General features: G+C 70.4%; 72 protein-coding genes and 1 pseudogene (1 of these 73 cut by a window edge). 7 read left to right on the top strand and 66 right to left on the bottom strand.

The features are described 5' to 3' along the window. The 8 genes from ACFYWM_RS35050 to ACFYWM_RS35015 all read right to left on the bottom strand — a co-directional run. Positions 1-127: the start of a hypothetical protein gene (locus ACFYWM_RS35050; protein ID WP_389922902.1), read on the bottom strand. Its footprint begins 539 nt before the window's first position; only the first 127 of its 666 coding nucleotides appear in the window; its start codon is at positions 125-127; the stop codon falls past the left edge of the window. Positions 128-189: 62 nt separating this feature from the next. Then, the gene (locus tag ACFYWM_RS35045) at positions 190-711 is read right to left on the bottom strand and encodes a hypothetical protein (protein WP_389922899.1); all 522 of its coding nucleotides are present in this window, start codon (positions 709-711) and stop codon (positions 190-192) included. Next, a complete protein-coding gene (locus ACFYWM_RS35040; RefSeq protein ID WP_389922896.1) occupies positions 708-1,103 on the bottom strand; it encodes a hypothetical protein in 396 nt (131 codons plus the stop codon). The genes ACFYWM_RS35045 and ACFYWM_RS35040 overlap by 4 nt, the downstream gene beginning before the upstream one ends. Beyond that, a complete protein-coding gene (locus tag ACFYWM_RS35035; protein WP_389922893.1) occupies positions 1,100-1,327 on the bottom strand; it encodes a hypothetical protein in 228 nt (75 codons plus the stop codon). The genes ACFYWM_RS35040 and ACFYWM_RS35035 overlap by 4 nt, the downstream gene beginning before the upstream one ends. Further along, complete coding sequence (locus ACFYWM_RS35030) at positions 1,324-1,857, bottom strand: HNH endonuclease (RefSeq protein WP_389922890.1); 534 nt, start codon at positions 1,855-1,857, stop codon at positions 1,324-1,326. The genes ACFYWM_RS35035 and ACFYWM_RS35030 overlap by 4 nt, the downstream gene beginning before the upstream one ends. After that, a complete protein-coding gene (locus tag ACFYWM_RS35025) occupies positions 1,854-2,426 on the bottom strand; it encodes a hypothetical protein (protein WP_389922888.1) in 573 nt (190 codons plus the stop codon). Before ACFYWM_RS35025 ends, ACFYWM_RS35030 begins: the two co-directional genes overlap by 4 nt. Further along, on the bottom strand, positions 2,423-2,686 hold the full coding sequence (locus tag ACFYWM_RS35020; protein WP_389922886.1) for a hypothetical protein: 264 nt from the start codon (positions 2,684-2,686) through the stop codon (positions 2,423-2,425). The genes ACFYWM_RS35025 and ACFYWM_RS35020 overlap by 4 nt, the downstream gene beginning before the upstream one ends. 315 nt (positions 2,687-3,001) lie before the next feature. Next, entirely contained in the window at positions 3,002-4,387 is a 1,386-nt protein-coding gene (locus tag ACFYWM_RS35015) for an AAA family ATPase (RefSeq protein WP_389922883.1), read from the bottom strand. A gap of 206 nt (positions 4,388-4,593) precedes the next feature. On the opposite strand from ACFYWM_RS35015, the gene ACFYWM_RS35010 reads away from it, so the two are divergent. After that, positions 4,594-5,070 carry a hypothetical protein gene (locus ACFYWM_RS35010; protein ID WP_389922880.1) on the top strand — a complete coding sequence of 159 codons (477 nt, stop codon included), beginning with the start codon at positions 4,594-4,596 and terminating at the stop codon, positions 5,068-5,070. A gap of 14 nt (positions 5,071-5,084) precedes the next feature. Here the strand turns inward: ACFYWM_RS35010 and ACFYWM_RS35005 are convergent, their stop codons facing one another. From ACFYWM_RS35005 to ACFYWM_RS34830, 36 genes and pseudogenes are all read right to left on the bottom strand, one after another. Then, positions 5,085-5,276: a hypothetical protein gene (locus tag ACFYWM_RS35005; RefSeq protein WP_389922878.1), complete on the bottom strand. Its 192-nt coding sequence runs from the start codon at positions 5,274-5,276 to the stop codon at positions 5,085-5,087. Positions 5,277-5,456: 180 nt separating this feature from the next. Further along, a complete protein-coding gene (locus tag ACFYWM_RS35000) occupies positions 5,457-6,149 on the bottom strand; it encodes an SLOG family protein (RefSeq protein ID WP_389923206.1) in 693 nt (230 codons plus the stop codon). Further along, positions 6,142-6,372 carry a hypothetical protein gene (locus tag ACFYWM_RS34995; RefSeq protein ID WP_389922875.1) on the bottom strand — a complete coding sequence of 77 codons (231 nt, stop codon included), beginning with the start codon at positions 6,370-6,372 and terminating at the stop codon, positions 6,142-6,144. Before ACFYWM_RS34995 ends, ACFYWM_RS35000 begins: the two co-directional genes overlap by 8 nt. Next, entirely contained in the window at positions 6,365-6,550 is a 186-nt protein-coding gene (locus tag ACFYWM_RS34990; RefSeq protein ID WP_389922871.1) for a hypothetical protein, read from the bottom strand. Before ACFYWM_RS34990 ends, ACFYWM_RS34995 begins: the two co-directional genes overlap by 8 nt. Then, positions 6,543-6,788 carry a DUF6354 family protein gene (locus ACFYWM_RS34985; protein ID WP_389922868.1) on the bottom strand — a complete coding sequence of 82 codons (246 nt, stop codon included), beginning with the start codon at positions 6,786-6,788 and terminating at the stop codon, positions 6,543-6,545. Before ACFYWM_RS34985 ends, ACFYWM_RS34990 begins: the two co-directional genes overlap by 8 nt. Beyond that, a complete protein-coding gene (locus ACFYWM_RS34980) occupies positions 6,781-7,002 on the bottom strand; it encodes a hypothetical protein (protein WP_389922865.1) in 222 nt (73 codons plus the stop codon). Before ACFYWM_RS34980 ends, ACFYWM_RS34985 begins: the two co-directional genes overlap by 8 nt. Continuing rightward, positions 6,995-7,285 (bottom strand): hypothetical protein, encoded by a 291-nt coding sequence (locus tag ACFYWM_RS34975; RefSeq protein WP_389922862.1) that lies wholly within the window; start codon positions 7,283-7,285, stop codon positions 6,995-6,997. The genes ACFYWM_RS34980 and ACFYWM_RS34975 overlap by 8 nt, the downstream gene beginning before the upstream one ends. Beyond that, positions 7,285-7,560, bottom strand: a pseudogene (locus ACFYWM_RS34970) (DNA translocase FtsK); the annotation flags it as partial. The pseudogene ACFYWM_RS34970 and the gene ACFYWM_RS34975, both read right to left, overlap by 1 nt. Positions 7,561-8,352: 792 nt before the next feature. Then, positions 8,353-9,447: a DNA polymerase III subunit beta gene (gene dnaN, locus ACFYWM_RS34965; RefSeq protein ID WP_389922859.1), complete on the bottom strand. Its 1,095-nt coding sequence runs from the start codon at positions 9,445-9,447 to the stop codon at positions 8,353-8,355. After that, entirely contained in the window at positions 9,444-9,821 is a 378-nt protein-coding gene (locus ACFYWM_RS34960; protein WP_389922856.1) for a hypothetical protein, read from the bottom strand. The genes dnaN and ACFYWM_RS34960 overlap by 4 nt, the downstream gene beginning before the upstream one ends. Further along, the gene (locus tag ACFYWM_RS34955) at positions 9,818-10,060 is read right to left on the bottom strand and encodes a WhiB family transcriptional regulator (protein WP_389922853.1); all 243 of its coding nucleotides are present in this window, start codon (positions 10,058-10,060) and stop codon (positions 9,818-9,820) included. The genes ACFYWM_RS34960 and ACFYWM_RS34955 overlap by 4 nt, the downstream gene beginning before the upstream one ends. Next, a complete protein-coding gene (locus ACFYWM_RS34950; RefSeq protein ID WP_389922851.1) occupies positions 10,057-10,896 on the bottom strand; it encodes a hypothetical protein in 840 nt (279 codons plus the stop codon). The genes ACFYWM_RS34955 and ACFYWM_RS34950 overlap by 4 nt, the downstream gene beginning before the upstream one ends. Beyond that, positions 10,896-11,720, bottom strand: a complete 825-nt coding sequence (locus ACFYWM_RS34945) for a hypothetical protein (RefSeq protein WP_389922849.1) — start codon at positions 11,718-11,720, stop codon at positions 10,896-10,898. The genes ACFYWM_RS34950 and ACFYWM_RS34945 overlap by 1 nt, the downstream gene beginning before the upstream one ends. Further along, positions 11,720-12,193, bottom strand: coding sequence for a hypothetical protein (locus ACFYWM_RS34940; protein WP_389922846.1), 474 nt, complete (start codon positions 12,191-12,193; stop codon positions 11,720-11,722). The genes ACFYWM_RS34945 and ACFYWM_RS34940 overlap by 1 nt, the downstream gene beginning before the upstream one ends. Beyond that, a complete protein-coding gene (locus tag ACFYWM_RS34935; protein ID WP_389922844.1) occupies positions 12,187-12,402 on the bottom strand; it encodes a hypothetical protein in 216 nt (71 codons plus the stop codon). The genes ACFYWM_RS34940 and ACFYWM_RS34935 overlap by 7 nt, the downstream gene beginning before the upstream one ends. Next, positions 12,399-12,617: a hypothetical protein gene (locus ACFYWM_RS34930; RefSeq protein ID WP_389922841.1), complete on the bottom strand. Its 219-nt coding sequence runs from the start codon at positions 12,615-12,617 to the stop codon at positions 12,399-12,401. Before ACFYWM_RS34930 ends, ACFYWM_RS34935 begins: the two co-directional genes overlap by 4 nt. Further along, complete coding sequence (locus ACFYWM_RS34925) at positions 12,614-12,793, bottom strand: hypothetical protein (RefSeq protein WP_389922838.1); 180 nt, start codon at positions 12,791-12,793, stop codon at positions 12,614-12,616. The genes ACFYWM_RS34930 and ACFYWM_RS34925 overlap by 4 nt, the downstream gene beginning before the upstream one ends. Beyond that, positions 12,786-12,941, bottom strand: a complete 156-nt coding sequence (locus ACFYWM_RS34920) for a hypothetical protein (protein WP_389922835.1) — start codon at positions 12,939-12,941, stop codon at positions 12,786-12,788. The genes ACFYWM_RS34925 and ACFYWM_RS34920 overlap by 8 nt, the downstream gene beginning before the upstream one ends. After that, positions 12,941-13,303 (bottom strand): hypothetical protein, encoded by a 363-nt coding sequence (locus tag ACFYWM_RS34915; RefSeq protein WP_389922832.1) that lies wholly within the window; start codon positions 13,301-13,303, stop codon positions 12,941-12,943. Before ACFYWM_RS34915 ends, ACFYWM_RS34920 begins: the two co-directional genes overlap by 1 nt. Next, positions 13,300-13,698: a hypothetical protein gene (locus ACFYWM_RS34910; RefSeq protein WP_389922829.1), complete on the bottom strand. Its 399-nt coding sequence runs from the start codon at positions 13,696-13,698 to the stop codon at positions 13,300-13,302. Before ACFYWM_RS34910 ends, ACFYWM_RS34915 begins: the two co-directional genes overlap by 4 nt. Then, a complete protein-coding gene (locus ACFYWM_RS34905; protein ID WP_389922827.1) occupies positions 13,695-13,850 on the bottom strand; it encodes a hypothetical protein in 156 nt (51 codons plus the stop codon). Before ACFYWM_RS34905 ends, ACFYWM_RS34910 begins: the two co-directional genes overlap by 4 nt. After that, positions 13,847-14,026: a hypothetical protein gene (locus tag ACFYWM_RS34900; RefSeq protein WP_389922824.1), complete on the bottom strand. Its 180-nt coding sequence runs from the start codon at positions 14,024-14,026 to the stop codon at positions 13,847-13,849. Before ACFYWM_RS34900 ends, ACFYWM_RS34905 begins: the two co-directional genes overlap by 4 nt. Continuing rightward, a complete protein-coding gene (locus ACFYWM_RS34895) occupies positions 14,023-14,451 on the bottom strand; it encodes a hypothetical protein (protein ID WP_389922822.1) in 429 nt (142 codons plus the stop codon). Before ACFYWM_RS34895 ends, ACFYWM_RS34900 begins: the two co-directional genes overlap by 4 nt. A 62-nt stretch (positions 14,452-14,513) precedes the next feature. Continuing rightward, positions 14,514-15,344, bottom strand: coding sequence for an exonuclease domain-containing protein (locus ACFYWM_RS34890; protein WP_389922819.1), 831 nt, complete (start codon positions 15,342-15,344; stop codon positions 14,514-14,516). Beyond that, positions 15,341-15,703, bottom strand: coding sequence for a hypothetical protein (locus ACFYWM_RS34885; protein WP_389922817.1), 363 nt, complete (start codon positions 15,701-15,703; stop codon positions 15,341-15,343). Before ACFYWM_RS34885 ends, ACFYWM_RS34890 begins: the two co-directional genes overlap by 4 nt. Then, on the bottom strand, positions 15,703-16,857 hold the full coding sequence (locus ACFYWM_RS34880) for a hypothetical protein (RefSeq protein WP_389922815.1): 1,155 nt from the start codon (positions 16,855-16,857) through the stop codon (positions 15,703-15,705). The genes ACFYWM_RS34885 and ACFYWM_RS34880 overlap by 1 nt, the downstream gene beginning before the upstream one ends. A 2-nt stretch (positions 16,858-16,859) precedes the next feature. Then, on the bottom strand, positions 16,860-17,852 hold the full coding sequence (locus ACFYWM_RS34875; protein WP_389922812.1) for a hypothetical protein: 993 nt from the start codon (positions 17,850-17,852) through the stop codon (positions 16,860-16,862). A 106-nt stretch (positions 17,853-17,958) separates the two neighbouring features. Beyond that, positions 17,959-18,117 carry a hypothetical protein gene (locus ACFYWM_RS34870; RefSeq protein ID WP_389922810.1) on the bottom strand — a complete coding sequence of 53 codons (159 nt, stop codon included), beginning with the start codon at positions 18,115-18,117 and terminating at the stop codon, positions 17,959-17,961. A gap of 29 nt (positions 18,118-18,146) precedes the next feature. Next, positions 18,147-18,470, bottom strand: a complete 324-nt coding sequence (locus ACFYWM_RS34865; RefSeq protein WP_389922807.1) for a hypothetical protein — start codon at positions 18,468-18,470, stop codon at positions 18,147-18,149. After that, on the bottom strand, positions 18,467-18,928 hold the full coding sequence (locus ACFYWM_RS34860) for a hypothetical protein (RefSeq protein WP_389922804.1): 462 nt from the start codon (positions 18,926-18,928) through the stop codon (positions 18,467-18,469). The genes ACFYWM_RS34865 and ACFYWM_RS34860 overlap by 4 nt, the downstream gene beginning before the upstream one ends. Beyond that, a complete protein-coding gene (locus tag ACFYWM_RS34855) occupies positions 18,921-19,331 on the bottom strand; it encodes a hypothetical protein (protein ID WP_389922802.1) in 411 nt (136 codons plus the stop codon). The genes ACFYWM_RS34860 and ACFYWM_RS34855 overlap by 8 nt, the downstream gene beginning before the upstream one ends. Continuing rightward, positions 19,328-19,939, bottom strand: a complete 612-nt coding sequence (locus ACFYWM_RS34850; RefSeq protein WP_389922800.1) for a hypothetical protein — start codon at positions 19,937-19,939, stop codon at positions 19,328-19,330. The genes ACFYWM_RS34855 and ACFYWM_RS34850 overlap by 4 nt, the downstream gene beginning before the upstream one ends. Further along, positions 19,936-20,187 (bottom strand): hypothetical protein, encoded by a 252-nt coding sequence (locus ACFYWM_RS34845; RefSeq protein ID WP_389922797.1) that lies wholly within the window; start codon positions 20,185-20,187, stop codon positions 19,936-19,938. Before ACFYWM_RS34845 ends, ACFYWM_RS34850 begins: the two co-directional genes overlap by 4 nt. Further along, positions 20,184-20,450 (bottom strand): hypothetical protein, encoded by a 267-nt coding sequence (locus ACFYWM_RS34840; RefSeq protein ID WP_389922795.1) that lies wholly within the window; start codon positions 20,448-20,450, stop codon positions 20,184-20,186. Before ACFYWM_RS34840 ends, ACFYWM_RS34845 begins: the two co-directional genes overlap by 4 nt. Before the next feature lie 110 nt (positions 20,451-20,560). Then, a complete protein-coding gene (locus ACFYWM_RS34835; protein WP_389922793.1) occupies positions 20,561-20,755 on the bottom strand; it encodes a hypothetical protein in 195 nt (64 codons plus the stop codon). Continuing rightward, positions 20,755-21,003, bottom strand: a complete 249-nt coding sequence (locus tag ACFYWM_RS34830; protein WP_389922791.1) for a helix-turn-helix transcriptional regulator — start codon at positions 21,001-21,003, stop codon at positions 20,755-20,757. Before ACFYWM_RS34830 ends, ACFYWM_RS34835 begins: the two co-directional genes overlap by 1 nt. Before the next feature lie 170 nt (positions 21,004-21,173). Between ACFYWM_RS34830 and ACFYWM_RS34825 the strand changes: the two genes are divergently transcribed. Continuing rightward, positions 21,174-21,740: a helix-turn-helix domain-containing protein gene (locus tag ACFYWM_RS34825; protein WP_389922787.1), complete on the top strand. Its 567-nt coding sequence runs from the start codon at positions 21,174-21,176 to the stop codon at positions 21,738-21,740. Between the two features lie 42 nt (positions 21,741-21,782). Here ACFYWM_RS34825 and ACFYWM_RS34820 read toward each other — a convergent pair whose 3' ends face one another. The 18 genes from ACFYWM_RS34820 to ACFYWM_RS34735 all read right to left on the bottom strand — a co-directional run bounded on the left by ACFYWM_RS34820 (position 21,783) and on the right by ACFYWM_RS34735 (position 40,268). Continuing rightward, on the bottom strand, positions 21,783-22,181 hold the full coding sequence (locus ACFYWM_RS34820; protein ID WP_389922784.1) for a hypothetical protein: 399 nt from the start codon (positions 22,179-22,181) through the stop codon (positions 21,783-21,785). A 285-nt stretch (positions 22,182-22,466) separates the two neighbouring features. Then, positions 22,467-24,419, bottom strand: a complete 1,953-nt coding sequence (locus tag ACFYWM_RS34815; protein ID WP_389922781.1) for a recombinase family protein — start codon at positions 24,417-24,419, stop codon at positions 22,467-22,469. 641 nt (positions 24,420-25,060) lie between these two features. Next, entirely contained in the window at positions 25,061-26,707 is a 1,647-nt protein-coding gene (locus ACFYWM_RS34810; protein ID WP_389922778.1) for a YifB family Mg chelatase-like AAA ATPase, read from the bottom strand. A 122-nt stretch (positions 26,708-26,829) separates the two neighbouring features. After that, positions 26,830-27,183: a YraN family protein gene (locus tag ACFYWM_RS34805; RefSeq protein ID WP_389922775.1), complete on the bottom strand. Its 354-nt coding sequence runs from the start codon at positions 27,181-27,183 to the stop codon at positions 26,830-26,832. A gap of 349 nt (positions 27,184-27,532) precedes the next feature. Then, positions 27,533-27,856: a DUF2469 domain-containing protein gene (locus ACFYWM_RS34800; protein WP_030511723.1), complete on the bottom strand. Its 324-nt coding sequence runs from the start codon at positions 27,854-27,856 to the stop codon at positions 27,533-27,535. A 39-nt stretch (positions 27,857-27,895) separates the two neighbouring features. Then, a complete protein-coding gene (locus ACFYWM_RS34795; RefSeq protein WP_389922772.1) occupies positions 27,896-28,582 on the bottom strand; it encodes a ribonuclease HII in 687 nt (228 codons plus the stop codon). A 64-nt stretch (positions 28,583-28,646) separates the two neighbouring features. Next, positions 28,647-29,261, bottom strand: coding sequence for a signal peptidase I (gene lepB, locus ACFYWM_RS34790; protein WP_389922771.1), 615 nt, complete (start codon positions 29,259-29,261; stop codon positions 28,647-28,649). 8 nt (positions 29,262-29,269) lie between these two features. After that, positions 29,270-30,136: a signal peptidase I gene (gene lepB, locus ACFYWM_RS34785; protein ID WP_389922768.1), complete on the bottom strand. Its 867-nt coding sequence runs from the start codon at positions 30,134-30,136 to the stop codon at positions 29,270-29,272. Positions 30,137-30,292: 156 nt separating this feature from the next. Further along, positions 30,293-30,646 carry a 50S ribosomal protein L19 gene (rplS, locus tag ACFYWM_RS34780; RefSeq protein WP_389922765.1) on the bottom strand — a complete coding sequence of 118 codons (354 nt, stop codon included), beginning with the start codon at positions 30,644-30,646 and terminating at the stop codon, positions 30,293-30,295. A 191-nt stretch (positions 30,647-30,837) separates the two neighbouring features. Further along, the gene (trmD, locus tag ACFYWM_RS34775) at positions 30,838-31,647 is read right to left on the bottom strand and encodes a tRNA (guanosine(37)-N1)-methyltransferase TrmD (RefSeq protein ID WP_389922762.1); all 810 of its coding nucleotides are present in this window, start codon (positions 31,645-31,647) and stop codon (positions 30,838-30,840) included. A gap of 1 nt (position 31,648) precedes the next feature. Next, positions 31,649-32,176: a ribosome maturation factor RimM gene (rimM, locus tag ACFYWM_RS34770; RefSeq protein WP_389922759.1), complete on the bottom strand. Its 528-nt coding sequence runs from the start codon at positions 32,174-32,176 to the stop codon at positions 31,649-31,651. Positions 32,177-32,280: 104 nt separating this feature from the next. Beyond that, on the bottom strand, positions 32,281-32,523 hold the full coding sequence (locus tag ACFYWM_RS34765) for an RNA-binding protein (RefSeq protein WP_329091253.1): 243 nt from the start codon (positions 32,521-32,523) through the stop codon (positions 32,281-32,283). A gap of 1 nt (position 32,524) precedes the next feature. Then, entirely contained in the window at positions 32,525-33,028 is a 504-nt protein-coding gene (gene rpsP / locus ACFYWM_RS34760) for a 30S ribosomal protein S16 (protein WP_389922756.1), read from the bottom strand. 1,078 nt (positions 33,029-34,106) lie between these two features. Further along, positions 34,107-35,666 (bottom strand): signal recognition particle protein, encoded by a 1,560-nt coding sequence (ffh, locus tag ACFYWM_RS34755; RefSeq protein ID WP_389922753.1) that lies wholly within the window; start codon positions 35,664-35,666, stop codon positions 34,107-34,109. 85 nt (positions 35,667-35,751) lie between these two features. Beyond that, positions 35,752-36,312: an ATP/GTP-binding protein gene (locus tag ACFYWM_RS34750; protein ID WP_031158879.1), complete on the bottom strand. Its 561-nt coding sequence runs from the start codon at positions 36,310-36,312 to the stop codon at positions 35,752-35,754. A gap of 13 nt (positions 36,313-36,325) precedes the next feature. Next, the gene (locus ACFYWM_RS34745) at positions 36,326-36,784 is read right to left on the bottom strand and encodes a DUF742 domain-containing protein (RefSeq protein ID WP_389922751.1); all 459 of its coding nucleotides are present in this window, start codon (positions 36,782-36,784) and stop codon (positions 36,326-36,328) included. Between the two features lie 24 nt (positions 36,785-36,808). Continuing rightward, entirely contained in the window at positions 36,809-37,222 is a 414-nt protein-coding gene (locus tag ACFYWM_RS34740; protein ID WP_326646986.1) for a roadblock/LC7 domain-containing protein, read from the bottom strand. A gap of 43 nt (positions 37,223-37,265) precedes the next feature. Continuing rightward, a complete protein-coding gene (locus ACFYWM_RS34735; RefSeq protein WP_389922749.1) occupies positions 37,266-40,268 on the bottom strand; it encodes a nitrate- and nitrite sensing domain-containing protein in 3,003 nt (1,000 codons plus the stop codon). 657 nt (positions 40,269-40,925) lie between these two features. Here ACFYWM_RS34735 and ACFYWM_RS34730 point away from each other — a divergent pair. From ACFYWM_RS34730 to ACFYWM_RS34710, 5 genes are all read left to right on the top strand, one after another. Next, complete coding sequence (locus ACFYWM_RS34730) at positions 40,926-41,912, top strand: ABC transporter substrate-binding protein (protein WP_389922746.1); 987 nt, start codon at positions 40,926-40,928, stop codon at positions 41,910-41,912. Then, positions 41,909-42,697 carry an ABC transporter permease gene (locus ACFYWM_RS34725; RefSeq protein ID WP_389922744.1) on the top strand — a complete coding sequence of 263 codons (789 nt, stop codon included), beginning with the start codon at positions 41,909-41,911 and terminating at the stop codon, positions 42,695-42,697. The genes ACFYWM_RS34730 and ACFYWM_RS34725 overlap by 4 nt, the downstream gene beginning before the upstream one ends. Beyond that, positions 42,697-43,488 carry an ABC transporter permease gene (locus ACFYWM_RS34720; protein ID WP_389922743.1) on the top strand — a complete coding sequence of 264 codons (792 nt, stop codon included), beginning with the start codon at positions 42,697-42,699 and terminating at the stop codon, positions 43,486-43,488. The genes ACFYWM_RS34725 and ACFYWM_RS34720 overlap by 1 nt, the downstream gene beginning before the upstream one ends. Before the next feature lie 9 nt (positions 43,489-43,497). Further along, entirely contained in the window at positions 43,498-44,280 is a 783-nt protein-coding gene (locus ACFYWM_RS34715) for an ABC transporter ATP-binding protein (RefSeq protein WP_389922740.1), read from the top strand. Between the two features lie 227 nt (positions 44,281-44,507). Beyond that, positions 44,508-45,512 carry a methyltransferase gene (locus tag ACFYWM_RS34710; protein WP_389922737.1) on the top strand — a complete coding sequence of 335 codons (1,005 nt, stop codon included), beginning with the start codon at positions 44,508-44,510 and terminating at the stop codon, positions 45,510-45,512. Positions 45,513-45,691: 179 nt separating this feature from the next. Here ACFYWM_RS34710 and ACFYWM_RS34705 read toward each other — a convergent pair whose 3' ends face one another. Genes ACFYWM_RS34705 through ACFYWM_RS34690 form a run of 4 tightly spaced genes read right to left on the bottom strand, consistent with a single transcriptional unit; the run spans position 45,692 to position 49,527 of the window. Continuing rightward, positions 45,692-46,978, bottom strand: a complete 1,287-nt coding sequence (locus tag ACFYWM_RS34705; protein ID WP_389922734.1) for a flavin-dependent oxidoreductase — start codon at positions 46,976-46,978, stop codon at positions 45,692-45,694. 25 nt (positions 46,979-47,003) lie between these two features. Further along, positions 47,004-47,819: an ABC transporter permease gene (locus ACFYWM_RS34700; protein WP_389922731.1), complete on the bottom strand. Its 816-nt coding sequence runs from the start codon at positions 47,817-47,819 to the stop codon at positions 47,004-47,006. Then, the gene (locus ACFYWM_RS34695; RefSeq protein WP_389922729.1) at positions 47,816-48,595 is read right to left on the bottom strand and encodes an ABC transporter permease; all 780 of its coding nucleotides are present in this window, start codon (positions 48,593-48,595) and stop codon (positions 47,816-47,818) included. The genes ACFYWM_RS34700 and ACFYWM_RS34695 overlap by 4 nt, the downstream gene beginning before the upstream one ends. Continuing rightward, positions 48,592-49,527, bottom strand: coding sequence for an ABC transporter substrate-binding protein (locus ACFYWM_RS34690; protein WP_389923203.1), 936 nt, complete (start codon positions 49,525-49,527; stop codon positions 48,592-48,594). Before ACFYWM_RS34690 ends, ACFYWM_RS34695 begins: the two co-directional genes overlap by 4 nt. Positions 49,528-49,639 lie beyond the last annotated feature (112 nt).

The following is a 49,639-nucleotide window of genomic DNA, read 5'->3' as shown; positions in this document are numbered from 1 at the left end:
GGGCTTCGCCCTTCGCCTTCGCCACGTCGGCCCGCTGGCCGGCGTGCATGCGGCACGCGTCCAAACCGGTGATCGCCGCACCGTGGCAGACGGCGCCGCCCTTGCGTTTCTTCGCACACTCCTGCATGCCGTGCTCGGGGCACCAACGGCCCGGGCGTGTGGGGTCCGGCTGGCGCACGGGGCCGCCGGTCACGCCGCACCGCCCAGGGCTTGCGGGGCTGTAGTGGCCTGTGAGGGCTGTGCGGCACGGGGGGCGCTCTGGACTGCCGGTGGACCCTGTTCGCCGCTCTGTGTGCGATGTAGCCCCTTCTGCGGCGTACGGAGGACGTAAGGTCGCCCGCACTGCCCGCTCCGCACCGGCTCTCGGGAGGTGCTGCTGTGCCAGTGGGTGCGGTCGCACCACGGGCAGACCACGGTGACGAGCCGGTCGCCGACGGGGCGGGCGGTTGCCCACCGGGTGATGAGACACACCTCGACGACGCCGCCCCCGGGGCTGCAGACGACGGAGCACGGCGAGCACAGGCCGTCGTCCTCGTCCCGGCCGCACACCAAGCAGCGGGGGTTGCAGACGCCGCGCAACGGGGCGGGCAGGCCGAGCGTGTGGAAGCGGTTCGGCTTCTTGAGCGGGGGCGGCGCCTGGGCGGGGACGGCAGGCGCGGGCGCGAGGTCCCACAGGGTGTCCTGCTCGGCGGGGGCGAGAGTGCGGGTCATGAGGGGTCCGCGTGCTGCTCGATGCGGTGCGGGTCGACTCGGCGGGCGGTGACGACGCTTCGCCATTCGCTGGTCAGCGCCGCGAACTCAGCCATCGAGTCACGTCGGGGGGCGGAGAAACCGTGCTCGACCAGGATCGGCGCGTTGTCGTCGAACCCGTAGGCGTCGAGCCCGAACAGGTCGATGGCGCCGATCTCGAAGGGCTCCTTGAAGACCGTCTGCTCGGGTCGATAGAGCTGGCCGATGACGCAGTGCCAGCAGTCCTCCAGGTCCAGGGTGTCGGGATCAACGCGGGCCGCCCAGCCGGGAGCGCGAAGGTCGAGGAGGGCGGCGCCGCGTGCTACGCGGTCGGAGATGTCGGGGAACTGCTCAGTGGCGGTCGGGGCGTTCATGATCCTTCTTCCTGAAGCTGGGCGGCGATCGTGTCGGCGAGGGTGTGGCATTCGGCCCGCAGGTCTTCGTCCAAGCCGTCGAGCACTCGGCGGGCGTGCTCCGGCGTCTTCGTCGTCGAGTAGGCGACCACCACGCAGCCCGCGGCGCGGCGGTCCAGGCTGCCGCCGGGCGCTGCGTCGGCGAGCGCTTGGGCGCGGGTGGCGATGGCGGGGTTGGCTGTCATGCGGCGGCCTCCAGCCGGCAGGCGACGCAGTAGGCGCACGGGCAGTCGGAGTAGTAGTGGGCCGTGACCGCGTAGCCGCACCGCCAGGAGGTCAGGCAGGTGGGGCAGGTGTAGTGGGCCACGTACCGGCCGTCATCCGCGTCGAGGGTGTGCGGTGTGACCCGGATCTGACGCATCAGCTCCCTGACCTCGGGCCCGTCGGGGAGCGCGGAGACGCGCAGCATGCAGGGCTGGCAGCCGCTGAGGTAGTGGGCGGGCTGGGTGGGGTGGCTGGCGATGGGTGGCCACGTCATGCCGTTGGCGGTGCGCCACTGCTGCCATTCGTGAAGCAGCAGGTTCGACTTCTGCGTGTTGCAGGAGACGCAGGCGCTGCCCAGGTTGTCGCGGTGGTTGTCTCCGCCCCGGGAGAGGGGGCGGATGTGGTCGACCTCGAAGGGGCCGAGGAGGTCTCCGCAGTAGCGGCACGATTCCGCGGTGAGGACGTCGGCGCGGTTGGCGTCGGAGACGGCGCTCTTGAGACGGGTGGTCATGGCGTCTCGCCGTGCTCGAAGCGCGCCGAGTGGGCCGCGGTGTAGGCGGCGGTGATCTGCGGCACGTTCGCACCCAGGTAGCTGCGCTGGTCGTACAGACCCTCATGTCCGCAGATCCGCGCGCATCGGCCCTCGTAGGTGATGCCGATCCGGTCGCAGCGACAGCAGGCCGCGAAGGCGCGTAAGTGGTCCCATTCGCCGTCGGGGCCGTAGATCTCCATCCACCCGTTGCGTGAGGTGCTGCCGTACACGGAGTCCTGGTCGGCGCGCGGCATGCCGAAGGCGGTGATGAGGGGTGTGCCGGTGGCGGTGGCGAGTTCTTGCCAGCGGTTGTCTTCGCGGTTATCGATGTCGGGCTTGACCTCGAACCACAGTGAGCCGCCTTGGGGGTCGCCGCCGAGGCCGTGGAGGCGGAAGTCGGGGAGGTATCGGCCGTTGGCGAGTTCGTAGCCCTCGGGTTCGTATTCCCATCGGATGTTGAGGTGGTTGAAGAAAACGGCGTACCGGGCTTCCAATCTGGACCTGAACCAGCAGCCGGCGTAGTGGGTCGGGATGGCCTTGATGGTCATGCGTCACGCTCGGCGAGCCGGACCTGCTGGTACTTCTTGCCGCTCTTACAGACGGCGGGCCGGGCCTCGAGGTAGCCGTGACGAACGGCGTCGCGGATCAGTCCGCAGGCGGTCTGGCGAAGAATTCCGCCTGCCCGCGCTGCTATTGCTACCTGAACTTCCCAGCTGCCCCACTCGCGGTCGCGGAGGTTGGCGGTGACGGCCCGCCAGGCGGGTCCGATTTTCTCTCCGATTTCGGGGTTCCATTCGTGGGTGACCATTCGCTGATCCTTTCTGTGGGGGTGTGGTCGTGGGGTTGTCCCGGGGCGGATACCCCCCGGCGACGGACGGCCTGTCCCAACCGGCCGTCGCCTCATAGAGGGGGACACAGGGACATGCAGGTCAGAGGGGGTGTGGGACAGATTTCTTGTCCCAAACGCTGTCCCAACGGCGTTTACGCAGGTCATGCGTGGTTTCAAAAGTGGGACAGGATCTTGGGACAGCTGGGACAGAATTAGCGATCTTGCATTTCCGCAGGCCAGTACCCACCTGGGGTACCCTCAGATCTTGTCCCAGCAGGTCAGAGGCGGTTTTCGTCATCCGACACGCTCCACGGACATGCCGTTCAACGCATCCCACTCGACCCGGTGATCGGACAGAATTCGAGCCACCGTGGACTTCGGAATTCCCGTCGCCTCCTCCACGTCCCGCATCGTCATAGGCTCCAAGAATTGCATTCGACATTCTTTTATCTGCGCCCACTGAAGCAATTTCTTGTCCGTTACAGCGGTCCACGGCCATTCACCTCCGCGCTTCAACAAGGTGGGGAAAGAACGCTCATCGCGGGCGCCCCGCCAGTGGCGGACGGCGCCGTCGTCGGCAAGGAACAGCCCGAACTCGGGCCAGCGCAGCCACAGCGACGCCCCGTACGGCCGCTCAGGGCGCTTCTGCCCGCCGGTGCCGTGCGGGCAGTGGGTTTCAATGAGGACGGCGCAGCCGCGGTTCCTGATGCGGTCCAGGGCTTGGGAGACGGAGCGGGCGTGCTTCTCCTCTATGGGGTCGCCGGACGCCATCCGGTACAGGGGGCCGGTCAGCAGCAGGTCCGGGCGGGCTTCAGCAACCAGGTCGTCCAGCCAGGCGTTGTCCTCGGCAGTGAGCAGGTCCAGGCCGGCCGGGCGCACTTCGATGGTGAGCTGGCCACTCTGGTAGGCGTCACGGGCCTGGATGCGCAAGGGTCGGAGCTTGCGGCGCGACTGGCGCTCGGAGTTCTCCAGGTCCAGGTAGAGGACGCGCAGCGGCGGAATCGTCTCGCCGGTGAAGGGGTGGATGCCGGACGCGGCCTGGATGGCGATCTGCCGCCACAGTGTGGACTTGCCGCCGCCTTCGGGGCCGGTGAGCATGAGCCGGTCGCCGCGCTCCAGCAGGCCGGGGATGAGCCAGTCGTATTCCTCTTCGGGCGCGTTGAGGAACTCGTCCAGGTCGACGATGTGCCGCTGCGGGCGGCCGACGGTGATGGTGTCGGCGGTTTTGATGAGCCGTTCGGCGAGTTCGCGCAGCAGTTCGGGGCCGTCGTCGGGGTCGGCGGTGCGCAGGCGGACGGAGATGCGGTCGGCTTCGGCGGCGCCGACCCGGTTGCGGTAGTGCCGCAGGACGATACCGGCGTGGTAGGCGGGGTCGCCGACGCCGAGGGCGCCTTGCATGAGGTCGTGCAGGTAGAGCGGGCCGCCGACCTGGCCGAGGGTCTTGGCTCGCTGGAGGTGGTTCTTGACCGCGATGGTGTCTGTGGGGGCGTCAGAGTCGTAGAGGTCGAGGATCGCGGTGTAGATGATCTGGTGGCCGGGCCGTAGGAAGGCGACGGGCTCGGGGAGGACTGCGCGGATGTACCCGACGATGTAGGGCACGGTCATGCAGGCGCCGAGGACAGCCTTCTCGGCTTCCAGGTCCCAGATCGGTTCTGGCTCGGTAGTCAACCGGTCCCCCATGGTGCTCTTGCGCTGGTTGGTGGTCAGGGTCGGGGCGGGGCCGGTCTTCGCTCGGGCATGCGAAATAGGGGCCGCGGCGGCCGGTGAAACCCTGTCCAGTGGAGGGATTGATCTCTGCGTGTGTATCCACGAGCATATCTATCATGGATACACACAGCAACGTTGCGACGGTATGCCCTGTACGTACAAGGGATACGATTGCCGCCATGAAAGACACCCACACGCCGCACCACCCGATCCGGGTGGAGGAGGAGCTGTGGGAGACGTTCGGCCAGCTCGCAGGTAAGCGCAACCGTGCTGAGACCATCCGCGAGTTCATCCGCTGGTACGTAGGCGAACCCGACGCGGTACTGCCGGCCCGGCCGGGAACCGAGGAGTCCGATCCCTCGGCCGGCGCCGCAGGCTTGAGGTCGGAGCTGCGTCGAGCGCTGGCCGAGTTCAATCACTCGCCAGCACAGATGGCTCTTTCCGTCGACAAGGACGAGGCTCTTTCGTCCCTGGAGCTGCAGCTTCTCTCTCTGGCCGCTGACGGCTTGTCGGACGCTGAACTCGGCGAATTCCTGGGGGTTTCCTCCAGGACGGCGGGGATGCGTGTCAAGAAGCTTGCGGCGAAGGTCCAGGCTGCCGGCGGCGTGAAGGTGTGGGTTCCCAAGATCCCTGGGAAGCGGGCGGTTGGCGGCTGACGCGCCGCCGCACCTCAGAACAGCCCGTCCTGCACGGTCTCCCCGTACGTCTCTTCCGTCACGGGCCCGGCTTTGGCCGCCCTCGCCCGGTGCTTGGCCGCGCACCTGTCGCATGTCAGCGCGGTGTACAAAGTCAGGCGTGGCCTGCGGCCGGTGATGATGAGGGTGGCGGGGCGGGCGCAGGTGCTGCAGGTGGAGGTCCGCATTGGGCTGCTCCGGGCGTGCGGGCTGACGCTTTTGTACCCAGTCGGTTTCTGTAGCGTCTGCTGGGCTGCGGCGGCGCGCTGTGGTGGTGTCGCGGGAGGCTGCTGGGGGTGGGTGTGGGGCGCGGAACCGCAGGTCGGGGCGATGGTTTAGGAATCGACTGGTGACCGCAAGTTGGGCGCTCATTCGGGCCACCGCCTGACGGGGATGCCCGCCTTCTCGGCGAGGTCGGCGGTGTAGCTGGCCCCGTGTGAGCCGTGAGGTTGTGGCCGGCGGCACGCGGGTTTCACGCAGGGGGCGATGAAGGCGAGGCAGTGGTGGGCGCCGAGGGCGACCATGTGTGCGTCGCGGTGGAGGGCGGCGGCCGGGCAGAAGGTGGTTCCGTTGTTTCGGGTGCGCCGGTGCGCGGGGGTGCATTTCGGTGTGGAGCAGGTGGCCCAGTTGGGGCGGTGGGGTTCGACGTGGAGGGCGATTCCTGTGTTGTCGTACCAGCCGGCTTGGTCTTCGCAGTATTCGGCGGCGTGGGTGTCTGCGCCGTCGGCGTCGCCGTGGACGACGGTGATCGTTGTGTGGCCGGCCTGGCGCGCCTGGCTGATTGCTTCGTCGAGGTAGTCCCATACGGCGGCGCTGGGGACGCCTTCGCGGGATCCGGTGACGAGGATCCGGTAGGGGGCGGGGCCTGTTTCGTTCCGGACGGTTCCGGATCGTTCTGCGCCTTGGGGTTCGGGCTGGTGTTGGGCGCACCGCGGCCCGCAGGCGTACGGCCTCGAGGGTGTGGCTCCGCATGGCCCGGTTCCGGCTGCGCAGGGCCCGTAGAGGCGGGACGGGCCCGGCCGCCGCACGGCGGCCGGGCTGGTGATCGGCGGGTTAGACATGGCTGGCCGCCCGGAGGTGTTCAGGGACGTCTTCGAGAAGCTCATAGAGGGTGTGGAGTCCGTCGGGGGTGAGGGTGGTGGTGCGGGTGGCGCTGTCGCCTTCGAGGTAGTCCATGCCGCGGATGTGTCCGTTGGGGAGGACGGTGGTGATGAGGAAGCGGCGGCGGGTGTTGGTGCGTCCGGCCCAGATTTGGGCTCGGCAGGGCGTGGTGGGTTCAGGCATCGCGGGCATCCCTGGTCGTCCTGCGTTGCCGCGGTGGTTTGCCTGCGGCTTCGCGGGCGCGTTCCTTGGCGGCGCGGTCGGTTCGGCGTGCGGCGAGGCAGTCGTCGCAGGTGACGGTTTTCTCTTTGAGGTGGCGCCGGTAGCCGCGGACGGTGCCGTGGGGGAAGTCGTTAGTCACGGCTCGCCTCCGGCACGTCGGTGAGGAGCCGGTAGCCGGTGCTGGTGGGCCGGAACCGGTCGAGCCGGATGCGGGTGTGGCGTTGGCGGGTGCGGCTGTCGGGGAGTCCGCGGATGTCGACTTGGACGACGGTGGCGTGGGTGTCGTCGGTTTCGAGCACGCGGATTCGGCGTCCGGCGGAGCGGGGGTCGTTGTCGGCCCACACCTGGTGGGGGCGGACGGCAGGGGCGTCAGCCATGGCTGGCCATCCCCTCCCTGGTGGCGGCGCGGGCTTCGTCGATGCGGGCGCGGAGTTCGTCGGGGTCGTCGACGCGGGGCGGGATGTCGTCGACGCCGGGCTGTGCGAGGTAGGCGGGGACGGGCGGCAGCGCCCCGCGGAGGGCGGGGTCTTGGTGGGCTGCGTGGTAGGCGTCGGCTTGCGCTTCGAGCCAGGCGATGGCGGGGTTAAGCACCGGGCACCTCCTGGTTGACGGCGGCGATGATGGTGGCGGCGTAGCCGGGTGTGAGGGCGACGGCGATGAGTTCGTCCTGGCCGTCGGTCCGCTTCGCGTAGAGGTTGCGTGCGCTGTGGTTGCCGGGGCGCAGCTGCAGCGGGGCGGCCAGCTCGGGCTCGGCGGCTTCGACGTCGGCGAGCACCTGGCGGAGCTGGGTGTTGGCGATGGCGATGTTGGCGAGCGACCCGGTTTCCAGCAGGTCGAGCGCCGCGCGGAGGCGGGAGGCGAGGTCGGTGCTCATCAGCTGGCCGCCGCCCCGACGTCGTCGAGCGTCTGGCTGGCGGTGGTGCCGCGGATGTCGGCGAGCACCTGCTGCAGTTGGCCGGGGCTGAGGAGCACCTCGCGCGCCTTCGAGCCGTCGCTGGGCCCGACGACGCCGCGCTGCTCCAGCTGGTCCATGAACTGTCCGGCCTTGGCGAACCCGACCCGGGCTTTGCGTTGCAGGAAGGAGGTGGAGCCGAACTGGGCGGTGATGATGAGCTCGGCGGCCTGGGCCAGCAACTCGGTGTCGTCCCCGGCGGCGGGCGAGTCGGCGGCCGGGCTGCGGAACAGCGTCTCCTCCGGCTCGGCGCCTCCGTCGTCGTCGGCGAGCTCATCCGGCCACGGGCTGCCTGCGACGGCTTCCCCGGCGTCGAGGTGTCCGACGGGCATGAGGACGCCGATGACCCGGTGCTCCACCTGGATGAGGATCGGGTCGGTGGGTTCGGGTCCGACGTGGACGGTGAGGACTTCGCCGGGCTGGGTGGCCTTGGCCCACCTGCTGAGGTAGGTGGGGGTGAGGCCGAGGAGCGGTGACGCGGGGGTGAGCGCGCGCTCCACCACGGGCCGTAGCAGGCGGCGCCAGTTCCTGAGCGGGCCGTGGCCGCGTCCGTGGAGGACGAGCCGGGTGCCGTCCTCCGCTGTGATGGTGAGGCCGAGGGAGTCGATGGTGTCGCCGCGGGGACTGGCGGGCACCGGCACCTTGTCGATGAGGATCTTCAGCTGCGGGTTCAGCTTCTTCGTGTGCTTGAACAGCTTGAGCATGCCGACGATGTCGTCTCTGCCGATCGCCACCGCGGCGTCGTCTGCGGTGTCGTCGAGCTCGTGCCGGCTGGCGGCCATGGTGTACCGGTCGGTGGCGACCGCGTAGGCGGCGCTGTGGCGGACTTCGATGAGGACGACGCCGAGTTCAGGCACTTCCGGGTCGGTGCCGGCGTGCGGCAGCACCGGTGTGAGCAGGTCGTGCAGGTCTTTCGTCGTCAGGTCGATGCGGGTCATCGGCTACTCCACGGGGTGAGGGGCCCGGCCACCCGGCCGGGCCCGGGCGGATCAGGACAGGCGGAGCGCCATGACGAGGTAGCGGTAAGCGGGGGTGCCGCCGGGGTCGACGATGAGGGCGGGTTTGGCGCCGGTGGTCATGCCGATGCGGGCGCGGCCGTCGACTCCGGCGAGGCCGTCGAGGAGGAACTGGGATTGGAAGGCGATCTCCATGGGCGCGCCGTCGAGTTCGGCGGCCACGGTTTCGGCGCCGCGGCCGGTGTCGCCTCCGCCGGCTTGCACCAGAACTTCGCCGTCGGTCCAGGAGAGGCGGACGGCGGTGTTGCGCTCGGCCACCAGCGAGACGCGCTTCACCGCGCTGATGAGCGGCGCGGCGTCGACCTCGGCCCAGATGCTGAAGTCGCTGAGCTGCAGGCGGGCGTTGTAGTCGATGAACTGCGGGTCGAGCAGCCTCACCGTGGTGGTTCGGCCTCCGCCGGTGAAGGCGGCGAGCCCGTCGGTGACGCCGACGCTGACCGGCCCGGCGGGGAGGCTCTTGGCGATGTCGGCGAGTACCCGCCCGGGGATCATGGCCCCGGCGGGGGTGTCGACTCCGTTCGGCTGCCAGGCGAGGTCGCGGGCGGCGATCCGGTACCGGTCGGTGGCGGCGAGGGTGAGATCGCTGTCGTTGATGTCGAGCCGGACGCCGGTGAGCATCGGCAGGGTGTCGTCCTTGCCTGCGGCAGGCACGACTTGGGCGACCGCGGCGGCCAGGGTGTGGGCGTCGACGTCGCCGATCGCGTCGGGCGCGTCGGGCAGGTTCGGGTAGTCGTCGATGGGCAGGGTGAGCAGTCCGAATTCGGCGGACCCGCAGGTGATGGTGGCCTCGTGGCCGGAGAGGGTGAGTTCGACGGGCTTTTTGGGGAGTGCGCGGACGATTTCGACGAGGACCCGCCCGGGCAGGAGGACTCGCCCGGGTTCGGCGACGTCGGCGGAGATGGTGGCGCGGCGGCTGGTGTCGTAGTCGAAGGCGCTGATGGTCAGCTCGTCGCCGTCGGCGTCGAGGAGGAGTCCGGTGAGGACGGGTACGGCGGGCCGGTTGGTGAGGGCGTGGGCGGCCCAGGCGACGGCGTCGGCGAGGACGGCGTGGTCGATGACGAGTTTCATGCGGCGGCGTCCTCAAAGGTGAAGGGGAGAAGCTCCTGGCCCGGCGGTATGGCGGGCGGGGTGTCGCGGTGCGGCGGCGTGATCCGGACGATGGGGTCGCATCGGTGGTCGCGCTTCCACTGGCGGGCGTCTTCCTCGGTGAATGCGCCGTCGTGGTCGTCTTCCAGCTCGTCGGCCATGAAGGCGTCGCAGGTGGAGCATTCGGCTTTCCAGTGCACGCAGGTGGTGCAGGTGATCCCGGCCTGCGGGTTGAGCCAGCCGGAACCTTCGACGGGGGTGGAGGTCTGGCGGGCGAGGACGGGGCAGTCGAGGCGGGCGTGGTCGCCGGCGCCGTAGCCCCGCCACCAGGGGCGGATCCAGTCGGTCATGGTCATCGGGTCGCCTCCTGGCGTGTTGTGGCGCGGTGTGCGCGGCGTTCCCGCGGGGTGAGGGCCGCCCAGATGCCGTCGTCTTGCGGGTGAGCGGTCACGTAGGCGCGACACGCGGTGAGGATTGGGCAGTGGCGGCAGATGGCTTTCGCCGCCATGACCTGCGGTGTGTCGCTCGCATAGCTGAGCGGAAAGAAAAGTTCTGGATCTTCACGCTTGCACGCGGCGTTCTTGTCCCAGCTCATGAGGCGACCGCCTCAGGCCGGGCGACCGCTCGCCCTCGCGCCTTCGACAGGTAGTCGCGGCTCACCTCGAGCCGCTCCGCGGCCTGCTGCAACGTGTAGCCCTGCCGGATCAGCTCGTCGCTGTTTTCCAGCAGCGCCAGATCCCGGCTGGTCTTCGCCCCCCAGTCCGGTGCGGCGGTCGGGTCGTCGATGCTGTCGTCGTCCCAGGCGAGCGGCGGCGCCCACCGGCGGGCGGCAGCATAGGTGCGGGCCCGGGACGCCGCCCCCTTGTCTCGGTGGTGGTCCTGCGGGGGTGCTTGGTTCCACAGCTCGTCGTAGAGCTCCCGCGCCCGGCGGGCGGTGCCGGTGGTCACGGTGGATGAGGCGAGCATCTTGCCGAAGTTCGCCCGGTTCATGCCCAGCCGGTTCGCGAGCTTGGACTGTGACCAGCCGGTGGCGACCAGGGCTTGCAGCCGTCGGCGGGTGCCGGTCGGGTCGACGGTGACGCCGTCTCCGAGCAGGCCCGGGGAGGGGTGGAGGGCGAGGATTCGTTCCGCAGTGGCGGGCCGGATTCGGCGGGAGGGCGGGCGGGTGCCGGGGCCTCCGTAGAGGAGTTTCGCCATGCCGCCGTTGGAGACGCCAGCGAGGCGGGCGAGGCGTTGCCAGCCGACGCCGAACTCCATGAGCATGCGGGTGTGGGTGCGGGCGTCCTCGGCGTCGATGTAGGGCTGCCAGCGGCCGTAGGCGATTTGGCGGGTGCGGTTGTTCTCGTAGGCGCGGTTGGCGGTGCGGCACGGGGTGCAGCGGCAGCGGTCGATGACGTAGCGGACGAGGGTGCCGTGGGCGCGGTGAGACATCACGCCACCGCCGACTTCTGGCGGGCGCGGCGCCGGTGTTCCTGGGCGCCGGCGACCGTCAGCGGGGACAGGTCCTTCTGGTAGTAGCGGGCGCTCATGCACCGGGCGAGTTCGTCATCGTCCATGAGTGCGGCCCGCCGGGCGAGCTCGGCGGGAAGTTCGCTGTCGGGGACGTCGAGGAGGTCGTCGTCCCACGCCTGCGGCGGCAACCAGCCCTGGGCGGCTGCGTGGTTGCGGGCCCGGGCCGCGGAAGCCTTGTCGTACCGGTTCTCTTCCGGCGGCGCTTGGTCCCACAGCTCGTCGTACAGGCTGCGCACGAGGCGGGCGGAGGCGACGGTGACCCGGTCGCCACTGATCAGGGTGGAGAAGTTCGACGGGGTCCAGCCGATCCGCTCGGCGAGCTTGGCCTGCGACCAGCCGCACGCCACGAGCGCTTGGAGGCGGCGTCGGGTGCCGGAGGCGTCGATGACGGTTTTGCCGCCGAGCAGGTCGAGGGACGGTTCGACGGCGAGGACCGCGGCGGCCAGGGCGGGCCGGATCTTCTCCGAGGGCGGGGTGCCGCGTTCGGGCCGGCCGGACAGCACGCCTTGGAGTCGTTTGCGGTCGACGTTGGCGGCTTCGGCGATTCGTCGTAGGCCTGCCCCGTACGCCTGGAGGGTGCGGATGTGTTGGCGGACGGGCTCGGCGGGCACCCAGGGCTTCCAGGTGCCGTAGGCGAGGCCGCGGTTGCGGTTGAGGTTGTAGTCGCTGACGGCGGCGGCGCAGGGGTAGCAGCGGCAGCCGTCGAGCTTGTAGCGGGCGTAGCCGTGGTCGCGTTCAGTCATCACGCCACCTCGGTGAGGTCGTCGAGCGGCTGCCCGTACCCGGCGCGGCGGAGCAGCGTGCACACGTCGGCCAGCAACAGGCGGACAGGGCAGTCAATGTCGGCAGGGATGGTGTGGCGGCCGTAGCTGCCGAGGCGGACGACGTCGGACAGGCGAAGGACCGCCCACCACCGGTGCGCGTTGCTTGGCCCGATGCTGCGGCGCTGCATGACGAGCACGCCGACGTCGGCGCCCGCGTTGGCGCGTTCGGCTTCGGTTTCGGCGAGCCAGTCGGCGATGAGCCCGTCGGAGGCGGTTTTGGCGGCGTCGCCGCCCTTCACTTCCCAGACCAGGCCGGGGCACCCTGTGATGTCTCCGAGGTCGTAGGCGCCGGCGAGGGCGCGGCGTTCTGCGTGGGGGAAGCCGAGGGTGCGGAGGGCGCGGACGACGGCGGTTTCTGTGGCGGTGCCGCGGGCTTTGGGCTTGTTCACCATGCGAGTGCCTCCGTGACGGCGGTGGGAGCCCTCACGGGCTCGGCGGGTGCGGGGATGTGGGTGAGCGCCACCCAGGCCACGGCGGCGGCGAGGCCGATTCCGGCGGCGAGGGCGGGCACGTAGGGCGGGTGGCCGAGTGCGGCGGCGGTGATGGCGGCGACGACTGCGGCGAAGGACAGGGCGGCGAGGAGGGCGGTCAGCGTGTTCACGGCTTCCACCTCCTCGAGCGCCGGGCGGTGCGGGAGCGGATCCGCTCGAGCGCGGGTCGCGGATGAGCCAGGGCGGCGCGGGCGGTGAGGATCTCGGTGAGGCGCCGCTCGAGGGCGGGGCTGATGGGGAGGTCGCCGGTGCGGACCAGGATGGCGGCGGTGAGGGCGACGCCGATTCCGGTGATGGCGAGGATCGCCGCGATGAGGTCGTTCACCAGTCCTTCGGCCTTTCACGTCCAGGGCTGGGCCGTTCGAGTCCGCGCTTGGCGTGGCTGCGGTCGATGACCTTCAGCGCCACGTAGATGGTTCCGGCGGCAATGACGGTGACGACTCCGGCGGCGACGGTGATGGCGCCGATGAGGGCGAGACCGTGAAGGGTGATGTCATCCACGACGGGCCTCCCGCCGGTCCCACTTCAGGACAAGCAGCGGCAGCGGGCAGACGTACAGCGCGGTGGGGGCGATGTAGAGGCCGACCCAGAGGTCGCGTGGCTCCAGGTAGATCGACAGGCGGCCCAGGCGGAGGCGGTTGAGCTTCATCACGCACCACCGTTCGGGCCGTCGACCAACCGCAGGTCCGTACCGGCCGCCCGACGTGCAAGCGCCGGCGCCTGCAGGTGGGCGATGATCTCCCCCGCCACCTCCTGGCGGCGCTGCGGCGGAAGATCCTCCAAGCGGGTGGCCGGGGCAGGAGCGGCGGGCAGAGTGAGTTCTCCGGACTCCAGGAGCCGGGCGGCCTGCTCGATCGCTGAGGCATAGCGGACCGTGGCGAGCGCGTCCCGGTCGCCGCCGGCGTACCGGGTCATGGCAGAGGCCATCCGCTCGGCCGAGTGGGTGAGCAGTTCGGCGGCACAGCGGGCCCGCTCGGCAGCGCGCACCTGGTCGGGCGTCTCGGTGTTCACAGGTCACCGCCGATGGCGTGACGAACCATCTCGTCGTCCGTGGCCGGGCGGATGACCACCCGGTGCTCTCCGGCCGCCGCGTCCGCTCCGAGCGCGGCGACGAGGAAGACCTCGACCGCCTCGTCGGCCTCCATCGGGCCGGACGGGCGGGTCTGGCCGATGTACGGGGCGGACTGGCCGTCGATGAGCACCCGGTAGCGGGCGTCGGCGGGGCCGGTCGGCAGGATCTGCAGGCCCTGCTCGCGTAGGAAGTCGTCGAGCGGGTCGGCGTCGCCATGCAGCCAGGCGCGCAGCGCTTCCTCGTCGTGCTGCCAGGCGGTGACGGCGGCGGCGATCTTCTTCCGCTTCTCCTGGTGGTAGTTCACAGGCTTCTGGGCGGGGGTGTCGGTGCTCATGCGGAACGCTCCAGGGTGCGGCGGGGCGGGAGGGTGATGGCGGCTGCGAGGCAGAGCAGCAGCCAGCGGCGGCGCAGCGGCGCGGCGAGGGCGGGCCGGTCGTAGACCGCCACGGCCAGGAGGGCGGCGGCCCAGAACGTGATCTGGCTCATCGGGCACCCCGCAACAGGGCCGGGCAGTGCACGGCGACGTCCACGACCGGGTGCTCCTTGGCCGCCTCCACCACCGAGGCGAGGCCGCCCCAGCCGGTGTAGGAGCCGCGGCGAACATGGCGGCCGGGCCGGGTGCCGTGCGAGGTGGCGCCGGAGCGGTGCTGGCCCCGGGTCACGACGCGCCACCAACGGCGTCGCCGCCGGTCGCCGGCGTCCGGCGGCAGGAGTTCCCTGCCAGCTCGAAGCCGCCACCGGCCAGCCGGTGAACGTACGCGTTCTGCTTCGGATCCCACTCCATCGGCAGCTGGCAGGTAGGGCACAGGTTCCCGTCCGGCCACACCTGCGTGTCCCCGAGGGGGGCGGGGAGCAGCGACACAGGGGCGGCGGCGAGCCGCTCCCGGTAGCGGTCCGCGGTGTCGTCCAGGTCACCGAGCACCACGTCGAGGGAGACGACATCGGCGCGGAAGTCGTCGATCTTCTTGAGCAGGTCGGCGCGGACATCGCCGAGCCGCTGCTTCTCGGCGTCGAGGCGGCCGATCTCTCCCCGGTAGTAGTCGGCGGAGCTGCTGGTGAGAGCGGGGCGGGTAAGGTTGTCGATCACGTCGTTCTCCTTCGTTGGGGGCCGCCCCGGGCCGGACACCACCAGCCCGGGGCAGCGTGCTGTCAGGGGGTTGTCGGGGCCTGAATCGGCCAGTCGCCGGAGATCACCGCGTTCACGTCCTGCTTCTCGCCCGCCTTCGGGGAGCGCAGGTACTCCTGGTAGGAGGCGGCCTGCTCGCGCGCCCACTTCTGCTGGCTGACGAACAGTTCGAGCAGCGGGACGGCGAGGGCGTCGAACAGGTGCCGCTCATCCCGGCGCCCCGACTGGACCCGTGGCCGGGACTCACGCGGCATGTGCGCGATCTGGCCCATCCGCCAGGCGACCCGGGCCGCGATCAGCGCGTCGTAGCGGGCGCCGTGCGCCTCCTCGTCCACCCACGCGACACCGAACACCTGCGCCGTCGTCTTCAGCACGTGCGCGCCCTGCTCGGGGCTGACGCGCTTTCTCCAGCGGTCGAGGTGCTTGGAGATCACGTGGGTGTCGATGACCGCGCCAGCCAGGCCGCCGGATCGGGCGGTCATCTCCGCCAGCGACGGCAGCTCATACCGGGCCAGCTCCTGGCTGAGCACGGTCAGGTCATAGCGGAGGTTGTGCCCGACCAGCGGGATGCCTTCGTTGACGGCGTCGGCGACCGCGGTTGCCACGGTCCACACGCCAGCGTCAGCCGGGGTGCCGTGCTCCTTCAGGTGAGCGGTCGAGTACCCGTGAATCGCAGTCGCCTCGGCCGGCACCTCGACGCCCGGGTCGACGAGCAGCGGCTCCCGGTCGATCGGCTCCAAGCCGCCGCCGACGAGACCGACGTAGGCCTCGACGATCCGAGCCTCCTGCGGGTCCGGAGCAGTCGTCTCGAGGTCGAATGGGGCGAGTCTCCCCAGATGCCACGGGGTGGTCACAGCGTCACCCCCTGGACCCTCGCGCACTCCCGACAGGAGGCGGAGGCGACCGGGATGTGATCGACGCACCCCTCCGTCCTCGTGTCGACGCCCAGCACCGCGGGCGGGGCAGCCTGGTTGGTCGCGCCCAGCGCTGCGCACATCGCTTCGGCCTTGGCGGGGTCGATGACGCCGTCCCGCTCCCACTCGCCGACCAGCGCGAGGGCGGCGGCCCGCTCGGCCTGCATCTGCTTGTAGCCGTGCAGGATCAGCCGCAGGTCCAGGGCGGGGATGGCGACGTGTCCGCCGCCCGCGTAGCGGACCGCGTCGACGACTTTCTCCCAGTCGTCGGCGGATCTGTCGAAGGTGGCGCGCCCCATCAGAGCTCACCCGCCTTCAGCTTCGTCAGGAACGTGTCCAGCTCCGCCTCAGACGCGGTATCCGGGGCCACCCCGCCCATCACCTGGGCGAACGCGGTGTTCAGCTCGCTGGTGGTGCCCGGCCAAACGGCGACGATCTGCTGCCACAGAGCGTCCGCCTCCGACGGCCCGGCAGCCGGAGCGGCGGGCGGCGTGGGCGGGGCCTGCTCGACGGCGGCCGGTGCGGCGTCCTTCAGCCGGGCGCCGATCGCCTTCATCTCGGCCACCTGCGCCTCGGAGGGCGACACCCTCGCTGCCCCAGCTTCGTCCCAGATGGCCTTGAACTGTGCGAACGTCGTCGCCGTCCGGGCCTGGGCCAGGAACTCCTCCGCGGTCGGAGCCGGGCGCCCCGGGGACTGCTCAGCCGCGGCCTGCGGCGCGGCCTCGATCGCCGGGCGGTCGCTGCCCGCCACCGCGGCCGGCCGGTCCTGGCCGAGCGCCTCCGGGGCGACCGCCCCTTCCCCGGCCAGCAGCTGCGCCGGGGTCACCGCCACGTCCAGCTTCGGCACCATGAACCGGGCCGTCTGCCCGTCGTCGCGGACGACCTGCTTCTCCTCCATCGCCAACCAGGCATCCACGTAGCCGCGGGTTGAGGCGAGGAACTGGGCGACCTCCGGCAGCTCCACCGCCGCGTAGTAGCCGTGGCTGGTCAGCAGCCACACGCCGAGGCCCGGCACGTCGCGGAGCATCACGTTGAGGCGGGTCGTGATCTGGCACGCCCGCGCGTCGGGGTTGCACAGGCACGGCTTGTCGTTCTTCTGCTCGGTGACGCCGTCGCAGCGGCGCACACACTTCGACCCCTTGTACTGCTCGTACCACTGGGTGACCGGCTCCCGCGGCGGCACCAGGACGGGCAGCCGATCGGCTTCGGTGAACACCTCCCACTCGGCGGGGCCGCCGTTGGCCGGCGTCCACGCCTGAACGGCGCCGCCGTACAGGGCGGCGACCTCCTCCAGGAGCGGGCGGGAGGCGGAGGTGAGGCGGAAGATGTTGAGCTTCTCGGGGCGCAGGATCGGCTTGCCGGTCTTCTGGCTGACCCTGCCGGTGTCGACGACGCGGCCGATGCGGATCTCGCCGAGCTGCCGCATGCGGCGCTGGAGTTCGATGATGGGCATGGTCAGGCGGCCTTTCTCGCCGAGACGGACGGAGGTTTGAGGGCCGGGCCGACGATCGTCTTGGCCTGGCCGGTCTGGAACTCCGCGACCTCGCGGATCGAACAGAACGCGGCGAACACCTCGTCGCCGCACCGCACCGGGTACAGCCGGTACCCCTCGGGGCGCAAGTGCAGGACGACGCCGACCTCGTGGCGGGGAGGCAGTTCCTCCCGGGTGCCGTCGCGCAGCCAGCCGTAGCGGGCCTTGCGGTAGGCCGACATCTGCACCCCGGCCTCGGGGTAGACGCCCTTGACGTTGCCGTCGTAGGTGGTTTCGTCGAGCTCGCCGCCGGTCTTCGTGTCGCCGGGGATGTCCATGTCCGGCGGGCAGCCCAGCGCCTGGGCGAGGAGCGGGGACTGGAGCAGGAAGTCGAGGGTTCCGGCGAAGCGGTGCTCGTAGTCGGCGACGACCATCTCGGACGCGGTGAAGGTGATCTGCCAGTCGGCGACGAACTCCTCGAAGTTCGCGATGTACGGCTGCATCTCCGGGTTGTTGAGGATCGCGTCGGGGATCGGCTCGTCGAGCACCTTCGCTTCGATGATCTGGTGGACCGCGGTCCCGAGGTCGGCGCGCTCGTCCTTCTTGCGGGTGTGGGCGCGCTTGAGCCAGTCGGTCATCTCCTTGCGCGTCTCTGGCCGGCGGGACGCGCGCACCAGCTCGGGCAGGTGCTCCATCGCGGTTTCGGCGACGAGCTTCCCGGCCCAGTGGATGAGCGCTTCCTTCGGGGAGCCTTGGCTGAGGATGGTGGTGACCGAGCGGAGCATGGCGCCGGTGACGTGGCACTTGTAGAAGCCGGAGGTTGAGCGGCGGGGGATGCGGGCGGCGCCAACGGGTTTGCCGGAGCCGGTGCAGGTGAGCACTCCGGCCTTGTGCTTGCGGAGGGTGCCGTCCTGGTTGACCTGCTGGTCGATGTGGCAGTCGGGGCAGGTGGTCCGCTCGGGGGCGGTGGTGGTCACTCGTCGTCCTCAGGCTCGTCGTCGGGTTCGTCGTGGATGTGGTCGTCCTGTTCGCGCCGGTAGGCCTCTTCGTCGGCGGGGTCGAGGGGCGGTTCGTCGGGGTGGCTCACGTCGCCCTCCCGGTGTCGTACGGCTGGGGTCCGGCGTGCTCGCGCAGGTTTTCGACGACCGGGCCGACGGCGGGCCGCATCGCGGCGGTCCACGTGTCCTCGCCGTCGTCGGGGATGCGGGTCTCCTCCCACGCGGCGAGTTCGGCGCGGGACACGCGGGGTTCCCTGCGGCGGAACAGGGCCATCACGACGCACAGCCCTGCGCCTGCTCGCCCAGGGCGCCGCAGGGAGGCCAAGAAGCGTGGAAGACTCGGTTCTCCTCACGCGCCGCGATGTACGCCTCTGACGCGCGCTGCTTGGCGATCGCATCATCGAGCCGGGCGATCAGCTTCGGGTCGCTGGTCGTGATGCAGAAGGCGTGGGAGTAGTCCCAGAAGTTGCCCATGAATCGGACAGCCTCGTCGTCAAGGATGCGGCGGGTCGTACCGAAGTACTCGCCGTCCGGGTGAAGGACGTTGCCGCCTTCGAGACGCCTGAGCAGGATGGCGAGCTCCTGAGGAGCGGTCATGAGGCACCGCCCTGCTCGGCAGCCGTAGCCGCCATCTCCAGGCTCTCCGCCACCTGCAGGCAGGTGCGGCGCCGCCGCCAGTGCCCCAGGTCGGTGATGTGGATGCCGGGCTCGACGTGGTCGTGGGCGAACGCCAGCGTCTCCTCCGCGCGGGCCCGGCCCGCCGGGTCAGCGCCAGCCGCCAGGCGGATCGTGGCGGCGATGTCCATGACGGTGGGCGCGTGCGTACGCATCACCCGGGCCGCCTCACGCAGAATCCCGGAGGTCGACGCCGGGAACACAGCCGCCTGAGGCTCCCGCTCGGCCACGGCTCCGCGCTTTTCCGCCAGCAACGCCAACGCGTTGGCGACCGCTTCGGGCGCGAGAACCTGCATGGAGCCGATCAGCCACCGCGCCTCCGCGTCAGTCAGCTCGCCGAGCTCACGCTCGATGTCGGCGAGAGTCAGGGACTCAGCCACGGGACACCTCCGCAGCCTGCTCGGAGCCGTCGGCGAGCAGCACGGTCAGCGGCGCGACCGCCACCTCGGGCCGCTCATCGTGGCTGTCGACCACGGCCCACAGCTCATCAATCTCGGGGTGGCCGTTGACCGGCTGCCACAACCACTCGTCCGGCTCGACACCGTCGAGCGCGGCCACCCCCAGCCGCAGGGCGGCCTCGTACGCGCCGGTCTGGCTGGCGACCGGCAGGACCGGCTTCCAGCCGACGACGTCGCCGTACACGGGCTGCCCGCCCGGGGTGGTGGTGACCTGCTCGTGGTGGCCTACGAGGACAACCCACGCGTCGTCGAGCGTCGAACCGTTGGGGACGAGGACGGCCAGCATGGGCAGCGGCAGGCGCACGGTGGTCGGGGAGGCGCTCATTCGGTCACCGCCGCAAGCGCGTCGGCGAGCAGCCGCTTCGCCTCACGCCACGCCACCCCGGTGTTCTCACCCGAGCAGTCGTTCGCGGCCATCTCGGCCGCCTCGTGCGGGGCGATGGACTTGTGCTGGTGGGCGAGCACGGCGGCCGTCAGGATGACGGTGTCGTGCCGCACGTCCGGCAGTGTGGTGAGGGCGGCGGCGAGCGCGGCCAGGACACGATCCGGGCCAGCGACGACGTGCGTGGACTGCCCAGCGGACTCGGCCGCGGCCAGGAGGGCGGGCAGGATCACCGGCTCGCCGTCGACCAGCTCACACACCTCGCTGGTGCGCGCCTGCACGCGGAGATGCAAGCCGCGGATTCGGCCCTTCACCTCCACCCAGAAGTTCGGGCGCCCCGGGTGGTATCCGAACTGCACCGTCGGCCGCTCCTCCATCGCCTCGACGTAAGCGATCGTCTGGGCGAGCGGGTCGGGGCCGTCGAGGGCGCTGATGAAGACCGATGCGGGCAGCCTTTCGACGCCCTCGTACGGCAGCCCCACCTCGGGGCGGGTCTCCAGCAGGCTGGCCAGGGCGCGGAGCCCGGCGATGTACTCGTCGCGGGCGTTCATGCCGTCACCGCCGACGTGGGCCACGGCATCGGCACGGGACGCAACCCGCGGGCGGCCTGCTCCGCGCGCTCCGCGTTGATCAGGTCGGCGGCCATGCCGAACCCGGTGGCCCACGGGGCGTCGACCGGCCGAAGCATGTTCTCCAAGTCGATACGCGCCCGGTGCCCGGCGTCGCCCGTCAACTCCAGCTCCGCGATCCGACGGGCCAGGGCGACGCACTCGGGGTGGTCCGGCGGGAGGGCGGTCACGGGGTCACCGCCGGAACGTACGTTGCGCCGTAGGTGTGGGCGTAGCCGCGGGCGGAGCGCTCCAGGTCGCACCCGGCCGATCCGGTCGCGCAGATCTTCACCACGCGGCCCTCGTAGCGCTCGACGACAGCGAGGGCGTCGGCGGGCAGGCTCCGGTCGTACTGGCGCAGCGCAGCGGTGACGAGCTCGACGCCGACGGAGTGTCGCGGCGCGGGCGGCGTCTCGTCCGCCGTCGGCGGCGGGGTGGGTGAGATGATGGTCATCGAGACCCTTGTCCTTTCAGGATTCGGATGAGGCGATCAGCGAGGTCCGGCCCTGCACGGCTGGGCCTCGTGGCATGTCAGGGGGCGGAAAGCGGCTCAGCCCGGCGGGCTTAGGAGGCTTTCCTGGCAGGTGCGCGGGTGCCGTCGGAGCGCAGGTAGCCCTTTTCGATGAGGTAGGGGCGGACCAGGGCCGCGATGGTGGCGAGCGCCGTCGGGTCTTCGATGACGGGCGGCAAGCCCTGCTCGGCGCGGGTGCGGCGCACCCAGGCGGCAACCCATTCGCGGTCGACCTGGTAGGCGGCCATTACGAAGCCACCCGCTCGACCTCGAAAACGTCTTCGAACTTGAGGTCGGGGCAGGCGTCCAGGACGGCGGCGATGAACTCTCGGCCGGGCTGGATAGCCCCCTTTTCGATGCGGAGGACGGTGGTGCGGCTGACGCCGATGTGCGCAGCGCGGGCGTCGTCGGTGGAGAGGTCCTTGGAGGTCATGTGCCGTTCCCAGGCGTCCGGCCGGAGCCGGATGGTGGGTCGGCTTCCCTGCGGTTCGTGCATGCACGCACTATGGCATGCGAGAGTGCATGCACGCAACGCTTTCTGTCGGTGCATCTCCCCTTTTTGGGCAGCAACATCAACGAGTGTGCATATACGCACACCCGTTCGGACCAGGAAATGGGGGTCTCACCAGCGTGGGAAAGAGTCAAGACGCGTGTTATGGTGCGTGCGTGCACACGACTGAGTGGAATCGCGCCGCACTACGGGACACCCTGGACGCGATCATGGATCGCGCAAAGCTCAGCCAGACCGCCGTCGGCGAGCTCGCCGGCCGAGACCGCACCATGGCCAACCGGTGGCTGAGCGGGAAGCATCAACCCAACTACGAGGCGGCAGCACGGTTCGCCGCCGCCATCGCCGAACAGCGACCGGATCTCGCCGACCTCGCCCAGCAGTTCATGATCGCGGCCGGATACGGCGACCGGATCACAGGCAGCGTGTCCGCAGTCCTGCCACCACTGGAGGCGTCCGCGACCGGCACCTCAGATGCCCTCCGCCAGGCGATGACGGACCTACGCGCCCAGGCTCAAGCTCAAGGCCGCCCTCTCGCCGAACTCCTCGTCGAGGAAGGGATCGTCACCCCGGACGAGCTGGTCGTACCGGACAGCCTCCGCCCGGACCCCATCATCGAAGAGATCAACGCCTCTTCTGATCTTTCAGAAGACACGAAAATTGCTCTCATTCGGGCGCATCTGGAAAATCGGGCGCGACGGTTCGAGGAAGAGCGGCTGAAATGAGAAAAGCCGGACGGGTAACCGTCCGGCCGTTTCCCGCACCCCCTACTGCGCGCCACCCCTGTACATCTGGAATGGGCCCGTCCCGTTCCGCACATGCACGTCTGCGGCGTCACGCCGCGCCGCATCGTCGCTGCGCACTCCCAGCTTGAACCACCTCTCGATGGCCAGCACCTGCCCGTTCATGATGTCGGCGTGCGTCCGGGTGATCTTCTCCATGCGCTCGGCGTGCCGGTCGAGGGCCGCCTCGATCTGCTGGCCGAGGTACTTCAGGGCCGCGCACCCCGACGTCAGGATGGCGGCCCCCACCAGTGCGGCGAACGCCTTGTAGCTCAGCAGATTCACCAGGAACGCTTCGACACCGACCGCCACCCAGCCGAGCCCAGACAGGCGGAAGGCCCAGGCCAGCGGGACGGGAGCGGTGCCGACTGTACGGATGTTCAAGAAATCCTGCTTCCCAGCCGGGGTCCCCCACAGTTCCGGCTTTACCGCGAGATTCGTTTCCGAGGCGAGACGCGATTCCGACTCACCTTAAATGAGGTCGACGGCAGATGGAACGCTCCGTATTGCGGCAATCGGCCAGGTCGACAAGGTTACCGCCGCGTATCTACTCGCAGTCACCGACCGTGATTGAATTGCGAACTATGTGCGCCGAAATACTCGGAACGTAGTTGAGGGTAGCCTACGCAAAGTAAGCGAACCCTGGCTAACAGGTTAGGTTGCGGGCGGTTAGAACCGCCACACAGGAGCAAGTCTCGCCGGGTCGAACCGCTTACTCCCTCGCACAATGACAGGCCGCACCCACACCCGCTCCAACGCAACCCCAAGCGCGGAGCGCCGCCGCGACGCCTCCACCTCGCCGTCCGCCAGGAACGCCTCCATCCCCTCCGGATCCGTCGGCAGCCCCTCCAGCACCCGCACCACATCAACCCGGCCCAGAGACGACCTGGCCGCCTCGATGCGCCTCTGCAACGGGGTTCGCGCAGCCATCCACTCCGCCCGGGAAATCACCCCCGCCCCATGATCAGCAGCCAAGTCCAGCAGCTCCTGCTCGCACGCCGCGATCTCCTCCACCGCCACCCCTTCGTCGGCAGCCTCATCCGCCACAACCAGCGCTTCCGCGAACCCCGGCGTGGTGAGCAGCTGCGCCGCCGCCGCCACGATCACCGCATCCACATACTCGGCGCGCGCCGACACCTTCCCGCAGCCCGGCCGGCCTGGCTGCCCGTCACACATGTAGTGCTTGCGACCGCCCGTCTTGGTGCGCCCCACCATCCGGTGTTTGCACAGGTCGCAGTAGATGAGCCCCGTCAGCAGATACTTGCCGGTCGGCCCCGGCGACAGCCTGCGCGCAGGGTCGGCGAGCATCACCCGCAACCGGGCCGACTCCGCCGGGGTGATGATGGCCGGCCACTCCCCCACCCCCATGATCTCCCCCGTCCGCACCCGCTTCGTCTGATGCCGCGACCTGGGCCGGTGCTCCCGCAACCCGGCGATGCGGGCGGAGGTGAGCATCCGCGCCATGGTCGGCGTCGACCACCCGCCCGGCACCGGCACCGGGACGCCGCGGTCCTTGAGGTCGCGGGCAATCACGGAGCCGGGCTCCTGGGCGGCGAGGCGGGCCCGGATCTCGTCGCCGAGCCCGTCCTGGTTGACCTCGGCCGCAGAGGCGACCTGTCGGGCCGTCCAGATGCCCGTAGAGCTTGTGGGGACGCCTCTCCGGTTCAGATCCCTACAGACGGCGGCGAGGGCTTCTCCGGCCAGTACACGGCGCACGCATTCGCGGATGATCGCCGCCTCCTCCGGCACCACCTCCTCGCGGATGAGGCGGTGCGGCGGGTCCGGGCGGTCGTAGATGCGGCGGTACCCGTACGGGCGGAACCCGCCGCCCGTCGACTTGCCGTCCTTGGCCAACTGAATGTGCTTGGCCTTGATCCGTTCGGCTTTGCGTTCGGACTCGTGGTGGTCGACGTTGCCGAGCATGCGGGCGACCATCCGGCCTGAGGCGGTGTCCAGGTCCATCATCCCTGCCTTCACCGTGGAGACGCGGATCTGACGGGTTTCGAGGAGGCCGATGAAGTCCTCCAGTTCGCGCGGGTTGCGGTGGAGGCGGTCGGTGTGCCAGGCGATGACGCCCTCGACGCCGCCGGCCCGGATGCGCTCGAGCATCTGTTGGTAGTTCGGGCGTGATTTGCCGCTGTAGGCGGAGATGTCGTTGTCGCAGAACACCTCGGCCACGTCCCAGCCGAGCCGGTCGGCGAGTTGGCGGCATTCGTCTTCTTGGCGTTGGACGCCGAGGCCGGCGCCTTCTTTGTCGCGGCTGATGCGGACGTAGATGAGGCAGCGAATCCGGGGGGTTGTCATACCCCATATTGAAGCACTCCCAGAGACGACACCCCACCCCTTCTCGCTCAGCCCCGCCCCGAATTCCGCCGCCACGTGCGTGCCGTACGGCGTGGCGGCCCGGGAGCCGACGACCGCGACGGACCTCAGACAGGAGAACCGCAGGTCGGCGTCGCCGTGGAGCCAGAGGGCGTAGGGCCGGGAGTCTCCCAGGTCGTCCAGCTGGGTCGGCCATTCCGGATCGCCGGGCACCACCAGCCTGGCCCCGATCCGCTCGCCATCGGCCAGGTCACGCCCGGGGTCGGCCGTCCTCAACCGGGCCACCCATGAGGCGATCATCCGGTCCAGCCTGGCCGCGAGCCGCTCGTCCAGGGCGGCCTCGGAGCCGTTGCCCTCTCCGGACCGGCCACCAGACCGGCCGTCGGCCCCGCCTGCTCTCCCGCACCGCACCGCCTCCGAGGCGTCATGCCGGGGAAGGCTCCCCAAGGAGGGGCCGTCCCCCGGCTCCGGGATCCCGTCGTATCGGCCACCGCCCACCGCACGCGAAGGAGACCGTGCGCTGGATGGGCCGAATTTCCCGCCCGGCGGCTCCGGACTCCCGCCACGCCGCTCGGGACCTTCGCCACCCGGGCCAGGATCCCCGTCACGCGGGCCGGAATCCCCGTCACGCGGGCCGGAGCCTGCCTCACGCGGGCCGGAGCCTGCCTCGCGCGGGCCGGAGCCCCCGGCCAACAGGCCGGAGCCCTCGACCGACGGGCCGGGGCTGCCGGCCGACCGGCTGGGACCGCTGTCCGGCCGGCCAGGATTTCCAGCCGGGCGGCCGTGAGCGTCGGCGAACCATCGGACGAGATCCGCGTCGGCGGCTCCCTTCCTGACCAGGGCGACGGCGGCCTCGGGGCCGCGCAGGGCGACGAGAGCGCCCATCACGGCGTCGCCCGGCTCGGCCAGGCGCATCAGGGTGAGCCGTGCGAGCCTGTCGTTCATCGTTCCTCCCCCAGCCAGAGCCCCAGCGCGGAGTTGGTCTCGTGGAGCTCCGGCCGGTCCTTGCCCGCGAGATCGGCCAGGGTCCAGGCCAGCTTGAGGATCCGGTCGAGGCCCCGGGCACTCAGCCGTCCGCTGTCGAGATGTCCGAGCAGCGGCGACATCGCGGCGGACGACGGGCGGTACTCGGAGTGGAGGGCTCGGGCGGGCACCTCCGCGTTGCACCGCCACGGCGTGCTCGCGAACCTTCTGGCGGCCCGCTCGCGCGCGAGCAGCACCCGCCCGGCCACCACCGCGCTCGACTCGATGAACCGGCGGTCGGCGAGCAGCTCGCGCCTGGTCGACCGGAACAGGCCGACCTTGACGTCCACCCGGTCGAGCAGCGGGCCGGAGAGCCTCGCGAGATAGCGGCGCCGGGCCGCGGGAGCGCACGCGCACGGGTCGTCCGGGGTGGAGGGCCGCGCGCACGGGCACCTGTTGGCCGCCAGAACCAGCATGAACCGGGCGGGGAAGCTCACCGATCCCAGCGCCCTGGAGACCGTCACCCGGCCCGATTCGAGCGGCTGCCTGAGCGCGTCGAGGACGGTCGTCGGGAACTCCGGCGCCTCGTCCAGGAAGAGCACCCCCCGGTGGGCCAGGGAGACCGCCCCCGGCCGGATCATCCCGCTGCCCCCGCCGATGACGGACGCGACGGTCGCGGTGTGGTGGGGCGCCACGAACGGCGGGCGGGCCAGCAGGGGACGGTCCCTGGGCAGCACGCCGGCGATCGAGTGGATGGCGGTCGCCTCCAGGGCCTGGTCCCGCTCCAGAGCGGGGAGCAGGGTGGGCAGCCGCTCGGCGAGCATGGTCTTGCCGGTGCCGGGAGGACCGAGCATCCAGAGGTTGTGCCCTCCGGCGGCGCAGATCTCCAGCGCGCGCCGGGCGAGCGGCTGTCCCGCGACATCTCCCAGATCGGGGGCGCCGACAGGACCGTCCCCGGCTTCGTGACCGTCTCCGGCGCCGTCCTCTCCGGGAAGTCCCGGCGGGAGCGGGTCCGTACCCCCCGGGCCGCGATCTCCGGCGCCCGCACCGGTTCTCGGACCCCCTGCGGCACCGGACCTTCCGGGGTACGGCGCGGGACCTCCCGCGGGTTCGTCGCTCCGCAACCAGCTCACCAGCGCGCCCAGCGTGGTCGCGGGAACCACGGTCACCCCTGGCACGAGACCGGCCTCGGCGGCGTTACGAGCGGGGACGACGACGGTGCGGGCACCGGCGGCGACGGCCGCCAGCACGGCGGGGAGCACGCCCCGCACCGGCCTGACCGAGCCGTCCAGGCCCAGCTCGCCCAGGAAGATCGGCTCGGCGACCCTGGCGGCGGGCACGAACCCGGCCGCCGAGAGCAGGGCCATCGCGATGGCGACGTCGAACAGGCTTCCGCGCTTGGGCAGGCTGGCGGGGAACAGGCTGACCGTGATCCGGGCGTCGGGCCAGGCGTAGCGACTGTTGACCAGGGCCGAACGGACCCGGTCCCGGGCCTCGCTCAGCGCGGTGTCGAGCATGCCGATGAGGTGGAGACCCGCCACACCGCTGCCGACGTCGGCCTCGACCTCGACGAGACGGCCGGTCACCCCGACCAGGGCGACGCAGCGCGTGCGTGCGACGGCCACTCACCCCACCTCCCGCGGGGAGCGAACGATCCACGACAGGCCGGGGGGCACCGACGGGCCAGGAGACACCGGCAGGCCAGGAGACACCGGCAGGCCAGGAGACATCGATGGGCCGGCGGACATCAGCACACCCCCCGCTCGTGGCGGACCACGAAATCCCCGGCGAACCGCTCCAGGGCGACGACGTCGACGCGGACCGCGTCGAATCGTTCCTGACGCCCGGCGAGCCAACCGGTCGCGAGCCTGTGCAGTCGAGCGATCTTCGCGCTGGTGACCGCTTCGAAAGCGGTGCCGTGACTGCGGCCCGAACGGGTTTTCACCTCCACCGCGACGAGCGTGCGCCCCTCCAGGGCGACAATGTCGATCTCCCCGTCCGGGCACCGCCAATTGCGATCAAGAATCCGCAGGCCCTGTGCCAGCAGATAGTCGACGGCGATCTGCTCGCCGTGCTTGCCGAGCTCGTCTTTCGCGGCCATGGAACCACCTCCGGTTCCAGACCTTCGCCCAGCTCACCGCCCCGCCGAGAGGCCGAACACGGTTCTGTGGAAAACCTGCCGGGGACGAGACCCGCCTGTGGACACGGGGCGCGGAACCCGCCCGTGGACGCCCGGTGCGAGACCTGCCTGTGGACGAGACCTGCCCGCGGACAACGTCTCCCCGCCGCTCAGCCGCATCACGAGGCCCCGGGCGCTCGGCCCCGGCCACGGGGAAGACTCCGGCCCTCCGGTCTCGCGGAGGGCGCCCTCGTAGCCGTCCAGGGAAACTCCCAGGGAACAGCCGCGTAGGGAAAGCGGCCGGGGAAGGCCGCTCACGAGAACGCTCGGCTCAGGAGGAGAAGCCCTCCTTCGGCATCTCCAGGTCGGGCTTGGCGAGCTCCTCGACGTTCACGTCCTTGAAGGTCACCACGCGGACGTTCTTGACGAACCTCGCCGGGCGGTACATGTCCCAGACCCAGGCGTCCTGCATCTTCACGTCGAAGAACACGTCACCGTTCTCGGCGGTGCGCACGTCGAGATCGACGGAATTGGTGAGATAGAAGCGCCGCTCGGTCTCCACGACATAGGTGAAGAGGCCGACAACGTCGCGGTACTCACGGTAAAGCTGCAGCTCCATCTCGGTTTCGTACTTTTCGAGATCCTCTGCGCTCATACCGGTCCTCCTGTTAAACGCCCACCCCGGCCCGTCCGATCAGACGGCGCCGGCCCCCACTTCATTCTCACCCATCACCTCGCCCGCTCCTGACCGCGCCACCGTCGAGAACGAGAAGCGGTGATCCGGACACGGACCGTAGGTTCTGAGAGCCCTGCGATGGTCGGCGGTGCCATACCCCTTGTGCACGGCGAATCCGTACCGGGGATGGCGTTCGTGCAGCGCCACCATCATCGCGTCCCGCGTCACCTTGGCCACGATCGAGGCCGCGGCGATGCAGGCCGCGACCTGATCTCCCTTCCACACGCCCAGCGACGGTGCGGGCAGGCCCGGAACGGGGAACCCGTCGGTCAGAACGTAGCCGGGGTGACAGGTCAACCGCGCCACGGCCCTGCGCATTCCTCCGATGTTGGACCGGTGGAGCCCCCGGGCGTCGATCTCACCCGGCGGGATCACCACCACGCTCACCGCCTTCGCGGTCACCGTGATCCGCTCGAACAGTTCCTCGCGCCGGGAGGCCGTGAGCAGCTTGGAGTCGTCCAGACCGTCGATCCGGCCGCCCAGCACCACGGCGGCGACCACCAGCGGCCCGGCGCAGGCGCCACGGCCCGCCTCGTCGACCCCCGCCACGGGACCGAGCCCGCGGCGGCTGAGAGCCCGCTCGTAGCCGTACAGTCCCGAATCCCGCCGGACCACGCTGGGTCTGGGGCGAAACGCAACCGTCATGGCACCACGGATGACAGAGCGACCATGCCCAGAGAGTACGCCCCCTCCGGGGCATTCGGTACCGCTATCTCACCTTGAGGAAGCTCTCCGGCCTCGAAAGCACCGCGGCCCTGGAGAACGGCCAGTAGATCGCGACGGCGCGGCCGATGACGTCGCTCTCCGGGATCGAGCCCTCTCCCAGCCTCTCCTCGTGGGCCCGCGAGTCGGCGGAGGCGGTGCGGTGATCGCCCATCACCCACAGCCGTCCCTTGGGGACGACCTTCTCGAACGGCTCACCCGAGGGGAAGTCGCCGGAGTAGAGGTAGGAGCTCTCCTCGAGCGGCACCCCGTTGACCGTGATCCGCTTCTGGGCGTCACAGCACTTCACCGTGTCACCGCCGACCGCGATCACCCGCTTGATGGTGTGCTCGTCGTTCCAGCCCTCGAAGACCACGATGTCACCGCGCTCGGAGTCGCCGTGCAGCTTGTTGACGACCACCCGGTCACCCTCGACGAGGGTCCGCTCCATCGATTCGGACGGGATGTAGAACGACTGGAAGACGAACACCTGCAACAGCAGCGCCACCACCACCCCGCACCCCAGCAGGAACAGCGACTCGCGCAGGCCACCTCCCTTGCCGCCCTTGCCGCTCTTCTCTTTCTTCTCGGCCTTCTCGGCCTCGGGTTCGTCAACGGTCATGGATGCGCTTACCGCCTTGAGAGCAGACGACGACGCCACAGCACCAGCGGCACGGCACCCGCGAAGCCCGCGAGGAGCGGGGTGGCCCCTCCCAGGGCCGCGGCGGCCTTGAGGGCCGGCTGGCCGAAGATGTCGGGGATGGGAAGGGTCGTGGCCCTGGAGAACGGCCACACGATCACGAAGGCCCGGCCGATCACCTTGTCCACCGGGATCGTCCCGCCACCGGGATCACCCAGGTGCGAGCGGGAGTCGAGGGAGACCAGCCGGTGGTCGCCCATCACCCACAGGCGCCCCTCACCGACCTTGGCCTCGAAGAAGCTCTGGGACGGCACGTCGCCGGGGTAGAGATAGTCCTCGTCGAGGGGGACCCCGTTCACCGTCACCCGGCCCTGGGCGTCACAGCACTTCACGGTGTCGCCGGCGACGCCGATGACCCGTTTGATGTAGTCCTTCTCACCGGGGACCACGCCGAAGGCGGTGCCGACCCAGCGGAAGAATCCCACGACCGGGTTGGAGGGCTCCTCAAGGTCGATCTCGGGGTCCCAGGAGTCGACCCCGGAGAAGACCACCACGTCGCCGCGCTCGATGTCGCGGACGCGGTAGACGAGCTTGTTGACCAGGACCCGGTCGTTCGTGAGAAGGGTGTTCTCCATCGACTCCGACGGGATGTAGAACGCCTGGATCACGAAGGTCTTGATTATGAGGGCGAGCACCAACGCCACGACGACCAGGACGGGCAACTCCTTCCAGAAGGAGCCCTTCTTCTTGCCCTTGCCGTCTTCGGCGCTCGTCTGAGTGTCTTCGGCGACCACGTCCACCTCGTCCTCGACAGGTCGACGCGAGACTGCGCCGTACTCCCGGTCTTCGCTAGTCATCGCTGACGAGCCTAGATGATGGGCGGTACCAAGTGGTCGAGTGACGGGGTACCGCATAGCCATGCGTATTGCCATAGGAGGTCAAACCTCCTTACATGCGACTGGCCCGCTCCCCGGAGAAGGGGGCACGGGCCAGGTCGGCGGAGACCGGCGCGCCTAGCGGGCGTCGCGCTTCTCGCGGATGCGAGCGGCCTTGCCGCGCAGGTCACGCATGTAGTAGAGCTTGGCGCGGCGGACGTCGCCACGGGTCACGAGGGTGATCTTCTCGATGACCGGGCTGTGCACCGGGAAGGTCCGCTCGACGCCGACGCTGTAGCTGACCTTGCGGACGGTGAAGGTCTCGCGGGCGCCACCACCCTGGCGGCGCAGGACGAAGCCCTTGAAGACCTGGACACGGGACCGGCTGCCCTCGATGACCCTGACGTGGACCTCAAGCGTGTCACCGGGCCGGAAGTCCGGGACGTCGGTGCGGAGCGCGGACTTCTCGAGCTCGCTGATCAGCGTGTGCATGGCAGTGGAACCTCATTTACGAGCGCGCACGGAGGTCCATCCGGCCGCGACGGAGCGGCGTCGCGATGGACACGTGTGCTGAAGTGGACTGTGTCTCGGAGCTGGCCGACCGCGATGAGACCGGTCTGAGGACCGGATGGGCAGTCGGCGGCAACGCTTCAGTCTGCCATATTTTCCCGACCGACCGGAAATCAACCGGTCAGGACGGCCGGACCGGCGGGGTCCGCGGGCCCCGCCTCTGGGAGGTCCAGCTCCTCCAGGGTCCGCCTGTCGTGCTTGTCCAGGCTCTCCGGATCGAGCGCCGCCAGCAGCTCGGGCCGGTTCCTCGCGGTACGGCGCAGCGCCTGGTCCCGCCGCCACCGGGCGACCTTCCCGTGATGCCCGGAGAGCAGGACCTCCGGCACCTCGTGCCCCCGCCACTCGGGCGGCTTGGTGTAGACGGGGCCCTCGAGGAGGTTCTCCATCGCGCCGGGCGCGAAGGAGTCGTCCACGGCCGAGTTGACGTTGCCGAGCACGCCCGGCAGCAGCCGCCCGACGGCCTCGATCATCACGAGCACCGCCACCTCGCCCCCGGCGAGCACGTAGTCGCCGACGCTGACCTCGTCCACGCGCATGCGGGCGCCGTACTCGGCCATCACGCGGGAGTCGATGCCCTCGTAGCGGGCCGGGGTGAACAGCAGCCACGGCTCGGCGGCGTACTCCATCGCCAGCCTCTGGGTGAAGGGCACGCCGCTGGGGGTCGGCACGATCATCCTCGGCGGGGTGTCCGGGCCGGAGGCGAGGACCGCGTCGACGGCCTCCCCCCAGGGGCCCGGCTTCATGACCATGCCGGGGCCGCCGCCGTAGGGGGTGTCGTCCACGGTGCGGTGCACGTCGTGGGCGTGGTCGCGGAGCTGGTGGAGGCGGACGTCGAGGATGCCGCGCTCGCGGGCCTTGCCGATGAGGGAGACGTCGAGGGGGGCGAAGTACTCGGGGAAGATGGAGATGACGTCGACGCGCATGTCAGGCGATCTCGTCCGGGTCGAGCAGCCCGGCCGGGCCGTCCACGACGAGGACGCCCTTGACGAGGTCGACCACCGGGACCAGCGCCTTGACGAACGGCACGTAGACCTCGGCGCCCCCGGCGCCCTTGCCACGCCGTACGACGAGCAGGTCCTGGCCGTGGTGGAGCACGTCGGAGACCTCCCCGACCGGCTCGCCGTCGGGCTTGACCACGGTGAGGCCGATGAGCTGGTGGTCGTAGAACTCGTCGGGGTCGTCGGGCGGCGGGATGTCGTCCGAGTCGATGACGAGCATGGTGCCGCGCAGGTCCTCGGCCTGGTCGCGGCCGGTCACGCCCTCGAACCTGACCAGCAGGATCCCCGAGTGCCAGCGGCGGGACTCGACGACCAGCGGGCCCGCCGACGCGGGGTCGGTGGCCAGGGCGGTGCCCGGGGCGAAGCGCCGGTCCGGCTCGTCGGTGCGCACCTCCACGGACACGTCCCCGCGGAGCCCGTGCGGGCGGCCGATCCGGCCTACGACGAGCTGCACACCCGCCTCCTCACGTAGTGGTGTCTGGGAAAAGTCTAGGAAAAGCAGACGGGCCACCCACACTGGGCGGGTGGCCCGTTCGCTCGATGGACGCGTCTCGCCGGCTAGCGGGCCTCGTTCAGGTCGAGGAGATCGACCCGGACGTACTTGCCGTCACCGAGGGCGTTCACGACCGTGCGAAGCGCCTTGGCCGTACGGCCGCCGCGGCCGATGACCTTACCGAGGTCCTCGGGGTGGACCCGGACCTCAAGCACACGCCCGCTGCGGATGCGGCGAGCGTGAACCTGGACGTCGTCAGGATGCTCGACGATGCCCTTCACCAGGTGCTCGAGGGCCTCCTCGAGCACCTCAGGCCTCGCCTTCCGGCTTCTCCTCGGCGGCCGCGGTGGGCTCAGCCGGGGTCTCGGCGGCGGCCTCTTCGGCCTTGGGGGCCTCGTCGGCCTTAGGGGCCTCCTCAGCCTTGGGAGCCGCCTTGCGGGTCGACTTCTTCGGCGTGGTGGCGGCCTCCAGGGAGAGCGCCTCCTTGGCCGCGGCCTCGTAGACGGCGTGGCGGTCGGCCTTGGGCTCGGCGACCAGGAGCGGAGCCGGAGCCGGCTCGCCCTTGAACTTCTGCCAGTCGCCGGTGAGCTTGAGGAGCTTGAGCACGGGCTCGGTCGGCTGCGCGCCGACACCCAGCCAGTAGGCCGCCCTGTCGGAGTCGACCTCGATGCGCGAGGGGTTCTCCTTCGGGTGGTACAGGCCGATCTCCTCGATCGCCCGGCCGTCACGCTTGGTGCGGCTGTCGGCGATGACGATGCGGTACTGCGGGTTGCGGATCATGCCGAGCCGCTTGAGCTTGATCTTGACTGCCACTGGTGTGGTCTCTCCTGCATTAGAGCGTGGGTGAACGGCGTCTCGTCGAGTGGGGCACGAGGAGAGGACCGATCGAGGGACAGGCATGGCACGCGGGAGTGAGAGGGCAACCACGTGTCACGATGTTCCAACATGTCATTGTGCCAGACGCGCGGGGGTGCCCCGCCAACCCGCGGCCATCCGGTACGGCGGCCGGAGGGCAAATCTCGGTAATCCCCGTGTGTCCGGGCCCCCGGGCGGGCCGCCCCGGTGCGCTAAATGGCCGCCGTGGCAACCACCCTCAGATCCCTGTTGCTGACCGCGACCGGATCCATCACCGTGCTGGGCGCGGTACTGGCCATCAGGGCGACGACCCCCGCGGGCCAGGCCGACGTGTCCCCGGCCGCCGTCCCCTCCCCCGCCGGAGCCCCCGCGGGAACCTCCGCGGGGCCCTCCGTGGAAACCCCCGTGCGCCCCCTCGGAGAGATCTTCAAAAACCTCGGGGGAATCGCCGGGGACAGCGGCGCCGAGGCCTCGGGAACCCCTGAGGATCCCGGAACCGGCCAGGGCCCCGGACACCCTCGGGCTCCGTGGGGAGCACCGGCCGCGCCGGGAGTTCCCGCGCGGTCCGGGACGGCCACCGCGCCCCGGCCCTCGGCTCTCCCCTGGACGGCCGTCCGGCCGGAGGCACCGGCCCCCGCCGGGGCTCCCGGACCACTCCTGGCACCCGCGTGGCGGGGAGAGGCCGTCATGCCGGAGGCCGCGCCCGAGGCGCCCTCCCCCCGGAAAGGCTCGGCGGCGCCGGGGACGCCCGTCTCACCGGTGATCCCGATCCCGCTCGGGGACTCTCTCCCGCCGGAGGATCCGGCTCTGCCGGGATCGTCCGCACTGTCCGTGTTCCCGCCGTTCCCACCGTTCCCACCGTCCCAACCGTCCCCGCCGCTCTCAGCGCACGGGCAGCGAGGCGGCGGGCTCCGGTGGGAGGCGTGGGAGGGCTACTTGGGGCGTACCCCGAGCAGTTCGAGCACGGCGACGAGGATGAAACCGCCGACGATGATCACCCAGATCCACCTGGCGCGCGAGTGGAAGCGGTCCTCGCTCACTTCTGCCCCGGGAGCTTGAACTTCGAGGGGTCGAAGCCCGGCGGCAGCTCCAGGCCCGGCGGCAGCTGCTGCCGGGAGCCCAGCTTGCCGAGGAGGCCGCCGCCCGCGGGGGCCGCGGGCTCCTCGGTTTTGTCGGAGGCGGCCTTGCCGAGCGCGGCCTTGCGCGGGTCACCGCTGACCCTGCGTCCCTTGGCCGCCTTCTTCTGCGCTGCCTTGCCGCCCTTGCGACCGCCCGGCATGCCGGGGATGCCCATGCCGCCGGCCATCCGCTTCATCATCTTCTGGGCGTCGAAGAAGCGGGTGACCAGCCCGCTCACCTCGGTCACCGTCACGCCGGAACCCCTGGCGATGCGGGCCCGGCGGGAGCCGTCGATCATCTTCGGGTTGTGGCGCTCGGCCGGGGTCATCGAGCGGATGATGGCGGCGATGCGGTCGAGGTCGCGGTCGTCGACCTGGTTGAGCTGCTCGCGCATCTGCCCCATGCCGGGCATCATGCCGAGCAGGTTCTTGATGGGGCCCATCTTCTGGACCATCATCATCTGCTCGAGGAAGTCCTCCAGGGTGAAGCCGTCGCCCGAGGTGAGCTTGCTCGCCATCTTGGCGGCCTCGGCCTCGTCGAAGGTCTTCTGCGCCTGCTCGATCAGGGTGAGGATGTCACCCATGTCGAGGATGCGGGACGCCATCCGGTCGGGGTGGAAGGCGTCGAAGTCCTCGAGCTTCTCACCGGTGGAGGCGAACATGATCGGCCGGCCGGTGATGTGGCGGACCGACAGGGCGGCGCCGCCCCGGGCGTCGCCGTCGAGCTTGGTCAGCACGACGCCGTCGAAGCCCACGCCCTCCATGAAGGCCTGCGCCGTGGAGACGGCGTCCTGGCCGATCATGGCGTCCACGACGAACAGGACCTCGTCGGGTGAGACCGCGTCGCGGATGTCGGCGGCCTGCCTCATCAGCTCCTGGTCGATGCCCAGGCGGCCGGCGGTGTCGATGATGACGATGTCGTGCTGCTGCCGCTTGGCGTGGTCGATCGACTGGCGGGCCACCGCGACCGGGTCGCCGACGCCGTTGCCCGGCTCGGGCGCGTAGACCGCGACGCCCGCGCGCTCGGCCACGACCGAGAGCTGCTGGACGGCGTTGGGCCGCTGGAGGTCGGCGGCGACCAGCAGCGGCGTGTGGCTCTGCTCGCGCAGCCAGCGGGCCAGCTTGCCGGCCAGGGTCGTCTTGCCCGCGCCCTGCAGGCCCGCGAGCATGATGACGGTCGGCGGGTTCTTCGCGTAGCGAAGCCGCCGGGTCTCGCCGCCGAGGATCTCGATGAGCTCGTCGTTGACGATCTTCACGACCTGCTGCGCCGGGTTCAGCGCCTGGGAGACCTCGACGCCGCGGGCGCGCTCCTTGACCTGGGCGACGAACGCCTTGACCACGGGCAGCGCGACGTCGGCCTCGAGCAGCGCGATGCGGATCTCGCGGCAGGTCGCGTCGATGTCGGCCTCGGACAGCCGACCCTTGGATCGAAGGGAGGAGAAGACCGATGTCAGCCGGTCGGAAAGCGTCTCGAACACGTGATTGGCCAGCCTCTGCGCTACAGGTCTGCGACTCGACCTCCCAGCCTATCCGCTGGGAGGTGCGACTGACGCCCTACAGCGGTCAGCGGCCCCAGCCGGGGACGGCCATCCGCATGGTGAGCGCGTGCTCCACAAGTGTGATGAGCGTGGCCTTCACCGCGTCGCGCGAGCGGGCGTCGGTCCGGGAGATGGGGATGTGGGGCGCCAGTGTCAGCGCCTCGCGTACCTCCTCCTCGCCGTGGAGGTAGGTGCCGTCCCAGCCGTTGACCGCGACGACGAAGGGGAGCTTGGCCTCCTCGAAGTAGTCGATCGCCGGGAAGCTGTCGGCCAGCCGCCGGGTGTCGACGAGCACGATCGCGCCGATCGCGCCGCGGACCAGGTCGTCCCACATGAACCAGAACCGGTGCTGACCCGGCGTACCGAACAGGTACAGGATCAGGTCGCGGTCCAGCGAGACACGGCCGAAGTCCATCGCGACCGTGGTGGTGGTCTTGTTCGGTGTGAGACCGAGATCGTCGATCCCGGCGCTGGCGTCGGTCATCACCGCCTCCGTGGTCAGCGGCAGAATCTCCGACACCGCCCCCACGAAGGTGGTCTTGCCAACACCGAATCCCCCGGCGACGACGATTTTCGTCGATGTCAGGCCGCCGCCGCGGCTAGAGCCTGCGAAGTCCACTGAGCACCCTTTCCAGCAGGTTGAGATCCGGCTTGCCCGCGTCCAGCTGCGGCTGGTGGAGCTGCACCAGGCCCTCGGCTGCCATGTCGGCCACCAGGATCCTGGTCACGCCGAGCGGGATGCGGAGCATCGCGGAGATCTCAGCGACCGAACGCACTTGCCGGCACAGGGCACTGATCCCCTGATACTCCGGGGTGCGGGTGGATAAATCATGATGTATGGAGGTCGCCGAGGAGACCAGGGCCTCCAGGGCGAGTTGGGTCCGGGGGGCGGTGCGCCCCCCGGTGACGGCGTACGGGCGGACGAGGGAGCTCTGCTCCGACGGCGCCGAGTGCATGAGATGGGAGGGACCCCCCTGATGCCGGTGGGGGTCGTCCATCGATTGGTAGGGATACCCGCCGTGCGGGTCGCCCTCACCGGTCCAGCCGCGGCCTGCCACGACAGCCTCCTAGCGTCATCGCCGTCACCGTGAGTGGGAAGACTGCAGTTCGGCGCGGACGGCCGGGGTCAGCACCTGACCGGCCCGCTCGACGAGCATCGTCATCTGGTAGGCCACCAGTCCCATGTCACAGTCGGCGGCGGCCAGCACCGCCAGACACGAACCGTCACTGATGGACATGATGAGGAGCAGCCCTCGCTGCATCTCCACCACGGTCTGGGTGACCGCACCGCCCTCGAAAACCCGCGAGGCACCCTGGGTCAGGCTGATCAGGCCCGCCGCGACCGCGGCCAGCTGGTCGGCCCTGTCCCTGGGAAATCCGTCCGAGTACGCCAACGGCAGACCGTCGGCCGACACGACGACCGTGTGCGCCACACCTGGGACGTTGTTCACAAAGTCGGTGATCAGCCAATTGACCCCCCGGGCGGCCTGGCTCATTTCGCGCACGTGTCATCCTCCTTGGCGACCATGATGAGCTCGCTCACCGGTCCTCCTTGTTTCCTTCAACGTCCCGGCCGAAGTCGGGATAGGGCCGCCCGTCTCCGGCTCCGCCCCTGGCGGCCGCGCGCCCCTGCCGTACTCCCTGCTGGAAGCTCGCCAGCCTGCTGCGCACCGCCTCGGGGGAGACCGTAGGCCGGTGCACGGGAGTCTGGGGGGCCGCGCTCAGGTCGGGCGCGGCCGTACCGGGTACCAGGTTCGCCTTGGGAACCCGCTTGGGCAGTCCCGAACCGGTGACCCCGCCGAGCGAGGGCTCGCTGGCGGCCTTGGCGGCCTGCCAGCCCACGTCGGCGGGCGATGACCAGCTGTTCCCCGCCGGTGCGGGGGCGGCCGGTTGCGAGAGCTGGACGGTCTCCTGGGCGGCCGGGGCCTGGGGGGCCTCCTCGATCCGCTCCTGGACGGCCGGGGCCGGCTCGACCTTCCTGAACCAGTCGGACTCGACGGCCGCGAAGATCGGCAGGAACTCCTCCTTCGCCTCTTCCATGGGCGAGGCGTCGGGGATCACCGGCAGCGGGCCGGTGTTGTCCGCCGGGTCGAAGACGCGGCGCCCGAACGGCCCGGAGTTGCCGGCGGACGGCCAGCCTCCGGAGTCGCCGCGCGAGGAGACGGCCCAGACGTCGGAGCCGCTGTCCCTGCTCTGCTGGCCGCCGGGCCAGACGGGGGCGTCGGCGCGCGGGGCCGTGTTCGGGCCCGTGGACCACGAGCCCGCGTCACCGCGGGGCCCGCCCTGCCCCTGCCGCCACCCCGAGGGGTCGGGCTGGGAGGCGTTCGGCCAGCCGTGGCCGGGGTCGGCGCCGGGCGGCGGTACCTGTCCGGGCCAGGGGGTGTCGACGGGCGCCTGCCCGAACTGGCCGCCTCCGAAGGGAGGCTGCGAGGCCTCGAAGGAGTTGAACTGCTGCCCCATGTCGAAGGAGGCGAACGAGTTCTGGTGGGCGGCCTCGAACGAGGCGAAGGACGGTATCGGGGGGGCGGTGGGGCTGGCCAGCACGGGCGGGCGGTCCATGGATGCCATGGATCCGGCCCAGTCGCCGCTCTGCATGCTGGGGACGGGCCCGCCCGGCCGGGCGGTGACGGCGAGCAGGTTCTCCGGGAGCAGCACCATCGCGGTCAGGCCGCCGCTGTCCTGCTGCCTGAGCTGGACGCGGATGCCGTGCCGCAGGGCGAGGCGGCCGACCACGAACAGGCCCATCCGGCGGGAGACGGAGACGTCCACCACCGGCGGGTTGGCCAGCCGCCAGTTGGCCTGGGAGAGCTCCTCGGCGGTCATGCCGATGCCGATGTCGGTGACCGAGACCATCACCCCGCCGCCGTCGATGCGGTTGCTGGAGACGATGACCTTGGTCTCGCGGGGGGAGAAGGAGATCGCGTTCTCCACGAGCTCCGCGATCAGGTGGACGACGTCGTTGACGGAGGTGCCCACCACGGACACGCCCGCGGACAGCTGCAGGTCGACCCGCTCGTAGTTCTCGACCTCCGACAGCGAGGCGCGGACCACGTCGATGAGCGGGACCGGCTGGCTCCACCGGCGGGCGGGTTCCTGGCCGGCGAGGACCAGGAGGTTCTCGGAGTTGCGGCGCATGCGGGTGGCGAGGTGGTCGAGGCGGAAGAGGCTGCCGAGCCGGCCCTCGTCCTGCTCGCCCTGCTCCAGGCTCTCGATGAGGGAGAGCTGGCGTTCGACCAGGGTCTGGCTGCGCCGGGAGAGGTTGACGAACATCGAGTTGACGTTGCTCCGCAGCGTGGCCTCCTGGCCCGCCAGGCGCACGGCCTCGCGGTGGACCTCGTCGAAGGCCCGCGCCACCTCACCGATCTCGTCGTCGGAGGCGACACCGATCGGGGTGATGTCGGCGGTGGAGACCTCGCCGCTCTCGCGCATCGTCTGGACGGTCTCGGGGAGACGCTGGCCGGCGATTGACAACGCCTCGGTACGGAGCCTGCGCAGCGGCCTGACCAGCGACCGCGCCATGACGGCGGTGACGATCAGGACGAGGAGGAGCAGCAGTCCGCTCAGCCCGGCGGCGATCAGCGCGCCGCGCTGCTCGGACGCCTGCAGGTCCGCGCTCTGCATGATGAGGGTCTTGGCGACCTGCTCCTCCACCGCGCGCATGCGGTCGACGACCTCGGTTGAGGAGTCGAACCAGGACTGCAGGTCGTTGAGCCCGCTCTTGGAGACGTCGACGTTCAGCAGCGGCCGGCCGTTGAGGGCCAGGAAGATGGCGCGGGCGCGCGTCGCCGCCGCGCGGTCCTTCTTCGGGCTGCTCACCGTGTCGTCGTAGAACTGGCGTTGCTGGATCGACGCCTCGGAGCGGAAGGCCGCGAGCTCGCTGTCGAACTGCGCGCGGGCGGCCAGCATGGCGTTGAGGCCCTCGACGCTGAACCCCCTGAGGACGAGGGCGACGGCGAGGTTGGCCCGTTCCCTGGACGCCTGCTCCTTGGCCCGGGTCAGCGCGGCGAACGCGGCCGCGCCGCCGGTGAGCTCCTCGTCGGAGACGCCCTGGATGATCTCGTCGTGCAGGGCGATCAGGTCCACGATGGTACGGGAGTACATGGCGATCGTGGGCTGGGCCGGCAGGGAGGTGGCCTTGCCCGCGGCCAGTTCGCGCATGCTCTTGAGCTCGTCGATGCGGCGGCTGATCTGGGTGAGCTCGGTCGTGCCCCGGACGCCGAGGGCCCCCAGGAGACCGCTGTCGGCCCTGGCCTCGTCGACGAGGGGCTTCACCCGCGCGACGACCTGGTCGACGGACTCGTACTGCTTCTGCAGGCTCGCCCTGCTGCCGGCCTGCCGGCCCGCCGCCACGTACCGGGCCGACAGGTCTCGTTCGTACTGCAGCTCGTTGACGAGGTCGCTGAGACCGGCGGTGAGTTCGGCGGTGGTGCGCACCCGCTCGTACTCGGTGGCGCTGCTGATCGAGCCGGTGACCCGCAGGCCGCCCAGCACGATCGCGGCGACGGTGGGGATGACGATGAGCGCGATCAGTCGCGATCTCACTCGCCAGTTCTTGAGCGCGAGCCTGGCGCCGTTCCTCGCGGACTTCTCGGAGTCGCGACCGTCAAGGTCCTGACCCGGGCCGCGCTGCGGCTGTCCCCCCTGGCTGTCGAATCCCAGGGCAGGTGCCAGCCCGGATTCGCGTTCGCTGGGGATTGACGCTGTCCTCACTGGCCTCCGCTGCCTCTCCTCGGATCGTCTGCTTGGAGGGGATCGCGTCACGCAATGATGTGCGAGTGACGCCGACGCATCCATGGGGTAGGGGTTATTGGAGCACAGCCGGATGAGTTCGGCCAACAGCACATAACTCGCATTCTTCACTTAACAGGCACACAGCATCCGCAACCGGGCGATGACTCTCCGTCCTGTAACCGCAAACTTCCACAAAGTTGCGAAACAGATTTATTGACTTCTTTCCCAGCGACCGGTAAGCCCGCCCATCTAACGATTGATACGGGCGTGACAACCGGGAGTCTCGTGACCGTTTTGTGGCTTAGGGGCGAAAGGGGCAATATTTGTAATTTGACCGATCTACTCCGCTACTCTGTCCGCGGTCGGCATACCCCCCTTGACCAACATGCCTCCCGGGACCTCCTCCATGTCGCCCGATGAGTTACGCGAGTTCCGGCCAGGGGCGGTCAAACGCAGCTAAGGAGACCCATGAGGTTCAAACTTGCGAGCCGGGCCGTCGTCGCGGGAGTGGCCGCCGCCCTCGCGCTGAGCGCCTGCGGAAGCTCTGACAAGCCCGGTGACACCGCCGCCGCGAACGCGGGCGGCCTGGAGAAGACCAGTCTCGTGATGGGGGCCCTGCCGATCCCCGACTCGGCGGCACTCTACATCGCCAACAAGAGGGGCTTCTTCAAGGAGGAAGGGCTCACCGTCAAGATCGAGCCGGTGCCCGGCGGCGCGCAGGCCCAGCTGGGTCTCATGGGCGGCACCTTCGACGCCACGCAGACGAACTACGTCTCGACCTTCCTCGCGGTCTCCAAGGGCCAGAAGATGAAGATCATCTCCGACCTCTACCAGGCCGCCCCGAACTCGTTCAACCTCATGGTGCCGAAGGACTCCGGGATCAAGACGCCCGCCGACCTCAAGGGCAAGAAGATCGCGGTCAACAGCAAGCAGAACATCGGCACCCTGGCGGTGACGACGGTGCTCAAGACGCACGGCCTCACCGAGAAGGACGTCGAGTTCGTCGAGTTCCCCTTCCCCGAGATGGGGGGCCAGCTGGCCAACAAGACCGTCGACGCCGCCTGGATGACGGAGCCGGCCCTGACCGCGGTGCAGAAGAAGATCGGCGCCCAGAAGCTCGCCGACACGATGGTCGACTCCACCGCGGACTTCCCCATCGCGGGCGTGGCCGTCACCGAGAAGTTCGCCGCCGAGAACCCCAAGACGGTCGCCGCCTTCCAGCGCGCGATCGCCAAGGCCCAGCAGATCGCCGCCACCGACCGCAAGGCCGTCGAGGAGATCCTGCCGGACTACACCCAGATCGACGCGGCGACCGCGGCCGTCATCACGCTCGGGTCCTTCCCCACCAGCCTTGACGAGACCCGCCTGCAGCGGGTCGCCGACCTCATGCTGGAGCAGGGTTACCTCACGAGCCCGATCCAGGCCAAGACCATCCTCCCCGGAAACCTCGGGTGACCAAGCGCAACCCGCTCGACAGCAGACTGCTCTGCGGCGCTCTCGGCGTCGCGGGGCTGTTCTGCGTCCTGGAGGCCGCGGGCCGGACCGGGCTGATCGACCCGCTCGCGTTCCCGCTGATCTCCACGGTGCTCGCCCGGGCGGCCGCTCTCGTGGTGGACGGGGAGTTCCTCTCCGACGTGGTCTCGACCCTCGGCGCGTGGGCGACCGGGCTGCTGATCACGGTCGTGATCGCGGTGCCCCTGGGGTTCCTGCTCGGCACCCTGCCCCGCGTGGAGAGCGCGCTGCGGCCGATCGTGGAGTTCCTGCGCCCGATCCCGTCGATCGCGCTGATCCCGCTGGCGCTCGCCGTGTTCTCCGACAGGTTCGACATGAAGGTCACCCTGGTCGTCTACGCGGCGACCTGGCCCATCCTGATCAACACGATGTACGGCCTCAAGGACGTCGACCCCCTGGCCAAGGAGACGCTCCGCAGCTTCGGGTTCGGGAAACCGGCCGTGCTGTGGCGGGTCTCCCTGCCCAGCACCGCGCCCTTCATCGCCACCGGTGTCCGGCTGGCGTCGGCGATCGCGCTCATCGTGGCGATCAGCACGGAGCTGCTCGGCGGCGGCGCCGACGGCATCGGCAGCTACGTCCTGGAGAGCGCGGGCGGCGTGGACGCGACGGAGTACGTCATCGCCGCGGCCATGTGGGCCGGCGTCATCGGCCTCGTCACCAACGGCCTGTTCGTGTCCGCGGAGCGGCGACTCTTCCGCTGGCACACCGCCCGTACGGAGGTGGTGTGATGAGCGGCGCGATGCGCGTCGCCGGCCGGCTGTGGCCGGTCGTGGCCGTCGTGGCGCTGTGGGAGCTGCTCACCCGCTACCTGGAGGCGCTGGGCTTCCCGCCTCCGTCGCAGATCGCGGCCAGCGCGTACACGCTGTGGCTGACCGGTCCCGCCGAGCGGCTCTGGCTCACCGACGCGGCGCTGGAGAACATCCCCGCGAGCATCGGCCGGCTGCTGGCCGGATGGGTGCTGGCCGGGGTCGTCGGGATCACCCTCGGGATCGCCCTGGGCCGCTCCCCGCTGCTCTTCCGCCTCGTCGACCCGCTGGTGCAGTTCGCCCGCGCCATTCCCCCGCCCATGCTGCTGGCGCTGTTCCTCGCGCTGTTCGCCATCGGTCCCCGGATGCAGATCAACTTCATCGCGTTCGGCATCGTCTGGCCGGTCCTGATCAACGCCTGCGAGGGCGCCAGGCACGTCGACCGCCAGCACCTGGACACCGCGCGTGTCTTCGGGCTGACGGGCGGCGAGCGGCTGTTCCGGGTCATCCTGCCCTCGGCCATGCCGAAGATCTTCGCGGGGCTCCGGGTCAGCCTGTCGCTGGCGCTCATCCTCATGGTGCTCTCCGAGCTGATCGGCAGCACCGACGGGATCGGCTTCCAGCTCCTGGACGCCCAGAGGTCGTACGACTTCCCCGCCCTGTGGGCGTCCATCGTGGTGCTCGGCGTCCTGGGATACGCGCTCAACTCGGCGTTCCTGGCGGCCGAGCGTCGTGTCCTGTCCTGGCACCGATCCGCCAAGCAGACGACCTGAGGACCTGCTGTGCTCGAAATCACGAACCTGTCCCATACCTACGGCAGCGGGCCGGGCGCGCACACCGCGCTGGGCGGCATCAATCTGAGGGTCGCCCAGGGCGAGCTGGTGTGCGTCGTCGGCCCCTCCGGGTGCGGCAAGTCCACCCTGCTGCGCTCCATCGCGGGGCTGATCCGGCCCAGCGGCGGCCAGGTCACGCTCAACGGCACCCGGGTCGAGCAGACGCCCGACAACCTGGCCGTGGTGTTCCAGGACTACAGCCGCTCCCTGTTCCCCTGGATGTCGGTGGCCGACAACGTCTCGCTCCCGCTGCGGCGCAGGGGCCTGGACAAGCAGCGGCGCAGGCAGGCGGCGCTGGAGGCGCTGGAGGAGGTCGGGCTGCAGGGAGCCGCGGCCAAGTATCCGTGGCAGCTGTCCGGCGGCATGCAGCAGCGGGTGTCCATCGCCCGCGCGCTGGCCTACCGCCCGGCCCTGCTGCTGATGGACGAGCCGTTCGGCTCCGTCGACGCCCAGACCCGCGAGGACCTGGAGGACCTGACCCTGCGGGTCCGCGGCATGCACAACATGACCATCGTGCTGATCACCCACGACATCGACGAGAGCGTCTACGTCGGTGACCGCGTCGTGGTCCTGTCCAAGGCCCCCGCCGGGATCGTGGGCGACCTGCGCGTGGACCTGCCGGGGCCGCGCGACCAGATCACCACCCGCGAGCACCCCGACTTCGTGCACCTGCGCGCCGAGGTCGGCCGCCTGGTACGCGGCATGCGCAGCCCGTCGGCCTCTGCCCCCTGAGCCCGGCCCTCCCCGGCTCCTGACCACGGCCCGGTCACGGTCCACGGCCCCGTCACGGTCCCGGACCGCGGCGGGCCTGCCGACGGGCCCGGCTCCCGGTGCCGTGAAAAACACCCGCCGGAGCCCGGCGCGTCCCCGCCCGGGCGCGCCGACGCTCCGGCGTGGACGCCCGACCCGGGCGTGCCGGTCCCCCTCACGGATCCGCACGCCGCACAGAGAGGATCTCCATGAGCAACTCACAGGCACCGGTCTGGGACGCGATCGGCGGCGTCTCCCGCTTCGCCGCCCTCGCGACGATGGCCGAGCTCGGCTGCGCCGACCACCTGAGCGACGGGCCCCTGGACGTCGACGAGCTCGCGCGGCGCTGCGACGCCGACGCGCCCGCGCTCGGCAGGGTGCTGCGCGAACTCGCCTCCATGGGCATCGTCGCGACGGTACGGCCCGGCGTGTACGAGCTGACCGAGGCCGGAGCCACCCTCCGCGACGACGTGCCGGGCTCGCTCCGCCCCGCGGTACGGATGATCTCCGAGGAGGGCTTCTGGTACGGCATGGGCAAGGTCCCGCAGACCGCCCGCACCGGCAGGTCGGGGTTCGCCGAGCGGCACGGTCCGCTGTACGGCTACCTCAAGGCCAACCCCGTGGCCGGGGCGCTGTTCAACGACTACATGGTGGTCCGGGCCAAGCCCTTCGCGGAAGCGGTGGCCGAGCGCTACGACTTCTCCGGCGTGCGCACACTGGTGGACGTGGCCGGCGGCAAGGGCCACATCCTGGCCTCCGTTTTGAACAGGTATTCAAATGTCTCGGGCATTCTTTTCGACCAGGAACAGGTGGTGGACGACGCCAGGCGATTCTTCGCGGAGGCCGCTCTTGAAGACCGATGCAAATTCGTCTCCGGCGACTTCTTCGCCTCGGTGCCCGAGGGCGGCGACGCCTATCTGTTGAGCAGCGTCATCCATAACTGGTCCGACGAGGACTCGGTGCAGATTCTGCGCAATGTCCGCAAGGCCATTTCCGACGACGGCCGGGTGCTACTGGTGGAGGCCGTCGTGCCCGAAGACGACCGGCCGCACATCAGCAAGGACATCGACATGCGCATGCTCGCCCTTTTCGGGGACGGCATGGAGCGCAGCACCTCCGAATACGCCGCGCTGCTGGAGGCCTCCGACTTCCGGCTGAGCCGGCAGGTGGAACTGCCCCAGGGCGCCTCCATCGTGGAGGCCCTGCCTGTGTGACGGGCCTGTGTGACGGGCCTGTGTGACGGGCCTGTATGACGGCCGGCGGCCGGTGGCGTGAACCTCACGTCACCGGCCGCCGCCGTTTCGCCCGCCGTTTCCTCGCCCGCCGTTTCGCCCGCCCGCGAACCGCGCCCGCGCCCACGCCTCCGGGCCGGGCCGCCCGTCACCGGGACCTCCTACGCGCCGGGACGGCGAACATTCCATGAGGAACGGGCGTTGAGGGCGCTCACGTCCACGTCGGTGATCCCCCGCTGGGCGGCGGCCATGTCCGTCAGTTCCTCCACCGTGAGCACGTCGGCGATGTCGTCGAACCCGCCGGGCGCCCGCTCGGCGACCAGCGCGATGGTCTTCTCCATGGGCAGCTCACGATGGGCGAGCACGAGCCCCGTGGTGACGGTCCTGCGCTCCTTCTCGTACGCGGCCAGCCCCGCGGCGGGATCGGGCGCACCGGCCAGCTCCCTGGCCAGGACCCGCGCGTCCAGCACGGCCTGCGAGCCGCCGTTGGCGCCCACCGGGTACATCGGGTGCGCGGCGTCTCCCAGCAGGGTGACCCGGCCCGACCCCCACCAGGGGAGCGGGTCCTTGTCCACCATGGGGTACTCCAGGATCCGTTCCGAACCGGAGATGAGCGCGGGCACGTCCAGGTAGGGCAGCCTCCAGCCGTCGAAATGCGGGAGCACGTCCTCCAGGCGGCCCGGCCTGGACCAGTCGGCCGCCGGGACGGAGCCGGCTTCGGCCGTCACCACCTCGGCGACCCAGTTGATCAGCACTCGTCCCCGGGCCCGCGCCCGCGAGATGGGGTAGACCACGAACTTGGCCGACCGGTTGGAACCCGCGACGATCATCGTGGTGCCGTCGAGGAAGGGATCCCCCTCGGCCGTTCCCCGCCACATCCGGATCCCGTTCCACATCAGCGGCCCGTCGCCGGGATGCAGCCGGGCACGCACCGCGGAGTGGATGCCGTCCGCGCCCACGAGGACGTCGGCCGTCTCCCTCAACTGCTCACCGGTCCGCGCGTCGCGCAGCGACGCCGTGACGAGGGTGGGTCCGGCGGGCCCGGTCTCGTCCTGCTCGAAGTCCTCCAGCCGCAGCCCGGTCCTGACGGCACCGGCGCCGAGCCGTTCACGCACCGCGGCGAGAAGCAGCATCTGCAGCTCACCGCGGTGCACGGAGTACTGGGGCCAGTCGTATCCCGCGGACCTTCCGCGCGGCAGCGACAGGATCGTCCCGCCGAACCTGTCCGTGAAGTTCATTGAGCTTGTCGGGACGCCGGTCCTCGCGAGCTCGTCCCCCAGGCCGAGCTCGGTCAGCTCCCGGACCGCGTGGGGTTGCAGGTTGATGCCCACCCCCAGCGGGCGCAACCGCACGGCCGACTCGGCGACCACGCAGTCGATACCCGCGGCGTGAAGGCTCAGCGCGGTGGTGAGCCCCCCGATGCCACCTCCGATGATCAGTACCCGCATGGCGTCCTCGCTGTCCGTCGGGGGTTCATGTCTCGCTCCGCGCGTTCAGGTGCCACCTGAGCGCCCGCCTCTCCACCATCACGAAGACGGCGTTGAGCAGGTATCCCAGCACGCCCAGGATCACGATCCCCGCCCACATCTGAGGCAGTTCGAAGCTGCGCTGGGCGCCGACGAGAAGCGAGCCGATGCCCACGGTGCTCCCGATGAGCTCGGACAGGACCATCAGGATCAGGGCGAGGCCCAGGCTGATCCGGAGCCCGGCCACGATCTTGGGAGCCGCGGCGGGGATGATGATCCACAGCAGCCTCCGGATCCCCCGCACCCCGAAGACCTCGGCAGTGTCCAGATGGAGCCGTTCCACCGTACGGACACCGTCGATGGTGTTGAGCAGCACCGGCCAGACGACTCCGGAGACGATGGTCGCCACCTGCATGGACGTCCCGAGCTGGAACGTCACCACGTAGAAGGAGATCAGGGTGGGCGGTGGAACCGCCCGTCCGAAGTGGACCATGGGCTCCACGTAGTCGGCCAGCGTGCGGGACAGGCCCAGCGCGATGCCGACGGCGACCCCGGCGAGACAGGCGAGCGCCCACCCTCCGAAGAGGTTGAACAAACTGTGCCCGAAGTCCTCCAGCGCGTCCTCGGTGAGGAACAGCCGGTTCGCCGGACCGGAGAACCACAGCTCGTACATCGTCACGGCGATCTCCGACGGCGGCGGGAAGTAGCTCTCCCGGATGACCCGGGTGGCCACCTCCCAGACCGCGGCCAGCACGGCCGCGAGCCAGAACCGGGACACCGCCCCGGTGATGGCGCCGCGTGCCGCCGTACCGGCCCGGCTCATCGTGCCGTCCCCTCGGTGCGCGCGAAGTGCCAGCGGAAGACCCTGCGCTCCACCCGGACCAGCAGCGTGTTGACGGCGAGGCCGAGCGCTCCCGCCCAGACCGCGCCGGCCAGTATCACGTCGGTGTTGCCTCCGGAACTGCCCGCGCTGATGAGGAAGACGCCGAGACCGCTCGCGCCGCCGCTCAGCAGTTCGGCGCTCACGACCACGACCAGCGCGATGCCCGCGGAGACACGCACCCCGGTCGCCACGAACGGCGCCGCGCTGGGGAGCGAGACCCGCCAGAGCACGGCCAGGGGACCGAAGCCGAAACTACGCAGCGCGTCCTTCGCCACGGGGTCCACGTCCCGGAGCGCGTAGAGCATGTTGAGCAGGATCGGCCAGGAGGCCGCGTAGAGGATCAGGGAGACCTTCATCTCGGTCTCCGCCCCGAACAGCAGGATCGCCAGCGGGATCAGCGCCACCGAGGGGATCGGGCGGAGGAACTCCACCACGACCCGGCTCGGCGTGCTCAGCCACGGCACCGATCCGAGCACCACGCCCGCGGTGACCGCCACGACGACGGCCAGGGCCAGACCGGCCAGCCAGGCCAGGACCGTGTCCGCCACACCGGCGAGGAAGAGGGGGTCCCCCGCCAGCGTGACGGACCTGAGCAGCACGACGGAGACCGGCGGGACGACCTCCGGGTCGACGATCCCCAGCCGGATGACCGTCTCGGCCAGGACCGTCGCCGCGCAGACCCCGATCACCCCCCGGATGACACGGGTTGCGTTCATGTGCCGGCGACGATGAGGTCCCGCACGTCGAGCGTCTCGTCGAGGAGACCGGACTCGCGCATGGTGTCGGTGACCCGCTGGAGCCTGGTGGCGTCCAGCGTGGTGGGGAAGCCTCCGATGGCGAGGTCGGCCGCCGCGTCCGCGGTGATCTTGGTGTACTTCGGCAGGACCGCGACCACGTTCGCCCGGTCGGCCGCGAGCGCCTTGGCCTCCGCCATCGCCTGCTGGAACGCCGCCACGGTCCTGGGGTTCGCCTTGGCGAACTCCGAGGTCACCGCGTAGCCGGCGATCGGGAAGTCCGCGGTCGGGCCCTGGGAGAGGTCCCAGAGGAGCCGGGCGCCGATGGACCGGCCGATGAAGGTGCCGAACGGCTCCACGACCACGACGGCGTCGGCCGTGCCGGCCTTCAGCACGCCCTCCATCTCCGGGAAGGGGAACTCCACGAAGCTCTTGTCCTCGTCGAACTCGATGCCGTGCGTCTTGGCGGCCACCTGGGCCAGCATCGTCGCGATGTTGCGCTTGGTGTTGACCGCGATGGTCCTGCCCTTGAGGTCGGCCACGCCCTGGATCGGGCTGTCCTTGGCGACCATGATCGTATGCGTCCTGGGGGCGCTCTGGAAACCGTCAGAAACGATCTTGAGGTCGATGACGCCCTTGGCGTGGGCGCCGAAGAAGGAGACGTAGTTGCCGAAGCTGACGTCCAGGCTGCCGCCCTTGAGCTTGGGAATGGCCTCCGCGCCGCCCGCGAGGGTGCTCAGCGTGACATCGAGCCCCTGCTTCTTGAACAGCCCCTTCTCCACCGCGATCTGCAGCGGGGCCGTGTCGAGGACCGGGATCGTGCCGACGTTGATCCTGACCTTCTCCGGGCCGGAGCCACCGGCGTCCCCGGCGGGCTCCCCGGCGGCGCATCCGGTGACCGTGACAAGCGCCAGCGCCAGAATTCCGACAATGAGGTGATCTCAGCAAGATCGGCTCGGGCATTTGGTTCTTGATGCCGCCAGAACGGTGCCGACGAACATGAACCGGGATGGATCGCGATGCCCC

This window comes from Streptosporangium sp. NPDC002721 (genome assembly GCF_042888905.1).
Taxonomy (GTDB): Bacteria; Actinomycetota; Actinomycetes; order Streptosporangiales; family Streptosporangiaceae; genus Streptosporangium.
The sequence above is the reverse complement of the archived record's forward strand: the minus strand, read 5'-3'. Positions and strand labels throughout refer to the sequence as shown.

What these genes read in the sequence shown, in the direction of transcription:
- ACFYWM_RS35045 (WP_389922899.1), bottom strand. Translation starts at nt 711, where the DNA reads ATGACCCGCACTCTCGCCCCCGCCGAGCAGGACACCCTGTGGGACCTC.
- ACFYWM_RS35040 (WP_389922896.1), bottom strand. Translation starts at nt 1,103, where the DNA reads ATGAACGCCCCGACCGCCACTGAGCAGTTCCCCGACATCTCCGACCGC.
- ACFYWM_RS35035 (WP_389922893.1), bottom strand. Translation starts at nt 1,327, where the DNA reads ATGACAGCCAACCCCGCCATCGCCACCCGCGCCCAAGCGCTCGCCGAC.
- ACFYWM_RS35030 (WP_389922890.1), bottom strand. Translation starts at nt 1,857, where the DNA reads ATGACCACCCGTCTCAAGAGCGCCGTCTCCGACGCCAACCGCGCCGAC.
- ACFYWM_RS35025 (WP_389922888.1), bottom strand. Translation starts at nt 2,426, where the DNA reads ATGACCATCAAGGCCATCCCGACCCACTACGCCGGCTGCTGGTTCAGG.
- ACFYWM_RS35020 (WP_389922886.1), bottom strand. Translation starts at nt 2,686, where the DNA reads ATGGTCACCCACGAATGGAACCCCGAAATCGGAGAGAAAATCGGACCC.
- ACFYWM_RS35015 (WP_389922883.1), bottom strand. Translation starts at nt 4,387, where the DNA reads ATGGGGGACCGGTTGACTACCGAGCCAGAACCGATCTGGGACCTGGAA.
- ACFYWM_RS35010 (WP_389922880.1), top strand. Translation starts at nt 4,594, where the DNA reads ATGAAAGACACCCACACGCCGCACCACCCGATCCGGGTGGAGGAGGAG.
- ACFYWM_RS35005 (WP_389922878.1), bottom strand. Translation starts at nt 5,276, where the DNA reads ATGCGGACCTCCACCTGCAGCACCTGCGCCCGCCCCGCCACCCTCATC.
- ACFYWM_RS35000 (WP_389923206.1), bottom strand. Translation starts at nt 6,149, where the DNA reads ATGTCTAACCCGCCGATCACCAGCCCGGCCGCCGTGCGGCGGCCGGGC.
- ACFYWM_RS34995 (WP_389922875.1), bottom strand. Translation starts at nt 6,372, where the DNA reads ATGCCTGAACCCACCACGCCCTGCCGAGCCCAAATCTGGGCCGGACGC.
- ACFYWM_RS34985 (WP_389922868.1), bottom strand. Translation starts at nt 6,788, where the DNA reads ATGGCTGACGCCCCTGCCGTCCGCCCCCACCAGGTGTGGGCCGACAAC.
- ACFYWM_RS34975 (WP_389922862.1), bottom strand. Translation starts at nt 7,285, where the DNA reads ATGAGCACCGACCTCGCCTCCCGCCTCCGCGCGGCGCTCGACCTGCTG.
- dnaN (WP_389922859.1), bottom strand. Translation starts at nt 9,447, where the DNA reads ATGAAACTCGTCATCGACCACGCCGTCCTCGCCGACGCCGTCGCCTGG.
- ACFYWM_RS34960 (WP_389922856.1), bottom strand. Translation starts at nt 9,821, where the DNA reads ATGACCATGACCGACTGGATCCGCCCCTGGTGGCGGGGCTACGGCGCC.
- ACFYWM_RS34955 (WP_389922853.1), bottom strand. Translation starts at nt 10,060, where the DNA reads ATGAGCTGGGACAAGAACGCCGCGTGCAAGCGTGAAGATCCAGAACTT.
- ACFYWM_RS34950 (WP_389922851.1), bottom strand. Translation starts at nt 10,896, where the DNA reads ATGTCTCACCGCGCCCACGGCACCCTCGTCCGCTACGTCATCGACCGC.
- ACFYWM_RS34945 (WP_389922849.1), bottom strand. Translation starts at nt 11,720, where the DNA reads ATGACTGAACGCGACCACGGCTACGCCCGCTACAAGCTCGACGGCTGC.
- ACFYWM_RS34940 (WP_389922846.1), bottom strand. Translation starts at nt 12,193, where the DNA reads ATGGTGAACAAGCCCAAAGCCCGCGGCACCGCCACAGAAACCGCCGTC.
- ACFYWM_RS34920 (WP_389922835.1), bottom strand. Translation starts at nt 12,941, where the DNA reads ATGAAGCTCAACCGCCTCCGCCTGGGCCGCCTGTCGATCTACCTGGAG.
- ACFYWM_RS34910 (WP_389922829.1), bottom strand. Translation starts at nt 13,698, where the DNA reads ATGAGCACCGACACCCCCGCCCAGAAGCCTGTGAACTACCACCAGGAG.
- ACFYWM_RS34905 (WP_389922827.1), bottom strand. Translation starts at nt 13,850, where the DNA reads ATGAGCCAGATCACGTTCTGGGCCGCCGCCCTCCTGGCCGTGGCGGTC.
- ACFYWM_RS34885 (WP_389922817.1), bottom strand. Translation starts at nt 15,703, where the DNA reads ATGGGGCGCGCCACCTTCGACAGATCCGCCGACGACTGGGAGAAAGTC.
- ACFYWM_RS34880 (WP_389922815.1), bottom strand. Translation starts at nt 16,857, where the DNA reads ATGCCCATCATCGAACTCCAGCGCCGCATGCGGCAGCTCGGCGAGATC.
- ACFYWM_RS34865 (WP_389922807.1), bottom strand. Translation starts at nt 18,470, where the DNA reads ATGACCGCTCCTCAGGAGCTCGCCATCCTGCTCAGGCGTCTCGAAGGC.
- ACFYWM_RS34855 (WP_389922802.1), bottom strand. Translation starts at nt 19,331, where the DNA reads ATGAGCGCCTCCCCGACCACCGTGCGCCTGCCGCTGCCCATGCTGGCC.
- ACFYWM_RS34850 (WP_389922800.1), bottom strand. Translation starts at nt 19,939, where the DNA reads ATGAACGCCCGCGACGAGTACATCGCCGGGCTCCGCGCCCTGGCCAGC.
- ACFYWM_RS34840 (WP_389922795.1), bottom strand. Translation starts at nt 20,450, where the DNA reads ATGACCATCATCTCACCCACCCCGCCGCCGACGGCGGACGAGACGCCG.
- ACFYWM_RS34835 (WP_389922793.1), bottom strand. Translation starts at nt 20,755, where the DNA reads ATGGCCGCCTACCAGGTCGACCGCGAATGGGTTGCCGCCTGGGTGCGC.
- ACFYWM_RS34830 (WP_389922791.1), bottom strand. Translation starts at nt 21,003, where the DNA reads ATGCACGAACCGCAGGGAAGCCGACCCACCATCCGGCTCCGGCCGGAC.
- ACFYWM_RS34815 (WP_389922781.1), bottom strand. Translation starts at nt 24,419, where the DNA reads ATGATCGCCTCATGGGTGGCCCGGTTGAGGACGGCCGACCCCGGGCGT.
- ACFYWM_RS34805 (WP_389922775.1), bottom strand. Translation starts at nt 27,183, where the DNA reads ATGGCCGCGAAAGACGAGCTCGGCAAGCACGGCGAGCAGATCGCCGTC.
- ACFYWM_RS34800 (WP_030511723.1), bottom strand. Translation starts at nt 27,856, where the DNA reads ATGAGCGCAGAGGATCTCGAAAAGTACGAAACCGAGATGGAGCTGCAG.
- ACFYWM_RS34795 (WP_389922772.1), bottom strand. Translation starts at nt 28,582, where the DNA reads ATGACGGTTGCGTTTCGCCCCAGACCCAGCGTGGTCCGGCGGGATTCG.
- lepB (WP_389922771.1), bottom strand. Translation starts at nt 29,261, where the DNA reads ATGACCGTTGACGAACCCGAGGCCGAGAAGGCCGAGAAGAAAGAGAAG.
- lepB (WP_389922768.1), bottom strand. Translation starts at nt 30,136, where the DNA reads ATGACTAGCGAAGACCGGGAGTACGGCGCAGTCTCGCGTCGACCTGTC.
- rplS (WP_389922765.1), bottom strand. Translation starts at nt 30,646, where the DNA reads ATGCACACGCTGATCAGCGAGCTCGAGAAGTCCGCGCTCCGCACCGAC.
- trmD (WP_389922762.1), bottom strand. Translation starts at nt 31,647, where the DNA reads ATGCGCGTCGACGTCATCTCCATCTTCCCCGAGTACTTCGCCCCCCTC.
- ACFYWM_RS34740 (WP_326646986.1), bottom strand. Translation starts at nt 37,222, where the DNA reads ATGAGCCAGGCCGCCCGGGGGGTCAATTGGCTGATCACCGACTTTGTG.
- ACFYWM_RS34730 (WP_389922746.1), top strand. Translation starts at nt 40,926, where the DNA reads ATGAGGTTCAAACTTGCGAGCCGGGCCGTCGTCGCGGGAGTGGCCGCC.
- ACFYWM_RS34720 (WP_389922743.1), top strand. Translation starts at nt 42,697, where the DNA reads ATGAGCGGCGCGATGCGCGTCGCCGGCCGGCTGTGGCCGGTCGTGGCC.
- ACFYWM_RS34710 (WP_389922737.1), top strand. Translation starts at nt 44,508, where the DNA reads ATGAGCAACTCACAGGCACCGGTCTGGGACGCGATCGGCGGCGTCTCC.
- ACFYWM_RS34705 (WP_389922734.1), bottom strand. Translation starts at nt 46,978, where the DNA reads ATGCGGGTACTGATCATCGGAGGTGGCATCGGGGGGCTCACCACCGCG.
- ACFYWM_RS34700 (WP_389922731.1), bottom strand. Translation starts at nt 47,819, where the DNA reads ATGAGCCGGGCCGGTACGGCGGCACGCGGCGCCATCACCGGGGCGGTG.
- ACFYWM_RS34695 (WP_389922729.1), bottom strand. Translation starts at nt 48,595, where the DNA reads ATGAACGCAACCCGTGTCATCCGGGGGGTGATCGGGGTCTGCGCGGCG.